We start from the raw sequence: 57,671 nt of genomic DNA, 5'->3' as shown, positions 1-57,671 counted from the left end.
GAAACACTAGCCCGCCACTCCCCCTAAACGCTTCCCGGCGTGGCCGATCGATGCTGCTTATTAGCATCGATTGGCCTTTTCATATTGGGATGTCGAAGAATAGCGGCTAACCCCGATAACTTGAGGCTTTACACAGAGGAAAGAAAGTCGAGCTGAAAAGCGGATTACGCCTTTGGATCTTTGGGTTGCTCGTCTTTATCCACCAATTGATGGCTTTCAGGACGTTTATCGCTAGGGTCGGCCTTATGTTCAAAGTCGCCTTCGTACACATTGCCATCGGCATGTTTATTTTGCTCAAAGGGAGGTTGCTCGAAAGGATTTGTTTGTGAGCCAGAATGAGAGCCAAAGGGACCCGCACCAAAACCGCCGTGCATACCGCCTTGTAAACCCGACACCACTCGCAGTTGCATACGTTTAAACACTAAGGCTGCTATCGGACGACGGGTTAAAGGAGTGAGCAACAATAAACCAATAAAATCAGTCACAAATCCAGGAATAACCAGCAATACCCCTGCCATGGCTAGCATCATACCTTCGACAATTTCTTGCCCTGGCGCCTCACCTCGCGCGAGCTTTTGCTGCACTTGCATTAGAGTACTTAATCCTTGACTGCGTACTAAAGACACGCCCAATACAGCAGTAAATAATACAAGGCCAATAGTGGTCCAAGTACCCAGCACTTCACCCACGCGGATTAACACTGATAGCTCAACAACTGGGATCAGCACAAATAATAAAAATAGGATTAAAAACATACCGACCTCAGATTTATCTTGCTCGTTTGAAAACTAAATGGGGGCAATCCGGTCTTAATTCAAGTCATTAGGGCGCAGACTGCGCTAAAGCGGTGAAACTTCTGATAGTTAGCTCACTCTTTCGTTAAGCCGTTAATGTATGAGACCATAAAAACACGTAAAGTAGCTTAGCCTAATAGGCTTAAGCGAAGTTTAAGATTGTTAGGGGACGATACCCACACTATGCAACCTCAGTATTTAATGGTCAGCACTAGCTGTCCAGACGACGTTCATGCCAATCGCATCGCCCATGCGTTAGTGGAAGCGCGTATCGCGGCTTGTGTGCATATTTCAGCACCCATCCGCTCGGTCTATACGTGGGAAGGAAAAATCTGTGAAGAGCAAGAAATTAGCTTACACATTAAATGTTTACAAACTCGCTATCCAGAGTTAGAACAGCTTGTGCTTAAACTTCACCCTTATCAAGTGCCTGAAATTATTGCCGTACCCGTCACTCACGGGCTACCAGCCTACTTAGATTGGATAAAAGATAACACTCAGCCATGAAAAAACTACTTAGCCTCACCTTTACTGCATTATTGCTCCTCGCGCCTCTCACTCTAAGTGGCAATGCTTTTGCGAATAACTTTGGTTTTCTAAAAAGCGAACCTGAGTTAATGCCCGTTGATCAAGCCTTTGCCTTTGATTTTAAGCAGGAAGGCAATAAGGTTACCCTTAATTGGGTGATTGCCGACGGCTACTACATGTACCGCGATAAACTCAAATTTAGTGTCAATGGCGCTGAATTGGGCACCATTGACCTACCAAAGGGCAAACCTCATAACGATGAGTATTTTGGTGAACAAGAGGTTTACTACACCTATATCGACATTCCCGTTGGCCTAAAGCAAGCCAATGACAACAGCACCTTAAGCGTCACCTTTATGGGCTGCGCCGAGGGTAAACTCTGTTATCCACCAACCAAGCGAGATGTCAGCTTAAAAGCGGTGGCAGCTAATGATGGGCAAATCGCCTCTAGCGCAGATAGCGGCGAAAATACCAAGCCTGCCGCCACTGACACAGATGCCAAAGCAAGCAGCGCCCCTGCTAAGCCGATTACTCAGCAGGATAGCCTAAGCCAGATGTTGTCTAACGACAGTTTACTCTGGACCTTAGTGATCTTCTTCGGTTTAGGGATTGGGCTTGCACTCACCCCTTGCGTGTTCCCCATGTATCCGATTTTATCGGGCATTATTGTCGGTCAAGGGCAAAAACTGTCGACCGCCAAAGCCTTCACCCTGTCGATGGCCTATGTGCAAGGAATGGCAATCACCTACTCGATTTTAGGTTTAGTCGTCGCGTCGGCGGGGATGAAATACCAAGCGGCGCTGCAACATCCCGCTGTGCTCGTGGTATTAGCCATCCTGTTCTTTGTACTCAGTTTATCCATGTTTGGCTTGTACGATCTCAAACTGCCTTCAAGCTGGCAGGAGAAGATGAACTCCATTTCCAACAATCAAAAAGGCGGCAATCTGATTGGCGTATTTTTGATGGGGGTAATCTCAGGATTGGTCGCCTCACCTTGCACCACGGCTCCACTTTCTGGCGCCTTAGTCTATGTGGCGCAAACCGGGGATTTATTACAAGGCTTCCTCGCCCTGTATGTGCTGAGTATGGGCATGGGCGTACCGTTACTGATCATTGGTACCTCGGGTGGTAAGTTACTGCCTCGCGCTGGCGCTTGGATGAATATCATTAAAACCGTGTTTGGCTTCCTGCTGATTGCGGTATCGATTGTGATGCTTGGCCGTATTTGGACGGGCGTGGTTTCCGATGTGCTTTGGTCGCTTTGGGGCATTAGCTTCACCGGTTACCTGATGCACCAAAATAAGCTCAGCGCCTTTAACTGGAAACAAACCGTACGCTCAGTGCTACTCACCTTAACCCTGCTGGCAAGCTTCTCCTATGGCTTCCAAGCCGTGATGGGTCACTTTGGCTTTAGCCACAGTCCGGTTGCGACTGCGACAACGACTGAGCAAGCCCATGGCTTTAAACGGATAAAATCCATTGAAGATTTGGATCGCGAAATTGCCGCAGCCACAGCAGTTGGTAAGCCTGTGATGCTGGATCTCTACGCTGACTGGTGTGTGGCTTGTAAAGAGTTTGAAGCCATTACCTTTAAAGACGCCGAAGTATTAGCGCGAATGAACAAAATCGTGCTGCTGCAAGCGGATGTCACTAAGAGTGATGCAGTGGATGTCGCTCTGCTTGAAAAATACAATGTCCTCGGTTTACCGACATTATTGATGTTTAACGAGCAAGGTGAACAGCGAGAAGATTTAAGGGTAACCGGCTTTATGGGTCCCAAGGAGTTTGCAGCTCATTTAGATCACTTGGTGAAATAATCTCGACTAAACGCTAACACTCCTCTGCGGCGTTTTAGCGTAAAATCAACAACAAGCGGACTTTTTTCATTAAAAGTCCGCTTTTTTATCGCGCTGTCATCGATTTCTTATACAATCCTTGTTTATCGTGGACTTTTTAGATTGGAGCATTATGGAACCAGCTATCCTCATTATCACCCTTATTTGCGGCATGCTCGTTAGCCGTATAGGACTGCCCCCACTCATCGGCTACTTAGTGGCGGGCTTTGTACTCTTTGTATTAGGTATTGAAAAAGAAAGCCTGCCACTGCTGCAAGAACTCGCCAATTTAGGGGTTACGCTACTGCTGTTTGCGATTGGTTTAAAACTCGATATTCGCAGTCTATTTAAGGCTGAAGTGTGGGCGGGGTCGAGTGTGCATTTGATGCTATCGATCCTAGTATTCGTCCCTATTCTCAAAATATTAGGGTTATTAGGATTATCTCAACTTACCAGTTTAGGGATTGAGCAGTTAACCTTACTGGCATTTGCGTTAAGCTTCTCCAGTACCGTTTTTGCGGTAAAGGTCTTAGAAGATAAAGGGGATATGCAATCCCTGTATGGCCGTGTTGCTATTGGTATCCTGATTATGCAGGATATTTTTGCCGTACTCTTTTTAACCATTTCTAAGGGCGATGTGCCTTCGGTGTGGGCATTTGCGTTATTGTTATTACCTCTGGCAAAACCACTGATTTATAAAGCTTTTGACCGTGTTGGCCACGGTGAATTATTAGTGCTATTTGGATTAGTAATGGCACTGGTTGTCGGCGCTTGGTTATTTGAATCCGTTGGCTTAAAACCGGATCTCGGCGCATTAGTTATTGGTATTTTGCTCGCAGGACATAAAAAAGCCTCTGAGCTAGCTAAATCATTGTTCTATTTTAAAGAACTCTTTCTTGTCGCCTTCTTCTTAACCATTGGTCTCAATGGCTTACCCACGATTTCGGATATCGTGCTGGCTACATTATTAGTACTGTTAGTACCGCTAAAAATCTTATTGTTTGTCTATATTCTTACTCGCTTTAAATTACGTTCGCGCACCTCGATGTTAGGTTCCTTTAACCTAGGTAACTTCTCCGAGTTTGGTCTGATCGTCGCTGCGGTTGCCACCAGCAAAGGCTGGCTACCGTCACAATGGTTGGTGATTATTGCCGTGGCCTTAAGCTTTAGCTTTTTATTAGCAGCGCCGCTCAATGCTACGGTCGGAAATATTTACCAACGCTTCCAACAGCGACTCGTTAGGTTAGAAAAACGCCCATTGCACCCAGAAGATCGCCCCATTGCCATTGGTAATCCACGCTTTTTAATCCTAGGGATGGGGCGTATTGGTAGTGGAGCCTACGATGAACTGCGTGCCCGGTTCGACGGTGAGATCCTCGGGATTGAGCATAAGCAAGACCTGGTCGATTTACACCGCGCTAAAGGCCGTAATGTAGTGCAAGGGGATGCTTCCGATACCGACTTTTGGGAGAAGCTTGATAAAGCGCCCAATCTTGAATTAGTGCTGCTAGCAATGCCGCATCATGCGGGGAATCTCTTCGCTGTTGAGCAACTTAAGAAGCTGAATTATCAAGGTAAACTAAGTGCAATCGTACAATATGGTGAGGATGCCGCATCACTCAGAAGTTCTGGTGTGCACAGCGTTTACAACCTATACGAAGCGGCGGGTGCGGGTTTTGTCGACCATGTGGTTCATGAGTTACTACCAGACTCTGAAACGAAGGCAGTTGCCGACCTAGACGATGACAACAAACAACATTCTGCCGCGGTTTAAGGCGTGTTTACGTTTGTTATCATGAATAAAACTCATCCTATTTAGGTTAAAAATGACTCAGGAAAGGGATTAACCTGAGTCATTACCTCACCCGATAAAACCTATCAAAACCACTAAAAAATCAATCACCTTAACGCACTTACACACGCTCAAACATTGCGGCGTTTTTGACTATCGGTTTTCTCTGACAAGCTTATCGTCAATGCCATAGAAAATCTCAGTTACATCGCCGACTTAGTCGTGATATAAATCGAAGACAAGAACGAAATTAGCCCAGCTTTTTTGGAAGTCTTCTCAGCATGTCGAACCCTGCGCAGCGCGCCACCAAGTTATTTGTCCAAACCTTTGGCACTAAAGCCGATGATTTATATCAAGCCCCAGGTCGAGTAAATCTGATCGGTGAATACACGGATTACAACGACGGCTTTGTTTTGCCTGCCGCCATTAATTTTCATACGGTGATTGCCGTTAAACGCCGTGAAGACAACAAGTTTCGCGCCGTTGCTGATGCCTTTCCCGGGCAAATTAAAGAATGGACCTTCGGCAAAGAAACCGAAATCCATCCCGAGGACGGTTGGGTAAATTATTTAAAAGGGTTCACCGCGGCGATGGCCAACACAGGGCTCATTGCCAAGGGCTTAGATTTGGCCGTGGTAGGCGATGTACCGCTCGCAGCAGGATTATCTTCCTCTGGCGCCTTGGTCGTCGCCTTTGGCACAGCGATTAGTGACAGCAGCCAATTGCATCTCTCACCGATGGCAGTGGCACAATTAGCGCAACGTGGCGAATATCGATATGTCGCATCGGCTTGCAGCATTATGGATCACATGGTTTGCGCGATGGGTGAGCCGGATCATGCCCTGCTCATCGACTGCCTTGACCTTGATAGCGAACCGATTGCAATCCCTGAGAATCTCAGCCTGATCATCATTGATGCGCATATTGAGAAACAACGATTAGCGGCGATTAGCCAGCAGCGACGTGAGGAATGCGCTCAAGCTGCCGAATTTTTTGGTTTAGACGCTCTGCGCCATCTTGAACTGCGTCAGCTTGAAAGTGCCAAGGATAAATTGGATGAAACCCTTTATCGCCGCGCCAAACACGTAGTCACCGAGAATAAACGCACTCAGAGTGCTGCTCGGGCACTCGAGCAAAATAATATTTCTAAATTCAGCCTATTAATGGCTCAATCTCATCAATCACTGCGAGATGATTTTGAGGTAACACTGCCTGAATTTGACACTTTGGTGGATATTGTTAGCCAAGTGATTGGCGAACGCGGTGGCATACGCATGACCGATGGCTGCGTGGTCGCGCTCGTCGACCATGAGCTTACCGATGCGGTAGTTTCTGCGGTCGAACAGACATTTTTCGAGCAAACAGGGATAGATGCAACCGTTTATCTCTGTTCAGCAAGTGCTGGCGCGGGCCGTATCGACAGTTAAACACTTAATCGCACCTGCTAACTCCGCCACTAATACCATACGAATTCAACCATGAATTGTGTGGTATTTGTCATTTTTAAGAGGCAAAATCAAACGGTTAAATAATCTACGGTAGGCATTTTGACATTGAGGGAAACTAAATGGTGCGTTTCAGTGTATTAGATCCTTGGACCGATCCCCGCGGCGGCGAAATTGAACGTGTGCGGATAGACAATGGCATCATCGCCTTGGAAGTGCTCAGTTTAGGCGGCATTATTCGCGCGCTTTGGACGCCCGATAAACAGGGCGAGCGCGCCAATATCGTTTTAGGCTGCGACAGTGCCGAAGATTACCTGACTCAAAATGCCCACCTTGGCGCCATTGCAGGCCGCTTTGCCAATCGTATAGCCCTTGGCAAGCTGCAATATCAGGGGCAAACCTATCAACTGGATATCAATCAAGCGAGCAACTGCTTACATGGTGGCCGCGAAGGTTTTAACAGAAAGAACTGGCACTTAGGCCCGCTTCCCGATGGGGTAAGATTAACCTTAGTGAGTCCAGATGGCGATATGGGCTTCCCCGGTAATTGCACGGTGCAATTAGACTATCGCCTTGCCGCCAATAATCTCTATGTAGAAATGCTGGCCTCCGTAGATAAACCTTGTCCGGTGAGCCTGACGCAGCACAGCTATTTTAATCTGGATGGTACGAGCAATAATTATCAGCACCAGATGCAAATCGATGCGACACGCTATTTGACGATGAATGAAGTCGGCATCCCGACAGGAATTGCTGAGGTTAAAGATAGTATTTTCGATTTAACTCAAAGTGTTTCCCTTGGCGAAAAACTTCACACTCCCGAACTAACAAGCACCCAAGGTTATGATCATTGCTATTTGATGGATAACCCTGATGGTTCACTACGCCGCTTTGGTTGTTTAAGCAGTCCTGTCAGCGGCCGCGCCATGACGGTATTTACCAATCAGCCTGGCGTACAACTCTACTGCGCTAACTTTTTAGCGGGAACCGTGGGACGAAACCAACAAAGTTTGCACCAACATCAGGGCGTGTGTATTGAACCGCAAAAGCTGCCTGACTCGCCCAATCAACCGCAATTGGGTGATGATGCCTGGTTAGTACCAGGGAAAATCTATCATCATATTAGTCGATATCAATTTGATATTGTTGACTAAAGTTGAAATGAGCATCTGTAGGAATTAAAAAGAAAGGCTGGTAAGGAATAAAGTCGTTTCATTCCTTACCTTTATCCAATGTTGCCGAAGCAAATTGGATATTAATCGTCGAAATCATCGCCCCAATCTTCATCGAAATCAGCACCAATTGCATCGGTTTCGATTTCAGGCTCAACCTCAGGTTTAGCCTTACGTACTGGGCCAGAATCCTTAACGTTGTTCAGATCAATACGAGCTTGATGCTTGCTCATAAATTGAGCGCGAGCCGCTTTCCATGCACCACTAAACTTAGCCTCAGCAGCTTTTAATGCGGCCTCATCTAAGTCGTATAGGTTCACTTTTACTATGTCTTCTACATACTCAACAATGGCATCACGGTCGGTATTGTAGAGGTAAATTCGTCCAGGGGAAGCCTCTGGCAGCTGGTTGTCGTGGACGACAATCGCATTGCCCTTCGATGTTCTCAGCTCACCATACCAAACCTGTTTCTTTGCTGTGTTATACATATATGCCAATACCCTTAAATCAACACATACACTATGAGTTTTTTAGTCTGAATAAGCGAAGCGACGCTTGCTTTGATCCACGAATAGCGCCGGAAAGTCTCTGACGTTTTCAACTGGGTATTTTTACAGAATATTTTCGATAATCAATGCCTCAAACCATGAAATTTTCACTTATTACGCATTAATTTCGGCCAAAGTCTCTAAAAAAATTTGTCACTAACGACTTTAGTCTAAAAAAACATCACATCAAGTTTTAATTATGCACCTATAACCATTAAATTATTGAAGCGATAAGAGGTTACAGCTTGTAGCTGAGTTAATTCAAAATGTTAATACCACTTTGCCCCTATGTTCGCCCGACTGCATTAATCTATGGGCCTTAGGCGCATCGTTCAATGGGTACGTTGCAAAAATATGTGGCACGATTTGCTGGCTATCAAGTAATGGCCAAACACGTTCGTGTAATTGCCTTGCGATTTCAGCTTTGGCTTCAACCGTTTGTGGTCTTAGGGTTGAACCTGTCCAGACAATTCGCTTAGCCATCAGCTGGAGAATATTAACCTCAGCTTTAGGACTACGTTGAGTTGAAACCGACACCATACGTCCATCCAACGCGAGTGCTTGCAAATTGAGGTTAATAAAATCGCCACCCGCGATATCAAATACCACATTAACGCCTTTACCCTGCGTAAAGCTCATGATTTCTTCGACAAAATTCTGAGTGTTGTAATTGACGACAAGATGGGCACCTAATCCTGAGCAATAGTCGCGCTTTTCATCCTGCCCTGTAGTCGCAATCACTTGCGCACCAAGACGATTCGCCAGCGCAATCGCCGTACTGCCAATGCCACCTGAGCCACCGTGTATCAAAACGGTTTCGCCAGCCTTGAGTCCGGCGCGCATAAATAAGTTACCCCAAACGGTAAAAAAGGTTTCAGGTAACGCGGCCGCTTGCACCATCGAAAATCCCTTTGGAATCGGCAAACAATGAGCTGCATAGGTCAAGGTGTATTCGCCATAACCGCCACCAGGGACTAAAGCACAAACCTTATCCCCCAGTTGCCATTGAGTCACGCCTTCACCTATGGCGCAAATTTCACCAGCCACTTCAAGCCCTAAAATTAACGATGCTCCGGGTGGCGGCGGATAGGCTCCAGCCCTTTGCTTGAGATCCGGCCCATTCACCCCAGCCGCACTTACTCGAATAAGAACTTGTCCGGCCCCGACAACCGGTAAGGGTGAACGGGAAAGTTGCATCACCTCTGGCTCACCGGGTTGTTCAATATGAATATGGGCATAATCTTTTGGTAAATCTGACATAGCTAACTCCTTGTACAACTTTGGGATTTCGGCTTATCGCTGCAAACATAGCGGCATCATACTCAGGTTAAAGCATATTAACCCAAACAATGTTGGAATGAACTTTGTTGACCGTTAGCGAGGTAACAAAGGGACGCCAGCAACTTGAATGAAACGATGCCACATTAAAACAATTGCCGTCTACATTACCAATCTTTATTAACCGCACGATAGTTCAATAAAAAATACAATAAAAACATAACGATAAAAATAATGTGAAAAAATTGTAAATTTTTATCGATTTATATTGGATATTTTATGCAATTTATTTCATGATATTTCGGCGCTAACTGAATTAGACAAGCATTAAATTCAGTTGGACCAATGAGGTCCGAGGTTAATTGCTGTAATACATCGGATAACGCCCAAGGAAGATCTGCTTTGCAGATAAAAATAACTATGGATACACCATGAAACAGACCCTACTTTTCGCGGCTATTAGCTTAGCCATCGCTACACCCTCGCTCGCCCATAACCATTCACAACAAGATCCAAACCATTCAATACAAGCGAAAAACACAGCAATCCCTAGTGCGCTAGCACCGTTAGCTTCGCCGTCAGCGCCACTCAATTTTGATGTCAGCCATCGGCCGTTATTACCCAGCAACAGCTTGATAGCCTCCCCAAACGAGCCGACACACTCTGAGTACCTCGATGCACATTCTTCACAACAGCAAGCGTTGCTCGAGAACTCTCCGAGATCAAAAACCAGCAGCTTTGCCGCCAATGCCGACTGTAGTAACTTTGTCGGTAAATCGGGCCAAGCCCTGTTAGATGAGCTAACGCAGTCCACACCACAGTGTGTCGGTAAGCTATTTAATCTCAAGGGAAGTGACGCAAGCAGCGTATTTAGTGAGGCGAATGTATCCACAGTTGCTAATGCGATTGCGGCCAAGGCGCCCGAATACACTGGCGTGGATAACCAAGGCATTGAGTCACATATTTACTTTGTGCGCGCCGCGCTTTATGTGCAGTTTTACAATCCCAGCGACGTACCCGCCTACAGCAGTGCGGTGAAAAAAAATTTAAAATCAGCGCTTAATGCTCTCTTTGCCAATAACGCCATTTGGACACTCTCCGATGCCAATGCCAGCGTGCTCAAAGAAGCACTGATCCTGATTGATTCGGCTGAACTGGGGGCTGATTTTAACTTTGTCACCCTCAAAGTGCTCCATGACTACAACAGCACATGGCAAGCCAGCTTTGCAATGAATGCGGCCGCCAATACCGTATTTACCACCTTATTCCGCGCCCAGTGGAATACTGACATGCAGGCGCTGTTTGCCCGAGATCATGCTATTTTAGATGCGCTCAACCAGTTCCAACTTAACCATAGGGACTTACTCGGCACCAATGCTGAATATGTTTTAGTCAATGCTGTCAGAGAGTTATCTAGACTGTACTACATTGATGCCATGCGCCCTAAACTGACCCAATTGGTCAAAAATATCTTAAATAGCACCAGCAAAAATGATCCCAGTAAAGTGCTGTGGTTTGCTGCCGCCGAGATGGCAGATTACTACGATCGCAGCAACTGTAATGCTTATCAGATCTGCGGTTTCAAGGCGCAATTAGCCGCCGATAGCTTACCGTTTAATTGGAAATGCTCCGACAGCCTCAAGATCCGCGCCCAAGATCTTTACCAAGATCAAGCCAAATGGGCATGTGGAGTATTGAGCCAGCAAGAAAGCCATTTCCACACGATACTCGAAACGGGAATGCAGGCGGTCGCACAGGATAACAATGATGATTTAGAGCTGGTGATTTTTGGCAGCTCGTCAGAATATCAATCCCTTGCCAACAGCATTTTTGGGATCAATACCAACAATGGCGGCATGTATTTAGAAGGCTCTCCCGCTGGACTTAAAAACCAAGCACGCTTTATTGCCTATGAGGCCGAATGGCGTCGCCCAGATTTTCATGTGTGGAACTTACAGCATGAATACGTGCATTACCTCGATGGCCGCTATAACTTGTTTGGCGACTTCAGCCGCAGCGTATCCGCCAACACAATTTGGTGGATTGAAGGATTAGCAGAATATATTTCATACCGAGATGCCAACCCCGCTGCCATCGCCATGGGGGAAACGGGCGAGTATATGCTCTCAACCATCTTTAAAAACACCTATGACTCTGGCCAAGACCGCATCTACCGTTGGGGTTACCTCGCCGTACGCTTTATGTTTGAAAATCACCGCGATGATGTTCGCCAGATCTTAACCTTCCTGCGTAATAACCAATATGCTGAATATCAAGCATTTATGGATTCCATTGGCACCCGCTATGACAACGAATGGCGCGGCTGGCTCACCAGTGGTTTAAGCACCACCAACAATGGTATTGTCGATAAAGGCCCAAGTGATGAACAGGCTAATGCCAGTGGTCGCGAAGGTAACTGGGCTGGCCCCGCGGGCACCATCAGCAAAGATTACTCGCCCTGCCAAGTCAGTAACGAAGCATACCGCTACAGCGAGTCAGCCAGCCTCAGTCTTGAGGTTCCCATGGAGTGTATTGACGCCAAACAAGGCCGAGCCAGCTTTAGCTTTGCCAATAGTGATCGCTCGGCTCAGGATATTTGGATCAAAATTGGCGGTGGTTGGGGTGATGCCGACATTTATTACGATTCAAGGGGATGGGCAAGTGCTGAAAAAAATCAGGGCTATGGCATCGGCAATGGTAATTACCAAGTAATCAAAGTGAGCCTAAACCCCAATGAACTTTGGCACTATATCACCCTAGAAGGCGATTTTGGTGGTGTTGATATGCTAGTGAGTACCACAGAATTAGTTGCCGATACCGATCCCGATTTAGGTGATGGCGGCGATACTGGTGGTGAAGTCCCCAGCAATTGCGGTGCCGCAACCATCAATTACGGCAAGCTAACCCTCGGAAAAGATGAATGCCTTAGCGGTGGCCGTAATAGCTTTTATTTCTGGGTCGATGCTGACAACAGCCAATTTAGTGTCAGCACAACCGGGGGAACAGGCGATGCCAATATTTACTTTAATGCCAATACTTGGGCAAGCGCGAGCAATGCCCAAGCCAGCAGTGTAAATCAAGGCAATAAAGAGTCCTTTAGCTTTACGGCAAACCGTGGCTGGCGATATATCACTGTTGATACCACGAGTGAATTTAGTGGCGTGAACTTCAACCTTAAAGCCGGTGGTGGCAGTAGCGTTCCTAATCAAATTGCCAATGCCTGTGCGACTAAATCCCCCGTGAGCTATACCCAACTCACGCCGGGTGATGCCGTCTGCAGCGCCAATGGCCGTAATGACTATTACCTTTGGATTCCAGAAGGGACAAGCCAATTAGAAGTACGCTCGGCCCACGGAACTGGAGATGTCAGCCTTTACTCGGGTCGCAGCTGGGCAAATGCCCAGCAATATGAAGCTGCCTCAACAAACGCTGGCAGCACTACGGAGCAAATCAAGGTCAATAATCCCAGTGCTGGCTGGTATTACATTACGCTCCAAAGTGAAGGCCAAAGTACAGGTGTGGCCCTTCAAGTAGATTTACGTTAATCAGCCGCGCTATTGCGGTATAAGCTAAAAGCAAAAATCCCTGCCTAGCAGGGATTTTTATTATTTCAATCGGTTAGCACACTAAGGCAGCTTTAGCCTTGCCTCAAACTCACGCGCTATGTGGTCAATTGCTTGGAAAAACAGCCATTGTTAACCGCGAGTAAAAGCAGAAGGTAATCTGACACAGCCACGGCAACGCCATTAAGTGTGGGTGTCCAGATTTGCTCGTCGGTTTAGCGCCAAGCAAGTTTGAAATGTCTTCAGGTATCAAATCATCCCCGCAGATCCGCAAAGCTGCTTGTGAATATTCAAGTGCACCCATCAAAGGCTCTAACGCTTGGTTAAGTGGCGAGCTTTAGCCCGTCCCAGCGAGCGAATTGAACCAGTTGTTATGACTGGTTCGTCGTGCACGACCCTCGAGGCAATGAGCGATCTTGCTCATTCCGTGAATAAAGTGAGCGATTTGAGCAGCTTATTATGACGGCCTGACGTAATATTTCCCTTTAATTACAGTCAATATGACATTTGGCACTACTATTACAATAATGCCGATTGTGAGTAATAAGTATTTGTAAGTTAGGTCAATGCTCATGCTTGCAACACCTATGCCCAGAAATAATGCTAGGATTGTTGCAGCGATAGTCTGAATTTTTATAAGTTTATTTCCAACCAGCTTCGCGCTGCATGATTTACAAGTAATCCACACAGGTATTGCAGAAAATGTAATTCTACTCCAATGGATTTTTTTTGAGCACGATGGACAATTCATTTTTCAGGTCTCAGTAGTCATAACGCCCAAATTTAGCGCGGAAAGCATAAATCTAAGCATAAATCTGGCCACCCATTTTAAATCAACAACATAATGTACTTTAGGTTTATCTACAACTTGTACGATTTAAAATGGCTTAAATAGGAACCATCAACAGCCGCATGGACGGCATATAAGGCAATAAGTTGCGCTAATCCCTTCAAAAATGGTGTATTTCAGACGTGGCAAGTGAGCCCATAGTGCTTGAAAGATGTTAGGCGATGATTATTTTCGAAGTTATATAAGTCGTTGTCAGTTGCAGCGCAAGTGCTGGCAGCTTGCCGCAAAGTGCCGTCGTCGCTTTTCTAAGTGTTCGCAGTAGTCGGTCAATTCTTGCAGAGTGCCCACTGGACCATGAAATAGTTTGCCAAACTCGGTTCACTACATGCCAGCCAAATTTGGTTTTCAAAAATTTGGCCACCCATTTTAAATCAACAACATAATGCACTTTCCGTTTGCCTGCAACCAGCTCTAGCTCAAATGATTTGAATGAGAGTCATCAAAAGTCGTTGAGACTGCATCTGAGGTAATAGATTGAGCTAATTCATTAAAAAATGGTTTATTTCAGACGAGGTAAGTCATCCCATAGTGCTTGGGAAGTGTTAGGCAATGATTGCTGTCGAAGGGATATAGTCGCTATCTGTTGCAATGAAAGTGCTGACAGCTTGCGGCAAAGTGCCGTCGTCGCTTTTCAAGATGTTTGCAGTAATCGGTTAGTGCTTGCAAGGTTCCCACGGGGCCATGAAATAGCTTGCCAAATTCGGTGGTCAGTTTGAGCCAATTGTCATGGGGGATATTTAATCTGTTCAGTAACTTACCGCTACTTTCACTGATGTATCCACGTTTATCATTGCGAATGATTCGCCCTGTATCTTCCACCAATTGAAGGTAATCCGTTAAGGCAAACGCAATGCCATTGGGTTGGTTGTCGTGCTCATTGCCAATAAAAGGCAGGAGATTGCTCGGCTGTTCACCTTTTAATGCGGCCCGAATACGTAGCTGAATGCTGGTATGGTCGGATTGTTCTGGTGTATTAGCGAGTTGCGCTCTGATGGGATTTAAATCGACGTAAATCATGCAAGCTAGCACAGCGGCTTCATCGAGTAATGCTTGGGATTTAAACCGCCCCTCCCAGAAACGACCTGTACAGTTATCCTCTTGATTTGCTTGTCTTGCAATTGGTTCGTTGAGGCAGCGCATAAACCATGAAATATCACACAAACGACTACGATAAAGGGCGATTGAATGCTTTAATCTGCTCACCTCATGCGCTTCAACCAACTCACCTTTTGCGAACTTTTGCGTTAACGCATCGCCTTTAAACAACTTATGCCACTGCTCAAGCACTTCGCGGTCAGTCCAGTGATTTGCCGTCTCGATATCGACTCGTAGCACCAGATGCAGATGATTCGACATCACCGCAAAGGCCGCCACATCAATAGCAAAAACGGCTTCAAGTTCAAACAGTAGCGATTCTACCCAAGCGCGGCGATGGTCATAGTTTTTACCCGAGTAACTATCATCGCCACATAAAAAAGCCCGCCGAACAACTCGGCTACAGCAATGGTAATAAGGCGTGTCTTCAAGGCTTATCTGGGTTCTACGAGGGCGCGGCATACAAACCTCCTTGTTCAATGCTTAACCAAAGCATAGTCGGAGGTTAGCTACAGCGCCATTAAGGGTGGGTGTCCTAGTTTTGCTCAATGACTATTATCTTTGGGTTCCCGAAGGAACAAGCCAACTAGAAGTACGCTCGGCCCACGGAACTGGAGATGCCAGCATTTACTCGGGTCGCAGCTGGGCCAATGCCCAGCAATATGAAGCCGCCTCAACAAATGCTGGCAGCACTACGGAGCAAATCAAGGTCAATAATCCCAGTGCTGGCTGGTATTACATTACGCTCCAAAGTGAAAGCCAAAGTACAGGTGTGGCCCTTCAAGTAGATTTACGTTAATCAGCCGCACTATAGCGGTAAAAGCTAAAAGCAAAAATCCCTGCTAGGCAGGGATTTTTATTATTTCAATCGGTTAGCACACTAAGACAGCTTTAGCCTTGCCTCAAACTCACACTCTGCGTGATCGATTGCTTAGTAAACCAGCCATTGTTAACCGCGATTAAAAGCAGAGGGTAATCTGACACAGAATGATGAATAGTCTCAGCAGCACAATTAAGGATGGGTGACCAGATTTGCTCTATCGATCACTCAAAACTCATAACGCCTTGCTAAGCGGACTAAAATTGTGGGTTATAATGTGGAGCGAAACGTAACCAACTGTTTTAGTTGCATTTAAGCAACTTGTTAGAAAAAATTACCACCCGAATAAACTTGGACTAAAGAAACGGCACCAAAGATAATCGTTAAAATAATACCGATTACTGATATCCATGTTGAAACTCTATTCTTACGTTCTTGAGTATCAATCGTAGTTTCAAGGAATTTTATATCTTTCGCGAGTTGTTTTAGCCCATTCAAACCTAAACCTATATCATTAGAATCATAAGCTAATTTTAACATGTCTAATTGGTTACCATATTTAGGTGACAAAGAAATAAACGGCAAATCATTTTCAATGGTTTTTATTATCTCTGCTATGCGACTGACCTGCTCATCTGAAAATTGTATTCCATAGTGAAACTTGAAAACCCATCCATTGAAGCCAGTAGAGCGACTTAAAAGATCTTCACATATATCAATTGGCGTTCTATATTTCTTCGAGAACTCGGCATTATTCTCAGCGACTTTTCTGTAGACAATAGACAATTGATCTATGGCCTTAATATTTTGTTCTTCTCTCTCAAGTATTTTCTTCACTGATCTGTAAAAATGTCTTCTTCCGCTTTTCGCACCTAACCCTTTCGACATCACGATGAAGAAAGGAATATAGAATGCAAATACAGCAATCAAAGTTCCAAGTTTTAACAATGAATTATCCAAGTAACCTCTCCAAATTTTCTAACGCCGCATTAAGGTGTGAGCGACGCTTGGCCATACTTTGAGCGAAGCGAAAATGGCAAGCGTTGCGAATCACTCTTAAATGCTTTGTGTACGCCCAGCATGGGCATGAACTAATGAGGTGAAAGTCCTCTGTAGGAAGGTCACCGTTCAATAACATGCTGTTATTAAACGTTAACTACTAGCGAATGGCAAGGGCTTATCCGCGAGGATTGGTCTGAAGGAAGCCGCTAGCAAATTTGCGAGCTGATGAACAAGAACATCATATGAGGCGTAGGCTAGAGGTGTGCCAAACATAAATCTGGCCACCCATTTTTAAATCAACAACATAATGCACTTTCAGTTTGCCTACAACTTGTAAAAGTGAACATTGTTAAAAAAAGAACCATCAAAAGTCATAGGGACAGCATCTGAGGCAATAAATTGCGCTAATCCCTTAAAAAATGGGGCATTTCAGACGAGGTAAATCATCCCAGCTCTTAGGAGATACCAGTAAATCGAGCCACCCATTGTTAAATACTCAGTGAGCTTTAACTCAACAGTCAACACTATTGCTCACAAGGCGAGTTAGGGTGATTGGCGAGGCGACCGTCCGCCTCATGGACGGGGCGGCCGAGCATCCACGGATGGACTTGCTGCGCGTCGCTGAACAAGCAACCGAACATGCCTATGCTCGAATGCGATAATTTATCGATCGAAAAGAGTAAATCGAGCCATAAAATAACTTGCCAAGCTCGGTCGCCACTGGGTAGCCAATAGTTAAGTGTGCTTAATAGTTAAGTGCGATCAATAGCTAAGTGTGATCAATAGTTAAGTGCGATACAGCACTTTCACCACATGCCAGCCAAACTTGGTTTTAACGAGATGTGGCACTAATAACTCACCAGAAAAGGCGACTTTATCGAACTGCGGTACCATTTGCCCACGCTTAAATTCACCGAGATCGCCGCCCTTTTTCGCTGAAGGACATGAGGAATAGCGCTTGGCTAAGGCACCAAAGTTCGCGCCGTTATTCAATTGCTTAATAATATCTTCCGCCTGCTCTTTATGTTTAACAAGGATATGCACTGCGGCTGCGGTTTTAAACATCTTGCACTCTCTTTATCAAAAACAGCGGTGCAATTAAGTTGCACCGCCGTTATATCTTTGCCTATGAAAAATAAGTATTACTGACCCAAAATCTTCTGCCACCACTGCAACGGCTCGCCGCAGTTTTTAGCTGGATTATAAGTGCCTCTCAGGGCGGGTAATGCCTCAGTATTGCTGCATCCTGCTTCCTTGGCTTCACCCGTATCTCGGTCAAAATAGCCTTGGATCACGCCCGTTGGCGGAATCGAGCGCAGCCCAATCGGTGGACGTTCCTTCAAGAAGGCCTGATACACGGCCATGGCACCACTGCTACCGTAAAGAGTCGTCTTACCGTTATCGTCGCGTCCGACCCAAATCGCCGCGACGTTACGCTCGTCAAAACCGGCGAACCAAGAGTCGCGACTATCGTTACTGGTACCAGTTTTACCCGCCAGCGCCACACCTGGGAAGGCATTGCCTAAGCGCGTTGCCGTACCGGAGCGCACCACTTGCTGCATAGCATATTGCACCAAAAAGTCAGTATCAGGCGTAATCGCTTGCTCCTTGGCAGAACGCGTTACGGGCAAAGGCTGATTGTGACTGTCGAGCACCGCCGTCACTGTTGTGAGTTTACGATAGGCACCATAATCGGCCAGCGTCTGATAAACCTGCGCCACCATTAAGGGTGAGCCATTCACCGCGCCCAGTAGCATCGACGGGTACTCGTTAAGTGGTTCTTCCCAACCCGATTTGTCCAGCGTGGTTGCCACCGCATCGACTCCAACGGCAATCCCGAGGTTGACCGTCGGCACGTTCATCGATTTTTTCAGCGCCGTTAACAAGGAAACTTGGCCGCTAAAGGTCTTATCAAAGTTCTGCGGTGACCAGGTTTTGCCTTGCTCATTCTTTAGGGTAATCGGCTGATCTTTAAGTGGCGTGGCCAAAGTAAATTTACTATTTGGTGCCAAAGCGGTGGCGTACACAAATGGCTTGATAAGCGAGCCAATAGGTCTGCGGATCTCCACTGCGCGGTTATAGCCGTCAAAGCCCGGCGTTTTATCACCGACCATGGCCGCGATACCGCCAGTGTATTTGTCGGTGACCACCATACCTATCTGCAACGACTTATTGCCCTTATCTAAGCTCTTAAAGGTTTGAGTCACGGCGATTTCGGCGGCCTCCTGCGCCATAGGATCGAGTGTGGTGTAAATCTTCACCCCAGATTGCTTTAATAATGCATCGCCGTAGCGCTCGTTAAGCTCTTGTTTAACCAAGGCATAAAACGCAGGTAATTTTTGATGCACAGGCTTATTGGCATTACGCAAACCTAAGGGCGATTCCACTGCAACCTTATATTGCGCGGTAGTCAGCTCGCCCGACTCCATCAATAACCGCAGCACTAAATCGCGGCGCTCTAAGCTGCGCTCTGGGTAGCGCCATGGGTTGTAGTAAGATGGCCCCTTAATCGCCGCCACTAAAAAGGCTTGCTGCGCCGTGGTTAACTCACCGATGGGACGACCAAAATAGAATTGCGAAGCCAGCCCCATACCATGCACGGCACGGGATTTATCTTGCCCCATATACACTTCGTTGAGATAAGCCTCGAGAATTTCTTCCTTGCTGTAACGAAAATCAATAATTACCGCCATTAAGGCTTCGCGAACCTTACGCAACAATGAGCGCTCGCTTGAAAGAAAGAAGTTTTTCGCCAACTGCTGGGTCAGTGTCGAACCGCCCTGCACGGTACGCCCTGCGCTGATATTTACAAAAGCAGCACGCAGAATCGCGAAGGGGTTCACCCCGTGGTGCTCGTAAAAACTGCGGTCTTCCACCAGCAATAGTGCCTGCACAATATGTTTGGGCATATCTTCGGTAGAGACAAAGAGCCTGTCTTCGCCATCGCCCGTGATCATGCGGTCGAGCAAGACGGGTTCTAAATGGAATACCGCTAACTGGCGCTTATCTTCCATGCGCGCAATAGAGCTAACGCCTTCGCTATCGAAGGTGATCATCACTCGCTGCTCATGCTGATCGCCTTCGGGATGTAAAAAGGGTCGACGCCATAATTCGATTTTTGTGCTCGATGCCGAAAACTCGCCAACCTCGCGGGGGTTCGCCACTTTGCGATAACCAAGTAGTTTTAACTCGGCCATTAACTGTGGATGACTCACCGCAGCTCCTGGGTATAACGCCATGGAGCGGCTAAAAACTTGTGCAGGTAAATGCCATTTTTGCCCTTCAAACTTACGGGCGATAATTTGGTCGAGGTAAATACCGTAGAAGGTCACAACGGCGAGGCCGATTAAGGCGAGCTTCCAGGTGAGCGACCAAATTTGCCCAAATAGGCCACGGCTTCGCTTCGCTTTACGTTGGGCTGGCGCTTTTTTTGTCGTATGAGTTGTCATATCTACTTCATCATTTATGCGTTAACGGCATCAGTCATAGGCACAACACAAGGTTGTAAATCAAGGCAGTCTAAAGGCTATGACTGAGATAAACCTAAGGTTTTTTTCTTGGTATATTTTGTCGGTAGCGTATTGGCAGGGTCGTCCGGCCACAGGTGTTTAGGGTAACGCCCACGCATTTCTTTTTTCACTTCAACATAGGGCCCTTGCCAAAAACTGGCGAGATCTGCCGTCAGTGCCAAAGGGCGCTGCGCCGGAGACAGCAGCTCCATCGTCACCTTCAGCTTACCTTGGGCTAGTAGCGGGCTGTCAGCCATACCAAAGGTTTCCTGCAAGCGAACCCGCAGTAAGGCGCGACCCGAAGTCTCGTAAACTATGGGCGCGAAAGTGCCCGTGGCTAAAGGCCATGAGGTCGGCAACAGTGCATCAAGCGCCTGCTGCTGCGACCAACTCAATTGATTCATCACTAAGCTAAAGCAATCGAGTTTTTGTAATTGCGGCAGATTATTCACATTTTCAAGGTAAGGCGCCAGCCAAGTTTCAAGATCGGCCAACAGGGCGGCATCGCTCATATCCGGCCAATCAGCAGTCGGATCTAAGCTTCGCGCTAAATGCAATCGCGCTTGAAACTGCGCTAAGTTATCGTGCCAATTAAGAATTTGTAACCCTTGCTGACGGATATAACTCACTAATGCCGCCACAATTTGCGCCCGATTAGGGTTAGCAATCGTCTCGGATTTCAGTAATATCTGCCCGACTTTTGCTTGCCGCTCAGCAACAGCGCGACCTTTGGTTTCATCCCAACCGCACAGCTCATGAGTATCAACCAAGTCGGCCAACTCATGCTCAAATAGGCTCGGTTGCAACGGACAAGCTAAATAGATCCGCCCAGCATTTTTACCTTCGGTTTCTTGAAAATCAGCCACCACCAGCCAAGGCGTTTGCGCTAAGGCATCTTCGGCGTTGAGCACCACGCCCGTGCCATTGGCTAATTGGTAACCCTCAACACCGCGGGATTTGGCGATGCGATCGGGATACGCCAGCGCCAACAGCAAACCAACATCCTGATGATGGGCATGGGAAGCGATGGCCACTAAATCGGCCTGAGAGAATTGCTTATCTAGCGCCAGCTTTTTAAGCCATTGCTTGGCCTGCTGCCCCGCACTGCCTTGGGTGGCAAAATGCAAGTAATTCATGATATCTGCGCCTTTGCGTGGCAATCCCCGCGCCTCTAAAATGCCCGCGAGCAGGCAGGCCAAGGCCGCAAGTTCTGTAGAATGGGATTTAGCAGCTAATAACATGTGCGCGAGGCGCGGATGACAGCCCAGCTCATAGGCGGCTTTACCATGCTGAGTGAGTTTGTTTTGCCCATCGACCACACCTAAGTGCTGCAGCAGTTGCCACGCCAGCGCTTCGTTCACGCTCGGCGGCGCTGTCAATAACAGCAAATCGCTGAAGGATTTTGCGCCCCAATAGGCACAGTCATGGGCCATTGAGACTAAATCGGCTTGGCTGATTTCGGGCTCATCGGCTTTAAGCAGACGTTGATGCTCTTCTTGGCCCCATAATCGAATACACACGCCCGCCGCTAAACGGCCAGCGCGACCAGCACGTTGAGTTGCCGAGGCTTGGCTAATACGTTTAAGGCTTAAGCGCGTAACCCCCGTTTTAGGGTTAAAACTCGCTTGGCGTTTATAGCCACTATCGATAACCAGCCCAATGCCTTCAATGGTGAGACTCGACTCGGCAACGTTGGTGGAGAGCACTATTTTGCGCCTGCTGCTGTCGGCCTTTATCGCCCTGTCTTGTTCCTGCGCCGATAGCTCGCCATAGAGTGGGCACACCGCCACACTGCTGCTATCGAGGCGCTCTTCTAGATACTGCGCCACCCTGAGGATTTCCGCCTTACCGGGTAAAAACACCAGTATATCCTGCGGGCCACTATCCGTTATTGAGGCCGCACTATCCGTTATTGAGGTAGCACTATCGAGCACGGTGCGACTCAAATGATCGAGCCAATGCTGCTGGCCCGCGACAGCACGGTAGATGATTTCAACCGGAAAACTGCGCCCTTCACTCTTGAGCAGGGCTGCGTTTGGCATTAACTCACTGAGCGCAATGCCAGATAAGGTTGCCGACATGGCGAGGATTTTTAAGTCATCCCGCAGTGAGCTTTGCACTTCGAGAGCGAGGGCTAAACCAAGATCTGTGGTCAAATGTCGCTCGTGGATCTCATCGAAAATGATCATATCGATCCCCGTCAATTCAGGATCTTGCTGGATCATTCGGGTTAATATCCCTTCGGTAACGATCTCAAGCCGAGTCTCACCACTGACCTTGGCCTCGCCACGCACCCTAAAACCGACCTCTTGCCCTACCGCCTGTTGCCGACAATTGGCAATAAATTGCGCCACACTGCGAGCGGCCACACGTCGAGGTTCCAGCATTAAAATCCGCCCAGAAACCTCAGCCCAATCCAAGATGGCTAAAGGCAATGCGGTAGATTTACCCGCGCCTGTGGGTGCCTCGAGGATCACTTGGGCATGCGTTGCAAAGGCATCACGCAGAGATGGCAGTAAGGAATGAATAGGTAGATTGTTCAATGCAACAGTATCAACAGGGAAAAATGATGTGGCAGTTTAACATAGGCCTTTGGCAGTGTCCCTCCCGCAGCCTCGGCTTTGATACGTCGCAGTTTGGCATTGGCTTGCTAAAAATAGCATCGCCCCGACAGCAAGGCTCTCGGGGCGCTAATAGCACAAATAAGCCGAGTTAGAACTGATAGGTCAGCTTAGCCCAGAGATTACGCCCCGGCTCATTAACCCTAAACATGGCCTCACTGCCAGGCAGATCATTACCCGTACCGGCCTTACTCACATGCTCGGCGTAGGTTGCATCAAACAGGTTTTCGACACCAAAGATAAAGGATAAATCCTTGCTGTATGACCAAGAAGCATTGAGTGCCAAGGTACCAAACCCACTACTTGGGCCTAAGTCTTGGCCCACAATATTGCCGTGACCTAAGGTATAACGATCCTGCGATGCAACTAGCCGCCACTGCGCCGCCATTGTCCAAGCTTGCCATTGATAATTAACAATTAATCTTGCCTCTAACGGCGATATTTGCCCAAGTGCGACCTTGTCGGTATCGTTTTCACCTTGGGTATAACTTAAGGTAAGTTGAGTCGACCATTGATCATTAAACGCATAGTCTAGGCTTGCTTCGCCACCGAATAAGCTGGCATCGATATTACGGGCTACCGTGGTGTTGCTGGTCGAATCAATCAAAATATAGTCATTAATCTCACCGTAAAAGAGTGACACTGACGCTTCAACCGGACCTTGGTAAATCCAGCCTATATCAAATTGATTGGTCGTTTCTGCCTTAAGATCAAAGGCTTTTTGTGCGGGATTATCGGCACTGGCCTTCATGATCTCCCAATAGTCTGGCACGCGCTGCGCCGAGCCAAATCCTGCATAATATTGGTGAGCATCGAGTTGATATTCATAACGCACATAACCGCTGTAGAGGGTATCCTCCCGCTCACCCTGTTGGGCGATTAACAATTCGCCATCCCAGCGATCGACCCTCAATCCAGCGTGCAAGCTACTATTGCCTAAACCTTGGTTATCAAAGCCGTAACGGGATTCGGCAAACAGCGCGTAGTTTTTATAGCGCATATCTTCCTTAAACGGCTTATTGAGTAAGTCGTCTAAACCAACATCTCCCATTGCCATGCTGCGGCCATCATGCGCGCTAGACATATAATCCAGCCCTAGTGTTAATTCGAGGCCATCGAGCGGGGTTAAATCAAACCAAAGATGACCACCGTCGGTCATTCGGCGCACATTCGAGCCAGAATTCACCCCTTCATCAAATCGATCCATAATATGGTCGTTTTTGTTACTAAAGGCTTGTAACTCGACTGCGGCCAGCCAGGTCGACTCAAACTCATGTTGTATGAGCACCGCCGCATCACGGTTATCAATTTGGCGAGCCTTATTTAATCTGTCGGCATACTCTGCCTCACCGCTCGACTCACCGTAAGCTAACTCCACAACGGTACGCTCAGTAGGTGTCCAACCTAGGGCAAGATTGGCGTTTTGGCGGTCATAACTGGATTGCACCTTATTGCCATTGCCATCCTGATAATGATCACTACTCGATTGATTAATATCAAAATCAAGGTAGTAATTCTTATCACCGGCACTCAACTCCACCATGGCATCTCGTCTATCGAAACTGCCACCCGTCGCACTGGCACGCCCTTCAAGATCCGCTTGATTAAAACGATGGCGGTTTTTCTCAAACAGAATAGTGCCCGCGGTGCCGACGGGGCCATATTTCACCGTCTGCGGGCCTTTAATAACCGTTATCTGATCGTAAGTTTCGGGATAAATATAATTGGTTGGCGGATCCATACGTCCACCACAGGCACCATACACATGCTGGCCATCGTCAACGATGTTTAAGCGCGAACCACCCAAGCCACGAAACATCGGATCGCCGCCAGAGCCGCCTTTACGGGTGATATTAAATCCCGGAATCGTGCGTAAAAACCCTGAGCCATCATAGGCGGGTAATGGCAATCGATTTTGTTTGGGATCACTCACTAAGTGTACTGGCTGACGCATCACATCAGCGGTAACCAGCAGATAATCTTTACATTTTTGGTCATCACCACAGTCGGTCGCCTCTGAAGACCAGCCCAACTGAGGTAAAGTGGAGCCTAAAACACCCGCTAAAATAAGCGCTAATTTGATCGGTTGATATGGCACAAATTTCCCCTACATATTGTTTTTAATGATTTTTGTGGGGGTATTGTTATGACTGGTGATATAAGTGCAATCAAAACTCGGCTTGGCGCGACAATCTGTCGCAGCCTAAGTTGCATGGGCTCACATTAAGGTAAATAGTGATAAATGAGTCACTTACAAATTAAGAATTGCAGAAGTATAAAAACTCACATGAAGGATAACCGCCGTTACAGCAGCCAAGGCTCGGCCAATCCAGAGGTTAATGTTAGCAATGGCGCGGGTTTATTAATCGCATAACCTTGAGCATAATCCACTCCTAAGCTCTTTAATTTTAAACCAATTTCTGTCGATTCAACAAACTCGGCTACCACATCAAATCCCATATCTTGTCCGAGCTGGCAAATGGCTTTGATGATTGCTTGATCCGCATCATCGTCACACAGGTTAATAACAAACTGACCATCGATTTTGACGTAATCCACATTTAAACGTTTTAGATAAGCGAAACTTGAAAATCCCGCACCAAAGTCATCCAGTGCGAGCTGGCAATTTAATGGCCTAAGCACTTCAATCAGTTTAGTTGCTTGATCTAATTGGCTTACGGCGGCGGTTTCGGTGATCTCAATGCAGAGTTTATCCACCAACTCAGGTTCAGTCATTAGCCGCATTTCAAGCCAATTCATAAACTCACTATCACCCAAAGACGTCGCCGAAAGGTTGACGGATACCAGCCCCAATTGCTGCCAAATCGCTAAATGGCTACTCCCCCACTTCAGCAGATTATCAATGACCCACAAGTCGACTTTGGCGGCCAAGTTATAGCGCTCAGCGGCAGGTAGGAAAATTGCTGGCGAAACAATGTTGCCATTGGGCTGCACCATACGGAGCAGCACTTCTAAATGTAATCCTGGCTCTTCGCAATTTAGTGGTGCAATACTTTGAAAATAAAGCTCAAATTGATTTAACGCGAGGGCACTAACAATATCTACCGAGGCCATCATTTCAGTGTAAAGACGGGTCATTTTAGGATCTTTAGCACTGTATAAATGCCAGCCATTTCGCCCCTTATCTTTGGCGAGTCGACAGGCCGCATCAGCATGGCTCATCACGGTATAAATATCAGAGGCCGACCTATCGAACTTAGCTATCCCCATACTGACGCTGACATTGTGGCAGCGGTTTTCCCAGATAAATTCGTGGGTTGCTAACTGAGTACAAATCCGCTTAGCAATATGCTGCGCCGAATCTACATTGCAGTAATGCATTAAAATACCGAACTCATCACCACCAAGCCGAGCAACGATATCGCCCTTACGCACCAGTTGTTTAAGCCGCAATGTCAACTGGCACAGTAACTTATCCCCCGCTTGATGACCGCTAACATTGTTGATTACTTGAAATTGATCGACATCGATAAAGGCAACACAGGTTGGCATATCATCTTTGCTATGCAGCAAATTATCGAGTAATGCCTCAAAGTGCAGCCGATTGGGCAATCCGGTAAGAGCATCATAGTTAGCATGAAAAGAGAGCTCATCGGCCAGCCGATACTTTTCACTCACATCTTCGGCAATCATAACCAGGGTGTCCTTATCACCGTGGATCTGACTAAAACTGAGCCTTAACCACTCTAATTGATGCAGCGATTTAAGCGGCAATTCGCACCAAGCTTGTCCTAATACGCCTTCACGCACCATATGCAACGTATCGGAGAGCATCGCGTGCTCTTCATCGCGCACCATGCTGAATAAATCGTATCCATGCTGCACTGGCAAGGTTTGCAGCGCCACTTTGTTCAGCATCGTCAGTTGATTTTGTTTATCCAGCAAAGCACAAGCCAAGGGCAATTGATTAAAGACTTCGCGATATTTGTTTTCACTCGCTAACATATCATGGGCGATACGGGTCAGCTCCATCGCCGAACCAATCATCACAGCCGCATGTTGAAACTCCTGAATAAATTCCTCAGTCCACTCACAGCATTCGGAGCAATTTACCGCCCCAAGGGCAATACGGGTTTCTCCAAATACGACGGGGGGTAACACCAGTAGACTTTTGACATCCCAATCCCGTAACAATGCCCGCTCTGCCTGAGCTTCTGACGGTAATGTATTCACATCGGGTAGATTCAGCAGCTTGGGGGTTCTCACAAGGGAGCGAAAAAAAGGCATACGCGCGAGCGGCCAAACGCGAGTCTGCTGGCCCTGGCTAAATTGCGGTTTTAAATACAAATTACGGGTGCGTAAATGGTCGAGGGATAAACTCCCCGTTAGCACAAACACCCCATCACAGTGCAACTGAAGTGTAATCGCCTCTAATGCTCTATCAACATTTTGCTCTAGGGTTTCTAGCGGCGTTTCGCTAAAAATCGTCACTAATGCCTGTTGGAGTGAATTTGCTAAACCATCTGACATGAAAAGGGATTTCCTTACCTACAATTCCATTTAAGGTATTATTGCTACACTTCCCAGAAACAAATTCAAGTCATCGAAAGCCGATGATGAATAATGACCACGGGCCTTTCTGTATTACCAAACAAAAGCATAGCTTATGTTTGGCATTTGAGCAGGTAGCGGAGATAAAGAGTGTTACAACGACTATTTCTTGGATTCGCCCTTAATGAGACTCAACGCATGCCACTGCTGCAATTGCAGCAATGCTTAGCACAACAGTTAACGCCCCATGCAAAACCCGTAAGCAAAGCGAATTTTCATCTCACCCTCGCTTTTTTAGGCTTAGCCAATCAGTCTCAAAAGACACTGCTGCTCGAAGCCGTTGATAGACTGTATCGGCCACGATTTACAGTACAACTAGATAAGCTCGCCGTTTGGCCCAAGGCACAGGTATGTTGTTTAAAGGGAGATAGGGTTAGCCCTGCGTTGGCGTTATTGGCATCGCAGGCGCAAGATTTAGCGCAGCAGTTGCAATTGCATCAGAGCGAACATCCATTTCGACCGCATATCAGCTTGTTTAGAAAAGCCAAGTCATTGAGCACCTTTGATAACGAGCTTCCCCTCAAGGATCTAGCGAATACACCGATAACTGCATTCACGCTCGCTCCCGAACAGCTTCATTTGTACCTTTCGTCAAGCGGTAATCGTGGGGTGGAATATCACATCTTACATTCTTGGCCGCTCGAACAGCCTGAATCCGCCCAATAAATAAAACGCCAGAAACAATCAGCCCGAGCATAGCCCGGGCTGATAAAGATAATAAAACACTAACGGGTTTAATCGAGCAAACGCAGTGTCTCACGGTAGGCGCGTTTCTGCTCATAGCTATGTAAACGCTGCTTAAATTCATCGGTTTTAGTCGCTTCAGCCGTCATCTTCAAAGCTGCAATCGCCTTTTGCTGCGTCGAAACGGCAGCGCCAAAATCGCCCACTTCCGCATAGGCCGCGGCCAAGTTGTCGAGATTAGTGGGATCATTTTCGTTGACCTTAAGGAGCTGTAGAGATAACTGAAGCGCTTTATTGCCATCACGGTATTCGGCCTCTGGGCAAGTTGCGAGAATCCAAGCCACATTGCCAAGGGCAATATCATCGCCAACACGGGAAAATTGCTCTACCGCTTTGCCGCAATTGCGCTTAACGCCATCACCACCCGAAGCGTAAATAAAGCCTAAACGAAACTGTGCCCAACGATTACCACGCTCCCCCATATCCTTATACCAACGCTCGGCTACAGCTAAGTCTCGTTTTATCAATTGGCCTTCAAAGGAGAGATCCGCCAAAGTTTGCTGCGCCTTTTCGTGTTGTTGCTCGGCGGCGAGAGTTATCCAGTGCAGTCCTGATGGCACTTCTTGCTGCACATAACGTCCAGAGAGAAACATCAGTCCCAGTAAAAATTGCGCATCGGCATCACCTTGTTCCGCCTGAACTTGAATATGCACAAATTTACTCGCCGCAATTTCATTTGCGGGCTGCGGGATAGAAAATGCGTATGCAGCAGAACTTAATCCAACGGATAAAGTCAATCCTGCACCGAAAACCCATTGTCTGTATTTCACGTGGTAACCTCTTCGAAAAACAACCGCGTCCCCAAGTTAGCCAGAATTAACCCCATAAGTCGAGTCTAAATAGGTTCAATTGACCTTAAATAAAGGGAAAAATCACCGCTGATTTTTAAATTGCTCGACTCACAATGTCAGGCCACTAAGGTTTACGATTATTTTACTCACAAAAAACCCTTAAAAGCCTTTATAAGATGTGATTAACTCTACAGAGTTAAGTGAATCCAGTGAGTTTGACACCGATTTAGTTGACTAATATCACTAAAGTAGCAAAATAAGCTCTAATTTTAGTTGGTTAATTGCATTTATTCACTCATTCTAAACTAAGATGTCCATCAAGTTTTTATGGGTGTAATTGACGTAAAATGCTTATTTAGAATATTCTTACTTTCGTTTTAATCAATCGAGGAACATCGACATGGCTCTGATTGGTAAGCCAAAACCGGACCCAACTTTGGAATGGTTTTTATCACACTGTCACATTCATAAGTATCCCGCTAAAAGCACCTTGATCCATGCTGGTGAAGACTCAGATACCCTTTATTACATCGTAAAAGGTTCTGTTGCGGTATTGATTAAAGATGAAGAAGGTAAGGAAATGATCCTATCTTATCTTAATCAAGGCGACTTTATCGGTGAGTTAGGATTGTTCGAAGAACAAGCTGAACGTACTGCTTGGGTTCGTGCAAAACAAGCATGTGAAATTGCTGAAATCTCTTACAAGAAGTTCAAGCAATTAATCCAAGTTAACCCCGAAATTCTGATGAAACTATCGGCTCAAATGGCATACCGCCTACAGAGCACTAGCCAGAAAGTCGGTAATTTAGCATTCCTCGATGTGGCAGGCCGTATTGCCCAAACATTGTTGCATTTAGCAAAACAACCTGATGCCATGACTCACCCAGACGGCATGCAAATTAAGATCACTCGCCAAGAAATTGGTCAGATCGTTGGTTGTTCCCGCGAAACTGTGGGTCGTATCTTAAAGATGCTTGAAGAACAAAATCTCATTCAAGCACACGGTAAAACCATTGTGGTTTATGGCACCCGTTAAGTTAGACTTCAGCTTGATTTAAGCCTGTTTCATTAAAGTGGCCTAGCATAAAATCTAGGCCATTTTTTATTGGGGAGCATAAATGAAACGGCTGTTATTTATCTGTTTTTTCAGTCTGTTTACGCTGGTGCATCCAACAATAATTAACGCCGAACCGATTGAATTAGAACATTATCAAGCCAAGGCTTTAGTCAACTCTGGGCAAATTCTATCACTCAATGGCACCCTAGCCGTGGTCAATCAATTCTGCCAAGGTGAACTAATTGACGCACATCTCTATCAAGAAGATCATAAATGGCGCTATGATTTGCAAATCAAAGTGCAACGCGGCCAAATAGTGAATCTGAGTATTGATGCCACCAACGGTCAACTTGAACACTCCACCGCACTACCGAGCGAATGTCGAAAACATGAAACTGCTACTCGTTGAAGATAATCCGATGTTGGTCTCCGAACTGGAGAAACAACTCAAACAGGCTGGCTACGTTACCGATATTACTGATAAAGCGGTTGAAGCCGATTACCTCGTTAAAGAAACCCAATACGACTGCGTGATCTTAGATATTGGTCTCCCCGATGGCAATGGGCTGGAATTACTCGAAGGCTGGCGTAATCAAGGCATTAGCACCCCTGTTATTATGTTAACCGCCCGCAGCCAATGGCATGAAAAGGTCGAAGGTTTCAATGCCGGTGCCGATGATTATTTAGGAAAACCCTTCCACGCACAGGAGCTATTAGCGCGTATCCAAGCGCTTATTCACCGTGCACACGGTCGGTTAAATAATCCAAGTAAACAGTTGAGCTATGGTGGCGTCACCTTAGATGAGGCGGAGCAGACAGTCAGCGTTGGCGAGCACTTGTATGAATTGACCGCAATGGAATTCAGGCTGTTAAAAATCTTCCTCATGTCGCCTAAGAAGCTGTTATCTAAGGCTCAACTGACGGACAAGCTCTATCAGTTTGACGACGAGAAAGAGAGTAATGTGGTTGAAGTTTACGTGACTCATCTGCGCAAAAAACTCGGTAAAACTGCGATAGAAACCCGCCGCGGTCAAGGTTATATCTTCCACGGCGTGACTGCATGATCTCGATTCGCACTAAGCTCAGTTTATGGTTAACGGGCTTATTGGTATTAGGCACAGTAGTTGGACTCATATTATTTGAGTCCATGCTGCGCCAAGCGTTTCACGACTCGATTATCAATCGCTTAGAAGAAGATTTAGAACACATTATGCTGGCAACCCATTTCAATAATGGGGAAATCCACATCGATCAGAGCCAACTGTCGAGCTTCTACCGCCCCGCCTATTCGGGGCGTTATTTCCAGCTAAACCTGCCCAATGAAGTGATCCGCTCCCGCTCCCTGTGGGATATGCAGCTCGATATCGAACCTTTAGCGCCAAACCAAACCCGTGTCTGGCAAGCAAAGGGACCTAAAAATAATGATATGCAGTTATTATCTCTTGGATTAAATTCCAGCAGCGCCAATGTCACCGCCACCCTAACGGTAGCGCAGGATTTGAGTATTGGTAGACGGGTATTTAGTGAAGTCTACGGCACTAAGCTTGGGGTTAACCTCGCCATGTTAGTAGCCATGATCGCTGGTATCTTCCTGATCCTGCGCCAATCCTTTAAACCCGTTAAACAGATCCAACATGCACTGTCACGCCTACAAGAAGGCGAGATTAACGCCTTAGAGCTGAATAACATTCCGCCCGAAGTGCAACCGCTGGCGAAGACCTACAACGAGTTATTGGAATACACCGCCAAGCAAATAGAACGTAGCCGCAATAACTTAGGCAACTTAAGCCATGGGCTCAAAACCCCACTGGCAGTGATGCAGCAACAGGTAGAAGCCTTGGGGCTAAAAGATCCCGATACCGCCATGGCGTTGCAACAGCAACTCGACGCTATCCATAAAATGGTCGAGCGTAAGCTTGCGGCGGCGCGGATCACCGGTGATATGTTACCTGCCGCCCAGTTAGTGGTGCCGAGGGATCTCCACAGCCTCGCCAATACCCTCAACAAAGTGCACAGAAGCAAAAACATCAACTGCGACTTTGAGCTCGATCCTAGTATCCAGCGCCTGCCTATTCATAGGGAAGATGGTATGGAGCTCTTAGGGAATCTGCTCGATAACGCCTTTAAATGGGCGGGCAGCCAAGTCACGGTAAAACTGTGGAAGGCACAAAATAAACTCTGCCTTAGCATCGACGATGATGGCCCAGGTGTTGCTGACGACGAACTCGATAAACTCACCCAAAGGGGCACGCGCCTTGATGAATCCGTCATGGGCCATGGCCTAGGTTTATCGATAGTGAAGGAAATTGCCGAGCAATATGGCATTGAACTTAAGTTTAAACACAGCAGCCACTTATCTGGCCTCAGTATTGAACTAGTCTTTGGCTAACGAGTGCTTAGCTAAGAGTGCTTAGCGAACATGTGTTGAGCTAACTATTGTTGTTCTAGCTACTTGCTCTAAGTGCCACCCATAAAAAACGCCATCAATTGATGGCGTTTTTGTTTGAGATTAAGTCAGCAACAACCTAATTCATTAGGCTTTTTTCGCGTTGGTGCTCTCAAAAATCTTATCGGCTGATGCGGCCACAAAGCCGGTATACAGCTCACCATTCGCCTTTGGATAACGCAGGGCGAATTCATAGAAGCAGCTTGGGATCTCAACCGTTGTATCGCTAAATACCACAGCGATTTTATCGGCCATAGTCGATGATTGCTCCAGTAACACCTCTGGTGAACCTTTGATTTCGCCACCTGAGCTATTGAGCACAAAACCCGCTTGCTTGAGTGCATCATTTACCGACTCTAAGGTATCAAAACCCTCTAGGTGGTTGATAGAAACCGTAAAATGATTGGCGCGGTAACCAAAAGCTGCAACCCAAGCCGCATATTCACTCTCTTCGAGCAGCGTCTCGTAGGTTTTAGCATCCAGCGTCCAATGACGACCCGAATAGATAAAGTTATCCGCTTTCGTCGCTTGCTCATCCACTTGGGCAATCAAACCTTGAATGGTGCTTTGCAGTGATGGGCTAAACTCTTCCACCAATAGCTCAGAAATAAACACCTTAGGTTGAGTCGCATCTGGGTGCTCAAAATGCTTTGCCACCAGTTTTTTCTGTTCAAACTTATAGTCACCGCAGGCCACATAACCTAAAGAAGTAAAGTGCTCTGCTAATACGGCTAAATTCACCTTAGCGATATTAAAAGTACGCAGAGCGATATGGTCGTTGATAATCGGCTTGCCGTGTCCAAGTAGCTCGTGCACCTTGGCCGCAGATGGGGTCATTTGAATATAGTCTTGCCAGAGGGCGGCAAATAACGCATTGATATCTGTGTGCATAAAAACTCCTTTTATTGTGCTGCGACTATAGTGCGTATTGTTTTGCCGCTCGCACTCAATGTAACGACCCTAGCTACTTGCTGCACAACGGCGCTCAGTAGCAGCCCAAGTAACGTTACTGCTTGTAATGAAAAAGGAAGAACCTAGGTTCTTCCTCAATGATGTCACTCTAAACTTAACCCTGGACTTAAACTTGCAGGTAGGCTCACCGCATCGGCCTCAACGGAGGCAACGGGATAAGCACAGTAGTCTGCGGCATAAAATGCACTCGCCCTGTGGTTACCCGAAGCGCCTACGCCACCAAAGGGCGCAGCACCCGAAGCACCAGTGATCTGCTTGTTCCAGTTCACAATCCCCGCACGAATGCGAGCAAGGAAATACTCATAATCATCACGGCTATCGGCCAAGATACCTGCGGATAAGCCATAACGGGTTTGGTTAGCCAGCTTAATCGCTTGGTCAAAATCACTGTAGCGCACTAATTGCAGCAATGGTCCAAAGTATTCCTCATCGGGTAACTCGCTCACCGCTGTGACATCGATAAGCCCGGGTGAGACTAAGCCCGTTCCCGCCTGCAAATGAGTGAGTTCAACCAGCGACACGCCGCCTAAGCTCTGCAAGTTAGCCTGCGCCGCCACCATACCTTTCGCTGCGCCTTCGGAAATCATTGAGCCCATAAATGGTTGTGGCTGCGCGTTCCAAGGGCCGACTTTAATCTGTTTCACCGCTTCAACCAGCTTGGCTACTAAGGCATCGCCCTGCTCGCCTTGCTCAACATAGAGCCTGCGGGCACAGGTACAACGCTGGCCTGATGAAATATAGGCCGATTGCAGAATATCGTGCACAGCGGCTTTAATATCGGCCACGCCTTTAATAATCAGCGGGTTATTACCGCCCATTTCTAAGGCGAGGATCTTACCTGGATGACCCGCATATTGCTGGTGCAACAGGTGACCGGTGCGAGAACTGCCGGTAAAGAACAGGCCGTCGAGTTGTGGGTGCGACGCCAGCGCCTTACCCGTATCGACTTCGCCTTGCACTAAGTTGATAACACCCGCGGGCAGACCCGCCTTTTCCCAAAGAGAGACCATCAACTCGGCCACTTTAGGCGTCAATTCAGAGGGCTTAAACACCACGGTATTGCCCGCGAGCAGCGCTGGCACAATATGACCATTGGGTAAATGCCCAGGGAAGTTATAAGGCCCAAACACAGCAACCACACCGTGTGGCTTATGGCGTAGCACGGCGCGCCCTGCTGGCGTGTCATTGGCTTCAGTGCCGGTGCGCTTGTTATAAGCCGTTGCCGACAGGCCAATCTTACCAATCATGGCAGCAACTTCTGTCGCCGTTTCCCACTGGGGTTTACCGGTTTCTTGAGCGATCGTTTCGGCTAATTCGGCTTTGTTCGCTTCGAGTTGGCTACGATAAGCTTCAACTATCTTTAGACGCGCATCAAAACCTAACATAAACCAATCGAACTGAGCTTCACGGGCGGCATCGACGGCAGCGTTGACTTGATCGGCTGTCGCCGTTTGGCCGCGCCAAATAATTTCGCCATTTGCTGGGTTGCTAGAGGTCACATCATGACCCTTGCCAGCGTGCCACTGGCCTTTAATAAAATGTGTCATTTGCTATTCCTACATTGCCAAAATACGGATTTGATCGCCTTTTGCGAGTAACAAACCTTCGGCGAGTTCTGGGCTAATTACCACCTGCTCAGCTTTATCATCAACGCAGAGATAAGCTGCGGTCGCTCTGTAATTGGCTAATTGAGTGTTAGAGATAATAAATTGCTTATCGGATTCTGGCATATCACCAATTTCGACCGTCAGTAGACGGCTTTCACGCACAGCACGAATATCGGTTAAACGGCACTCGACCGTTGGGCCACCATCGAAAATATCCACATAACCGCGGCATCTAAAACCTTCGGCCTGCAGCAAACTTAGGGCCGGACGCGTATTAGTGTGTACTTCGCCGATCACTTTTTGCGCTTCTTCTGGCAGCAGACAAACATACACGGGGTTACGGGGCATCATCTCCGCCATAAAGGCTTTTTTACCTAAGCCAGACAGGTAGTCAGCTTGAATAAAATCAATGCCTAAAAAGTTTTTTTGCAACCAACCATAGAAGGGAGAATGACCATCTGCATCACTCACGCCACGCATTTCAGCAATCACCGTTTCACCAAAGCGTTTGGCATGCTGCGCCAAAAACAGAAAACGGCTGCGGGATAACATGCGGCCATTATTCCCCTTACGATAAGGCTCCCGTAAAAACAGGGTACAAAGCTCAGCGGCGCCGGTGTAATCGTGACAAAGGGTTAAGGTTTCCACCTCGTTGCGAACTTCAATTTGCTCAGAATGGTACACCTCAGTTCCGAGACGATAGTGGTAGAAGGCATCCTCCATACCGACTGCGGCTTCAATCGCGCAGGTGCCGACCACTTCACGGGTCGTGGTATCCTCGAGCACCATTAAGTAGCCTTCATCAAAGGGCTTATCGACAACTTTGGCAAAAGAGGCTTCAGCACGGGCAATTTTATGCCGAAGCAAATCGGCATTGACTGGCAATGAGGTAAAGCCATGACCAGACTCTTCGGCAATTTGGTATAGAGATTCAAAGTCGCCAGCCCGAATAGGACGTATGATTAACATCTTAGTGTCTCCTCACTTAAGCTTGCAGTGCACCAATGCGCCTATCTTCAAAAGACAGGAATGATGTCTGCAAGAATTCCCTGACAAAAAAGGAGTGCGAATAAAATTCAGCACTCCTTTGGTCCTTAGGCAGCGGCGATGCTCGCCACGGCACGTTCAAAACGTGCCAGACCTTCTGCAATATCTGCCTCAGGGATCACCAGTGAAGGTGCAAAACGAACTACGTTGGCCCCCGCCATCAGGCTCATTAAGCCTTCAGCAACAGATGCCACTAAAAAGTCACGTGAACGACCTTGATATTGTTCATTAAGAACCGCCCCTAACAGTAAGCCTTTACCGCGAACTTCAGAGAAAACGTGATATTTTTCATTAATTTTGTTCAAGCCGTCGCGTAATAATTGCTCGCGATGTTTCACACCATTCAAAACTTCTGGCGTGTTAACCACATCTAATACCGCGTTGCCGATAGCACAAGCTAATGGATTACCACCATAGGTTGAACCGTGAGTCCCCACTTTTAGGTGCTCAGCAATTTCCGCAGTAGTCAGCATAGCTGCAATAGGGAAACCACCACCAAGTGCTTTAGCCGTGGTAAGAATATCCGGCACTATGTCGGTGCCCATGTAAGCATAAAGTTCGCCTGTACGACCAACACCAGTTTGTACTTCGTCGAAAATCACCAGTGCATTGTGTTTATTTGCCAGTTCACGCACCGCTTTGAGGAACGCAGGATCAGCATTAATAATACCGCCCTCACCTTGCAGCGGCTCAAGCATGATGGCGCAAGTTTTATCCGATACGGCCGCTTCTAATGCCGCAACATCGTTATAAGGTAAGTGGGTAATGCTTTGCGGTTTTGGACCAAAACCATCGGAATATGCCGCTTGACCACCAACGCTCACGGTGAAGAAAGTACGGCCGTGGAAGGCTTTATCGAAGGCGATGATTTCATCTTTCTCTACGCCGTATTTTTCTAAAGCATAACGACGGGCTAATTTCAGTGCCGCTTCGTTGGCTTCGGCGCCAGAGTTGGCAAAATAGACACGCTCAGCAAATGTGCTATTGACTAACTTAGTGGCCAGCTCGAGTGCAGGCTCGTTGGTCATGACGTTAGACAGATGCCATAATTTTTCGCCTTGGGTTTTTAAGGCATTCACTAAGGCAGGATGACAGTGACCTAAGCAATTTACTGCAATACCGCCAGCAAAATCGATAAATTCGTTACCCTCTTGATCCCATACACGGCTGCCTTCGCCACGTACAGGGATCACGGCAGCAGGCGCATAGTTAGGCACCATAACCGCATCAAACTGGGCACGATTCAACTTCATATCAACGCTCATTCTTCTTCATCCTTTGTTTAAATGTAACGGCATCGGGAGCCGTCTGAGTCCCCAACGTATCTTTATCTTGAGTTAGTGATACAGGGTATGCTTGTGTCTATTAATAGCCATTATTAGCGAAATTGTGATCAAAATACCAGTTTTTCACAAACAACATTCACCATGCTTAAGGCCAAAGTGCATAAAGATTGCAGTTTAAGAACTATACAAGCGTTTACGCCAGAGGCATTTAGCATATTTAGTCAGAAAAAAAGTTATTTACCTCTATTTTTGCTAGCTATTCACCGAATATGAATAACTACACAATTTTAACGAATCAGCTGTGAAAGCACAAAATCCGCAATTTGTTCCCTCGCCTCAAGCGCTTCGGGCAACAGATGGAACAGGGGAAAAACATGGGGCATGTTGTGATAAAAACGCGATTCTACCGCGCCACCACAGGCCTTAACTTGCATAACCAGTCGTTCTGAGTCCTGTAAAAGCAACTCACGCGTACCGGCAATCACTAAGAGTGGTGGCAGGTCTGCCAAGTTCCCCTGTAAAGGTGAAACCCGTTCTGACATAGGATTCGCCCCAGCAAGATACGCCCCGCGCAGCCGCAATAGCGACTCAATGGTAAAGAACGGGTCATCCGCGCCTAAAATCAGCTCGGTATCGCCGGTAATCGCTAAATCCAGTGCGGGTGACAACAACACAAAGGCTTTAGGCATGGGCAGATGGCGCTTTTTAAGTTCGAGCAACAGACTTAAGGCTAAATTACCGCCGGCAGAATCGCCCATCAGCACTAGGTTATCGCTCCCTTTCAACTCAATTAAGTGCAGGTATGCCTCGAGTACATCGTCACAGGGCGCGGGATACGGATGCTCCGGCGCTAAACGATAATCAGGGATAAACGTATCGAGGCGACAACGTTCGCTGATATCGGCCACCAGTCTTGCGTGGGCATGGGGAGTTTTAAAACAGAATCCGCCGCCACGAATGTAAAATAGATTGCCCAAACGCGGCGTGTCATTGAGCAGCACGTAATGCAGTAGTGTGGAATGTTGTAAGGGAATTGAGGCCGTAACGAGCTTTTCAGGCCATGGCAACCAGCGCTTATCCAGCTCTAATAAACGTTGCCGTACTTGGCTTAGGGGAAGTTTGGCTTTACCTCAGCTGATCGATGGCCGTGCCACATAGGATAAAATAGTATTTAATACAGAAGCTTGCCAGCTTGGCATTTTCCGTCCTCCACATCAGTGCCGCAATTGGACACCGATGGGAGCGGCGTGCAGATTACAGCAGATCCAACTTCCGATAATTTTGTGCTTTTAGGCGCAGCACTTCCTGCTCGCTGAGCTCGTAATAATCGAACATTAAGCGTTTTTCCTGCGGCTCGATTTGGCGCATCTCTTCAAGCAACAGCACCTTAGCATAACAATTCGCCCGTGCCACTAATGCGGCCGGCATCGAGAGTTCGCGGTAAGTTAAGGTTTGGTCCAACTCTTTAAGCAATTGAGTTAATGGACTCTGTTCAAACTTAAGTAACTCTAATAGTTGCCAATTAAGCTTATGTCCATGGGCTAACACTTGCTCAAAAACCACTTTAGCAGGGAATTCGGTGGCAATAACAGCATCGTACACTTCCTTATCTCGACTCGAGCTTGCCTCACGGATCCAATTGCCCCACGTTTTATCAAATAAACGCGCACTCAAACTCAGCACAACCGAGGTGCCTAACTGATTCAATAATGCGCCACTATAAACTAAGGCTGAGTCAGTATTATGAAGCTGCGCTAACGCATTCGCTGCTATTCCACTGACAATGCTATAGCGCCACAACTTGCGGGTGGTCCAGAGTAACTTAGCGTTGCCACTGGGCAGCCAATTACGCAGGCAAAAATAAGGAATAATGGTACGCAGGTTTTCGATGCCAATGTAATTCATTACTAATTTGATATCGGTGACGCGTACGTCGGAACTCTGCGGGCGGCGCGCCCGAAATGCAGGACTATTAACCATATTGGTTAAATCACGGCATAACCAGCTTAAATTGCTGATTAAAGGTCTTAATCTTGTGGCATCAAGATTTTTAGCCAGCAGTAATTCAAGTAACAGGAGTTGCGATTCGTTAATATCCGACTTGGCTAGCACTAACTCAGGGGAAGCTAATTGATGCTCAATAGCATTATTCACTGTGTCAATAAGTTGCTTTGAAATGGCCTCAAATACTTCTCGAGCTTGAATTTGTTTAAGTAGCCGTGACAGTATCGCCTCTCGCTCTACATCGAGTTTATTAGCATCAGCCTCAAGCTCTTGGTCTAAATCATCCAATAGAGTAGGACTGGCTTTTTGTTTACCGAGAATAAGTTGCTGATAGAGCCTATGTTCTATCTCTAAAATTTTGCCAGGTCTGACGCCGCCCGCTACCGATATCGCCACAGTTTACCTTTCCTATCTCGCCCGTGCTAAGTGGCGCGCATACGCTAAAATCGTTAAAAACATTGCAATTTCAGCATATAGGTTACCTCTTGGCAATAAGCAAACAAGTGACTATTTTACAACCCTGATTAGATTCACTCGCGCCGAAATCCACGCAACAAAAAGGCCTCATATTGAGGCCTTAATACTTTCGCGAGATTTACTTAAGCTCTTGTTCAAAGAGTTTGTAAATACGGCGATATTCGTCTAACCAGCTCGATGGCTGACGGAAGCCGTGGGGCTCAACCGGATAAATCGCCGTTTCGAACATCGGTTTTTCCAGCTCGATAAGATGCTGCACCATGCGCACGCTATCTTGGAAAAACACGTTATCATCCATCACGCCACTCATGATCAGTAATGGCTTAGTCAAGCCTTGGGCATGTTCAATAGGCGAGCTACGCTCATAGGCGATAGGGTCAACATCCGGCGTGTTTAAAATATTGGAGGTGTATGGCGCGTTGTAATGTGCCCAATCCGCCACAGGGCGCAGTGCTGCGCCTGCTTGGAATAATTCCGGCTCAGTAAATAAGGACATAAAGGTTAAGAAACCGCCGTAAGAACCGCCATAGGTACCGACGCGCTTAATATCCACGTTGGCATTTTGGCCCATCCAAGTCACGCCATCTTTTAAATCTTCGACTTCAGGATGCCCCATATTGCGATAAATCGCCGTGCGCCAATCGCGACCATAGCCTTTAGAACCACGGTAATCCATGTCCATCACTACATAGCCTTGTTGGGTCAGTAGGTTGTGGAACATAAACTCACGGAAGTAACCACTAAAGCCATAATCGGCATTTTGTAAGTAACCTGCGCCATGGTTAAAGATAACGGCAGGATATTTCTCGGCGCGAGATTTGTCATAACCCTGCGGCAAATAAACCCGCGCATACACTTGGCCAGCGCCATGGTTTGAAGGAACGGCAACCACTTCGGGTGCTTGCCATGGATATTGCTTAAAGGCATCGCTGGTGTATGACGTGAGCTGTTTTAACTCACCGCCAATAGGCTGAATATAAAGCTCATTCGGCTCTGTACGGCGAGACGCATTCAGCAGCAACTTAGTGCCATCGGGGCTTAAGCTGTAATCTAAATTACCGTCCCACTGAGTTAATTGCTCGTTTTTGCCCGAGGCAATATTCACACGGTGAACATTGTAAATACCGGGGTGGCTTTTGTTAGCCTTGTAGTAGATGTAGTTTGCATGGGGCGATAGGGTAATATCACTCACCACAAACTTACCTTGGGTCAAAGCGCGGGGCTGTTCACCGTTCGCCTTGATATAAAGCTGGGAATAACCTGTTTCTTCAGAGAGATAGTACAGACTGTCCGTACCGGGTAACCAGCCAAATTGGTTATAGTCGTAGTTCACCCAAGCATCATCATGCAGGCGATGCTCGGTGATAAACTTGCCTTTTGCCAGATCGACACTGGCAATCCAACGATCTTTGTTATCGGTCGCTTCGACCATTACAGCCAGTTTGTCCTCAGACTCATGCCATTGAATCGCGCTTTGAGTCCAGCCCCAATCCTGCATCAGCTGGATTTTACGTGGAGCCTTAGTACTTTGATATGACTCACCTTTTGCTTTAGCGTTTTCACTCTTAACCTTAGCTAAAACGTCTTCATCGAAGCCAGTTAAGCCTTCGATAGTCACATCGATCTGTTTATGCTCAGTGAGGTCTAACACCACAAAACGTTGTCCTGGTGGATTATCTTCCGCGACACGGGCACGCACGGGCACAGGGTCGATATAGCCTTCGCTACCGAGGTAGTTTGGCATGATGTCGTGTTCACTGCTGCCGGTGTAATTTTTATCGGTTAGGGCTACAAACAGATAGCGACCGTCTGGCGACAGACTTAGCTCAGACACCACCTCGGCATCACCTAGATACCAAGTGTTAGCGGCGAGGGTCGGATCACTCTTTTGCAGCTCGTTCTTAAACTGTTCTTTGGCTTTGGCATTTTCCTGCTGCAACGCCACATATTGAATGAGTCTGTGCTGCTGCTTGGCTAAGTAGCTGCTGGGTTCTTTCACGCCTTCGGGCGCTTTCGCCATTTTGATTTCAGCCAACTGCTCCACTAATCCGCTGTCTTGATGGATTTGGAAAACATTATCCCCTTGCCAATAGGCGATATCGCCATTGTTAAGGTAACACAGGCCACTGATGGCAGTGCGCTGGCGGGTAAGCTGGGTGATTTTGCCAGAGCTTAAATGCTTAACAAAAATATTGCCTTGGTAGAGATACGCCTTGTTAGCTTTAGTGCTATCGAACACACCAAACTGCTGATCAGCCGCATGTAGCTTATCGATAGCCAGTTCAACGGCGCGGCTGTCATTAATGCCCTGCTGATAATAATTTCGTAGCGGTGATGCGCTGGCTTGACGGGCAAAGAAAACGCTCTGACTGTCATCGCTCCAGTAGGCTTCCTTAGCGAAAATCCCCATCCAATCGGGGTTCGCCATAATTTGATTCAGCGTAAGCGGTTGTGAAACTTGGGGAGGCTGAGCTAAAGGGACTTGATAAGCCTGTGGTGTGGTCGCGGGAGTTGCCGTTTCAGTTGAGGTGGCGGCGCAACTCGTCAATACCGCAACGGCTAACGCACTTAAACCCAAATTTCGCATTACGCTGTTCATTTGTCCTTCCTTTTATTGTTATCGCAGCCCTAGTTACACTTTGGAGCTAACTCCATGAGTACGTGAGCAGGCATCGTTTTGCGGCAGTTATATCACACTTGAGCGACATATTTGCTTAAATGAAGGAGAAATCTTGTAACAAAGAGTAGAGCAAAATCGATTTTTTGGATTCAACCTAAGCCGATTGAGATAAGAAATTTGCCAACAATTCATGCCCTTGCTCGGTGAGAATCGACTCGGGGTGAAATTGCACACCAAAGAGCGGCAACTCTTTATGACTCATGGCCATGATTTCGCGCCCATGGTTCGGGTCATCAAACCAAGCATCCAGCACAAAACCATCAGGTATAGAATCAACCAGTAATGAATGGTAGCGAGTTACAGTTAATGGCTGATTTAACCCTTTAAACAGGCGCTCACCAGTATGGGTAATCTCGCTAATTTTACCGTGCATCACCCGCTGTGCTCGCACAACTTTGGCCCCAAACACCTGCGCCATGGCTTGATGTCCTAAGCACACGCCAAGGATCGGTAAACGAGTAGCAAAATGCTCAATTGCTGACAAGGAAATCCCCGCTTCGTTAGGTGAGCAAGGGCCAGGAGAGATGACTAAATGATTCGGCGATAGCGCCTCGATTTCCGCTAAGCTGATTTCATCATTGCGTTTAACCACGATCTCTTGCCCTAACTGCTGAAAATACTGCACTAAGTTAAAGGTAAAAGAGTCGTAATTGTCGATCATTAGCAACATACAAAATCCATTGGCTCAAATGGGAAGTCGATGCACTCCACGGCTGAAATGCGGCGCAAATGCTACCACAGCACCAGCTTGGGATTAAGCATTAAAAAAACAAAAAGCCAGTCAATTGACTGGCTTTCCATAGTATAGATCAGAGCACAAGTAACTTATTTGACTAAGGTTAAATGGCTACGACGCTTAGGCGGTTCATCCGTTGGTTCGGTAGGCTTGTCTTTTGTCTCAATGATAGACAAGGCCGATTCGGCTTCCTCTTCGACTAAGTACGCATCTTCAATATCGAAGACAGTCCCAGCGCCATTTTCACGAGCGTAAATGGCCACAATCGAAGCCATTGGCAATAATACCTGCTGAGGTACACCACCAAAACGCGCATTGAACTCCACAAATTCATTACCAATTTGCAAATTGCCCACTGCACCAGCCGCGATATTTAATACAATCTGGCCATCCTTCACATATTGCTGCGGTACTTGAGTGCCTTTGACAAAGGCATCAACCACAACGTGAGGTGTTAATTGGTTATCCATCAACCAATCGTAGTAAGCCCTGAGTAAATAAGGACGATTTGGAGTCAACGCTTTCATTACATACCCATGCGCATTTCGCGTTCAGCTTCAGTCAACGAAGCTTTAAAAGATTCACGCTCAAAAATACGTGTCATGTAAGCTTTGATGTCTTTTGCTACGCGGCTGTCTAACTCAATACCCAATACAGGCAAACGCCATAATAATGGGCCGAGGTAACAATCCGCTAAACCAAATTCTTCACTCATAAAGTAAGGCATTTCAGCAAATACTGGCGCGATTGACAGTAAACTTTCAGTCAGCTCTTTACGAGCAGCCTCTGCGCGGTCACCTTTACGAATACGTGCGACGAGTGAGTACCAATCAGTATCGATACGATGCATCATCAAGCGGCTTTGACCACGAGATACAGGGTAAACAGGCATCAAAGGTGGATGAGGGAAACGCTCATCCAAGTATTCCATAATGATACGTGACTCATAGAGTACGAGCTCACGGTCTAATAAAGTAGGTACTGAGTTATAAGGATTTACTTCGAGTAAATCCTCTGGCATTTCATTAGGGTCGACCTGTAAAACATCAACAGTAACCCCTTTCTCAGCTAACACGATACGGACTTGATGGCTATAAAGATCATCAGCACCTGAAAACAGTGTCATGACAGAGCGTTTGTTGGCAGCAACAGCCATTGATACCCTCCAGAGTCGAAATAAAACAAAAGTAAACGAGGGGCAAAGCCCCCCGTTTACACTATGCGGATACTATATTTTACCCGTTATTGGTGCCTAGTGTACATCTTTCCAATACTCTTTCTTCAAGAGGTAGGCCACAATAAAGAATATAAACAGGAATCCGAGCACCCACCAACCTAAAGCTTGACGCTCTAACTTAACAGGTTCAGCTGAATAAACTAAGAAACCAGTGATATCACGTACCGCTTGGTCATACTCTTCAGCATTTAACTTACCACCAGAAACCACAATTGTACCATCTTCTTGCTTAACAGGCGTGCCTTGCAGTTCTTCAAGAACATGTGGCATACCCACAGAAGGGAATACAGTGTTGTTTACGCCAAATGGGCGGCTTGGATCTTTGTAGAAGCCTTTGAGGTATGAATACACCCAATCTTCGCCACGAACCCGTGCGACTAAGGTTAAGTCTGGTGGTGTTGCACCGAACCACTTAGCCGCATCTTTATGTGGAATTGCGTTTTGCATCAGCTCACCGATTTTGGCATCGGTAAACATGTACTTGCTACGCATATCATCGGCAGAAATACCGAGATCATTCGCCACACGCTCATAGCGTTGATACTGAGTGCTGTGACAACCAGAGCAATAGTGTTGGAACATGTCCAGACCACGCTCTAAAGAAGCCTTATCATGCAGATCAACATTGGCTTTTTCTAAATGTACATTGTGTCCACTCGCGGCCATCGCCAGCGTCGGGATCAATGTAACTAATGCAATCAGTAATTTTTTCATTAGTGTGTCAACCTCGCTGGAACAGGCTTAGTTTTCTCATTTTTGCTGTATAACCACAGTAATAAGAAGTAGCCGAAATACGTCACAGTGAAGATACGTGCAACAATAGTCAGCTCTGGTGTTGCAGGTACAGCGCCTAAGTAACCTAAGACGATGAACGATACAGCGAACTGAGCGATATTCAACTTGTGCAGCGTGCTACGGTAGCGAATTGACTTCACTTTACAACGGTCTAACCAAGGCAATACGAACAGTACTGCAATCGACAGACCCATCATTACCACACCACCCAATTTATCGGGAACAGCACGTAAGATGGCGTAGAACGGAGTGAAGTACCATACAGGCGCAATATGCTCAGGTGTCTTCATTGGGTTAGCCGCTTCAAAGTTTGGCTTTTCAAGGAAGTAACCGCCGCCTTCTGGGATGAAGAACAGCACGTAACAGAACACGATCAGGAAGCCCGCAACACCCATAATGTCTTTAACTGTGTAGTATGGGTGGAATGGAATACCATCAACTGGCCAGCCATTCTCGTCTTTGTTCTTCTTGATTTCGATACCGTCTGGGTTGTTTGAACCCACTTCGTGCAGAGCGATTAAGTGTAAGAACACTAAAACCACTAACACTAATGGCAGTGCGATAACGTGCAGAGCAAAGAAACGGTTCAGTGTGGCGCCAGAGATCACGTAGTCACCACGGATCCATAGAGTTAAGTCATCACCGATAACAGGGATAGCACCGAACAGAGAAATAATTACCTGCGCACCCCAGTAAGACATTTGTCCCCATGGCAACAAGTAACCCATAAAGGCTTCAGCCATCAGCACGAGGAAAATCAACATACCGAATAGCCACAGCAGTTCTCTAGGCTTTTGATATGAACCGTAAATCAGACCACGGAACATATGTAAGTAGATCACCACAAAGAACGCAGACGCACCCGTTGAGTGCATATAACGCAATAACCAGCCGTACTCTACGTCACGCATGATGTATTCAACAGAGGCGAAAGCACCTTCTGCTGTGGGTACATAGTTCATCGTTAACCAGATACCCGTCAGTAATTGGTTAACCAATACCAACATCGCTAGCGAACCAAAAAAGTACCAAAAGTTAAAGTTAGTTGGCGTAGCATACTGACCCACATGGCGATTATACGTCGCCGTCATTGGGATCCGAGCATCAATCCAATTAATTAAATTCTTAACCATTACGCCACTCCTTTATCTACACCGATGATAACAGTGCCATCATCAACATATTGATGTGGAGGGATAACTAGGTTCAATGGAGCTGGAACGCCTTGGAACACGCGGCCCGCCATATCGAACTTAGAACCATGACATGGGCAGAAGAAACCAGAAGTCACACCTTGAACTTGCTCAGCAAATGAATCTGGCAAATAAGTGGGTGAACATCCTAGGTGGGTACAAATACCGACAGCAATAAAATACTCTGGCTTGATTGAGCGCAGAGGATTTGTTGCATATTCAGGCTGCTGCATTTCAGCAGACGCTGGATCTCTTAACTTATCGTCGTGTGTTGGCAGTTCATTGATCACAGCTTCAGTGCGACGAACAACCCATACAGGTTTTCCTCGCCATTCAACACGGATCAGCTGACCTGGCTCTACTTTACTGATATTTACTTCGACCGGTGCACCTGCAGCTTTCGCTTTGGCACTCGGATTCCATGACTTGATGAAAGGAACCGCTACAGCGACGGCACCAGCACCACCTACTACGGCGGTTGCGGCTGTCAGGAATCTGCGACGTCCGGTATCGACTGGCGCATTGCTCATCCACTTATCTCCCAGAGGGTGTTGGAATTTTTATATTTCAAAGACTTTTTGCCTCTTAGTTATCACCATGGGCAAAAATCGAAGTTTGAAGCGGGGCTCATTATAGCTAAAAATTAGAAGCAGATCATAGTGAAAACACGCAAGTAAGTTAGGGAGATTGCGAGTTTTTTAAAAAAAGGGCAAAAAAAGTACAGCTGTTAAGCAATTTTAATCGTTTTGAACTGTTTTTTGAGCATATTGACTGTGTGATAGGCATAAACAATGCATTGCTAATGTAATTTTAGCGCTCACTTTGTCACTTACTGTTTTCATTTAGGATAAAAAAATGGGCCCCAGTGATTGGGGCCCATTCTGAACGATTTAGCATCGCTTATTTCTTAGTAGCACTACTCTTCATGTATTTGAAGAATTCGCTATCTGGCTCTAACACCATAACGTCTGAACTTCCGGAGAAGCTCGCACGATAAGCATCTAAACTACGCAAAAAGCTAAAAAATTCAGGATCTTTGTTATAAGCATCCGAATAAATTTTTGCAGCTAATGCATCACCTTCACCACGAATGGTTAAGGCTTTACGCTCTGCTTCCGCAATTTTAACTGTAACATTGGCATCAATCGTAGCGCGAATAATTTCAGATTGCTCTTTACCTTGAGCACGGTGCTCTTTAGCCACCGCTTGACGCTCAGCGCGCATACGTTGGTAAATACTGTTACTCACGTTTGCGGGTAGGTTGATCTGCTTAACACGCACGTCAACAACTTCAATACCTAAATCTTTAGCACTCTCAGCAGCATTCGCTAACGCGTTATTTTGTAACTCATCACGCTGCCCAGAAACGATCTCTTTGATCGTACGACGACCAAACTCGGTACGTAAATCATTGTTGATCTTACGTTGCAGCAAGGTCTCAGCATTCGATTTAATCCCCCCATTAGTAGAGAGGTAGTATTTTTCGAAATCAAAAATACGCCACTTCACATAGGAGTCGACCATTAAGTCTTTTTTCTCAGAGGTGACGAAACGATCTGCAGCACCATCTAAGGTTTGGATACGCGCATCAAGCAACTTCACTTTATCGATAACAGGCACTTTAAAGTGTAAACCTGGGCCGAAAACACGTGTTACTTGTTTGCCATCAACTTTATCTTTAACGATTTCGCCAAAGCGCGCCACAATCGCACGTTCGCCTTCGTTAACCACCATCACAGATGACAAACCAATGCCTAATATAACGGCGATCAGAACAATACTTAATCTACCCATGAATTACTCCCTCCCCTGGCGAGCACGTTCCTCGCGAGATGGGCGTTCACTCAAAGGCTCACCAATGCGTGTCGTTGAAATAGATGAAGAATTGACATTCTGTTGAGGTTTAGGCTCAACGTCTGGCATAGTCGCAGGCTTCTCTTTCATTAACTTGTCTAGTGGCAGATACATTAAATTGCCGTTGTTTTTAGCATCGATAATGACTTTGTTAGTGTCAGTCATCACCTGTTGCATTGCATCGAGATACAAACGCTTACGGGTCACTTCAGGTGCAGCTTGGTATTCAGGTAAGAGCAACTCGAAACGAGCCACTTTACCGCGCGCCTCTAAAATTTCACGTTCTTTATAAGCATTAGCTTGTTGCGCCATGCGCTCGACCTCACCACGTGCTTTCGGTTCAATCTCACGGGCATAGGCTTCAGCCTCACGAATAAAGCGTTGTTCGTCTTCTTGCGCTGAAATGGCATCGTCGAATGCATCTTTCACTTCTTCAGGCGGACGCGCTGGCAAGAAGTTAACGTCAACAATAGCCAAGCCCAACTTGTACGGCTCAAGAATGCGTTCTAATTCTTTCCAAGTATCGCGACGAATAGCATCACGGCCTGTGGTCAGAATATCGTCCATCTTGTTGTGACCAATGACATAGCGCAGCGCACTGTCAGTGGCTTCACGTAAACTGGCATTGGCATCTACCGCACTAAAAAGATAGGCATACGCATCAGAAATACGATATTGCACGTCTAGCTCAACCTTCACGACGTTTTCATCAGAAGTTAGCATGCTGCCAGATGATGGCACAGAGCGAACTGATTGCACGTCAACAGGATAAATTTCATCGATAAACGTTGGTTTCCAGTGAAGACCCGGTCCCACCTCACCATTATGTTGACCAAAACGCAACGCTACGCCACGTTCAGCTTCTTTAATGGTGTACAAACCCGAAAGTCCCCAAACAACAAAAGCGATGGCAAGAATGATGATTAAGCTAAAGGAACTAAAGTTTTGGCCAGAAGAGCCATTACCTTTGCCGCCAAAGCGTTTTGAAAGATTACGAAAAACCTCATCAAGGTCCGGTGGTCCTTTGTCGTTACCACCTTTATTTCCCCAAGGATCATTACCCTTGTTACCGGGCTCGTTCCAAGCCATTTAGCACTCCATAAGTGGATGAAATAAATTAGATTATTAACAAACAGCCTTTTCTATCGACGCATCGTAGATAAAGGTTTCTAACTCACCCTGACTCTGTTTAGCTAATCGGCGCCAATCGGCATCCGATAAACGAACAGACAAAATACAGTTCCCCAGATCGTCGTACTCTTTCTGCTGTATCGCATCCAGTCGATAAAACTGGCCAAGATAATGTCCAGCAGTTGCCGGAATCTTAAGTGTAAACTCATGAATAACTTCACCAATTAACTCAGTGATCGCCTTCAAGAGCAGATCAAACCCCAAACGCTTTTGTGCCGAAACCCAGACTCGTACAGGCTTACCGCGTTCATCATATTCGATACGCGGCGTAACATCTTCAAGCAAGTCAATTTTATTGCAAACAATCAATTGCATCACTTTATCAGCATCGATATCTTTAAGCACTGATTGCACTTGCTCAAAATTATCCGCCATATTTTCATCTGCACAATCAACAATATGCAGTAACAAATCTGCTTGACGCGTCTCTTGTAATGTTGCTTTAAATGCAGCAACGAGATCATGTGGCAAATGACGAATAAAACCTACAGTGTCCGCTAAAATTACGGCACCGTCGGGTAGATCTAACTTTCTCAATGTAGGGTCAAGAGTCGCAAATAGCTGGTCAGCTGCATAAACATCAGATGAGGTTAAGGCATTAAACAGCGTCGACTTGCCCGCGTTGGTATAACCCACTAATGAGACGGTTGGCATGTCACTACGCTTACGGGCGCGGCGACTCTGCTCACGTTGTTTATCAACACGCTCTAAGCGTTTGTTGATATTTTTAATGCGCCCCCGAAGCAAGCGCCTATCTGTTTCGAGCTGGGTTTCCCCTGGGCCACGTAAACCAATACCGCCCTTTTGGCGCTCAAGGTGAGTCCAACCACGCACTAGGCGAGTCGACATGTGGCGCAATTGCGCTAGCTCCACTTGCAGCTTACCTTCATGAGTCCGAGCTCTTTGGGCGAAAATATCTAAGATCAGTGATGTCCTGTCCAATACTCGGCACTGACATACCTGTTCAAGATTTCGCTCCTGAGCTGGACTCAAGGCGTGATTGAAAATAACCACATTAGCCTCGGTGGCTGCCACTAAGGCGGCTAACTCCTCGGCTTTACCAGAACCAATAAAAAACTTACGGTCTGGTGAGCGTCGACTTCCAGTAATGACCCCGACTGAGCGTGCTCCAGCTGATTCGACTAATAGCTGTAACTCCACTAAGTCTTCTCGGCGTTCCTCATCGGAAAAGTCGATATGGACAAGAACCGCTGTTTCTCCCGCCTCATAACGATCAAACAAGAAGCAAACTCCTTAACTAAACTTTATTCGCCACTTGGCATATCGTCTTGCGCGCCATAACCGCCCTGGGCATTTTGATGGCCAGCAACGTTAAATGGACGAGCAGGAACCACAGTAGAAATAGCGTGTTTGTAAACCATTTGGCTCACTGTGTTTTTCAACAGAATGACAAACTGATCAAACGACTCTACCTGTCCTTGGAGTTTAATGCCGTTTACCAAGTAAATAGATACAGGAACGCGCTCGCGGCGTAGTGCGTTCAAAAATGGGTCTTGTAAAGATTGCCCCTTAGCCATTTTATTATTTCCTTTTTAATTTATATAAAAATAAATCGATATCAGTGAAGTTTTTTGTTTAGTTTTAGTATTATACAGCAAGGGCTAATAAGCTAGCGGCATTGACGCATAAGTGTAACTAAATTCCCCTCAGCACCACTTTCCAGCCAATTCAACTCTGGCCAACTACGCAACCATGTTAATTGACGCTTAGCTAATTGCCTAGTAGCGGCAACGGCTTTTTCGACCATAGTATCATAGTCAAATTCACCATCGAGATATTGCCAACATTGTCGATATCCCACGCAACGCATTGAGGGTAAATCTAAATGCAAGTCACCTCTCGCTTTAAGCTGGACGACTTCATCAATAAAGCCTTGCTCTAACATTATGCGAAAACGCTGCCCGATTAACGCATGCAACACTTTACGCTCTCGCGGTGCAATGGCAAATTGCACCACATCATAGGGTAAAGGAGTCGACTTGGTCATTGTTAACTCAGTCAAACTCTTACCGCTTATTCTATAGACTTCTAACGCTCTTGAAAGCCTTTGTGGATCATTAGGATGAATTCTTTCTGCAGAGACGGGATCTATCTCCCTCAATTGCTCGTGCAGCGCTTCCCATCCGTTTATATCCGCCTCAGCTTGAATATCGGCGCGAATAGCCTCATCAGCACTGGGTAGCGGCGATAATCCCTCTAATAGAGCCTTAAAATACATCATGGTTCCGCCCACTAATAAAGGGGTCTTGCCCATGCTGATAATTTGTTCAATCTCGCGCAGCGCATCGGCTCTAAAATCGGCAGCCGAATAACTTTCACTCGGATCGCGAATATCAATCAAACGATGCGGACCTCGCACTAATTCCTCGGCAGAGGGCTTAGCACTGCCGATATCCATGCCGCGATAGATTAATGCTGAATCAACCGAGATAATTTCGCAATTATGCTTTTCGGCTAATTCGAGAGCTAAAGCCGTTTTTCCTGACGCCGTTGGCCCCATCAAAAAAACCACTTTAGGCTGTAATTCTTTATTCAATTGCTTGCTCTTCTAGCCACGATTGCCAAGGTAAGGATACTGCTTTACTGGCAATTTTCTGCCTTTTATCTTCCGTTAACTGACAATAAGCGGCCCAAATATCGGGTGCCGAGATAAATCCAGTTAGGCTTTGCTCTGCCAGCCATAACGCTAATGCATTGGGTGCTGGCGCTTCAAAACGTAGCGATTGTAACCACTCAGGAATGACCTTCGCTAACTGACAGTCCCTCAGATATGGGGGCACTTTTTTAATAATCAACTGCTGGTAACGAATTGTTAGCTCTAAACCAAGTTGACGGATAAGTGTTGCATGCTCTTCGAGTAACGCTGCCCAATCAGGATCAGCGGCGACCGATACTGGCATCAATAAAGGCTGCCCAATCAACCCTGTAGCCAGTTTTATTTCAATCTCATGGCTACGGACTGCTAATGCTGCAGACTCAATACGTAATAAACTTAATTTTGGCCCATCACTAAATACCCAAAATTGTCCATCTAGTATCGATGGCATAGGTAAAACAGCTTGATAAGCCTTGTCCTGTACGTTGTAAGATGGGGTCTGCAGTAATGCACCATAACTGGCAATCGCTGTCTTAGAAGGCAGCTCAGCTCTTGCACGGCTTTCTCCAGCCGAACTACTGCGTGACTCCCTAGGTACCTCCATGCTTCCATAGGCATTGCTCTGCACCATAGTCCCCGCCCGTACGGTGGCAATATCTCGAGCACGAGACTCACCAACAGGCGTATCGACTTGACTCCCTCGATAATTTTCAGGTTGAGGAGTATTAGTCCAAGCTAAGTTAGCTTTCGGAGATTGCAGCTCGAAGGCAGTATGTTCAGACTTGGGTTCTGAAACATCATCCTCCACTTGGGGCGAACCCAGCTCGAAAGGACGTTCAAAACTAAGCTCTCCGGCTTCTTCTAACGCCGATTGCAGTGCCTGCAAAATATAATCATGCACATAACGGCTTTGATGGAACCGCACTTCATGTTTTGCTGGATGCACGTTCACATCCACCTGATGAGGATCAATATCCAGCATCAGCACATAGCCGGGTTGTTCTACTTCGGCCTTTTGTGCAAATGCTTGACGTACCGCATGATTAACTAAACGATCGCGCACTAGACGGCCATTCACATAAAAGTAATGAGTATCGGTCTGCACGGTTGACCAAGGCGATTGCAGATAACCACTTAAACGTAAATCATCGTGTTGACATTCGATTCTAAGTGCTTGATCGGCAAACGGCCGGCCCGCAACCTGGGTCAGTCGTTGTAAATATTGTGACTCATTCATCGCCGGGCGATAATTGCGCACGGTTTTACCATTGTGTGTCAGGGTAAAATGGATATCCCCCCGCACCAAAGCAATTCGCTTTAACCATTCATCAATATGGGTAAATTCGGTTTTGTCACTTTTTAAAAAGCGTCGACGCGCCGGAGTATTAAAAAATAGATCAACGACTTCAATGGTTGAACCCACCGGATGCGCCGCAGGCATGACTTTAACAGCCATATCGACGCCTTCAGCGTAAGCTTGCCACGCTTCGGTTTGCTCAGCAGTGCGCGACGTTAAGGTTAAACGGGAGACGGAGCTGATACTTGCTAAAGCCTCACCGCGAAAGCCAAAGCTGAGGATAGCTTCAAGATCGTCGAGGGAATGCAGTTTCGAGGTGGCATGGCGCGACAACGCCAAGGCTAATTCATCCTTTGGGATCCCCGAACCATTGTCACGGATCTTAATCAGCTTACTGCCGCCCTTATCGATTTCGATATCGATACGGGTTGCGCCAGCATCTAAGCTGTTCTCAACGAGTTCTTTCACCACTGAGGCCGGTCTTTCGACAACTTCGCCAGCGGCGATTTGGTTCGCCAATTGCGGCGGAAGGATCTGGATCCCCATAGACTTCATCCTATTTAGCTCTCAGGAATCACGAGTGTCTGCCCAAGCTGTACCACATCAGTCTTCATGCCATTAGCACGTATAATGCTAGCCATCGGGACTTTATAGCGCTGGGCAATAGCAGAAAGCGACTCTCCCCGACTCACCTTATGCTTAATATTTCCCGCAGATTTTGTACTTGATGGCGCCGTTGAACTTCCATGATTGCGCTTGGCCAATAAGGTATCAGCCGGTGGGTTGTTTTGGAAATAACGATTAACGCCCTTGTAAATCGCAGTGGCAATACTCTCTTGATGACGGTTGCTGCTCAGCAAACGTTCTTCTTTCGGATTCGAGATAAAGCCCGTTTCCACCAAGATTGACGGAATATCAGGAGACTTTAACACTGCAAAACTGGCTGATTCAGGACGATTCTTATGCAGCTCCGTCACTGCACCTAAATCTTTTAAAATATCCCCAGCAACCGAGTGACCAATGGCCATAGAGCTGTTCATAGACATGTCGAGTAAGGTCATAGCAAGATACTGTTCATTATCAGTATTTTGAATAATTTCCCCAGCACCACCCAGCAACTCTGAGTGTTTCTCTTTTTGTTCTAACCAACGACCAATTTCACTGTTTGCACGGCGCATCGACAATACCCACACAGATGCACCTCGTGGATTGGGTGATGTAAAAGCATCCGCATGAATAGAGATCAGCAAATCTGCTTTACTGTTACGAGCAAGTTCAGAGCGTTTATTCAAATTCACAAAGTAATCACCAGTGCGGATCATCACTGCACGCATTCCAGGTGTGTCGTTAATTTTGCTCGATAACCGTTTTGCAATTTCGAACACGACTTTTTTCTCATAGAGACCGGATGGTCCAATCGAGCCGGGATCATCACCACCATGCCCAGCATCAATCGCGATAACAATATCGCGGGAAGATGGCACACTTTGATTAACGGATTTTTTAACTGAAGTTGAACTCGTGACTGACGGCGAAGCCGTCACAGTTTTATCCTCTAGGTCAACCACAAGCCGATTACCATAAGGGGCCGTCACGGGTAACGAAAATAAGTTCGTATTTAAGGGTTTAACTAAATCAATAACCAGACGTAAATCGCCTTTCGTCGGAGATTTGCTGACTCGTATGCCTTTGACTAACTTACTGTTGTTATCGATATTTTTCAGGCTCAGTTTAGTTGATGCCTTTTTTAGATCGACCACTAAACGATGAGGACCATCGAGGGAAAAATAACTGTAATTGGGCACCTCACTCAAATCGAACACAATTCGTGTCGACTCGGGTGCTGCCCAAATACGCACACCTTCGAGCTGGTTGGCCGCGTGGGCTGCAACAGCAAAAAACGCGCATAAAAAAAGAATAATTCTTTGAAAGTAATACTTATTTTTAGTCATCTTTGTTTTTATTTTATCGCGGCTAATAGCGTTTTACCTGATTCGGTTAAGGCTCGAATATGGATTTCACGTCCTTGGTTAAAATATTTTAAATGTAGGTGGATATCAGCATCGGGTAACAACCCTTCACCTTTGTCAGGCCATTCTACGATACAGAGGCTGCTCTGGGTAAAGTAATCACGGATCCCCATAAACTCTAACTCTTCGGGATCGTTTAAACGATACAAATCAAAATGATAAACTTCGACACCGTCGAGCTCATAAGGTTCAACTAAAGTGTAAGTTGGGCTTTTGACTGCACCTTTATGTCCTAATCCTTGAATCAAACCGCGGCTCAGAGTGGTTTTACCCGCCCCCAAATCCCCCGTTAAATACAGAGTCAAAGGCGCTTGAATATGGCGAGCCAATTTTTGCCCAACCGCAATAGTCTCGTCTTCATTATGTAATTGAAAGGTTAACTCTGTCTCTGTCATGTCCGCTTATATCACTGCCGTTATCGATTATGGAGGCAATTTAAGCGCGGCAGTCCACACGCGCTTAAATTTTACAGCGCCTAGAGTAAATCACTATTTACTAATTGGCGAATAAAAGGCATCAAATCGCTGGCTAACATGCCACGTTCACCTTGAACCGCAGCAAGATCCGCCGCGCAACCATGAACGACAACGCCAACAACTGTCGCCTGCATATTATCCATACCTTGAGCCATAAGGGCGCCTATAATACCAGATAACACATCACCGCACCCACCACTCGCAAGACCTGGATTACCAACTGGCGCCACGACCATCTGTTTTCCATCAAAAATGATGGTTCCAGCCCCTTTAAGCAGCACAACTCCACCGTATTTTTGCTGCAAAGCACGCACGGCTGCGAATCGATCATGCTCAATATCAGCGACACTGCATCCCAACAGTCGTGCGGCCTCTCCCGGATGGGGCGTGAGTACCCAGTTAGTTTGCCTGCGCGGTTCTTGACTGAGTAAATTCAATGCATCGGCATCGAGAACACAGGGTTTATCGCTTAACCCCGCGGCTTTAAACAAGTTATAACCCCAATCGTGTTTACCTAACCCCGGGCCAAGCACAACCACCTGTGCCCAACCAAGGCGCAGATACACCTCCATATCGACTAGCTCACAACCCCAAAACATTAACTCAGGTCGAGATACATTTACCGTAAGTTGGTGCTCAGGCCGACTGATCACTGTGACTAATCCAGCCCCCGCACGCAAACAAGCTTCACTGGCAAGCCGAATCGCCCCAGCCATGCCAAAGTCACCACCAATCAGGGTAACTTTACCCGATTGACCTTTGTGGCTATCCCTTGCTCTGGCGGCAAAATAGCTTTTTAGGATTTCACCACCCACTCGAGTCGCGCTTTCACCATTAAAAAAAGGAGTTAATCCCAAATCGGCAAAAGCAAGATGACCGCAGTGATGTCTTGCCTTACTGGTGAGTAGGCCTTGTTTTAAACCGCCAAAGCATAAAGTCGCATCCGCCATCACTGCGACTTGAGCGACAACACCGGTATCGGCCAAGATCCCCGAGGGGAGATCCAAACTAAGCACCCAAGCATTACTCTGATTAATGGCATGGATAAGCGCTGCAACCTGTTCTCGCACCGCGCCCTGAACGCCAGTCCCCAGCAATCCGTCGATAAGGATTGGCGCCTGTAAGATCGCATCAATATTAGGAGAATCGACTATCCCACCTTGATTAAGGTAAGCAGAAAGCGCTTGTTCAAATTCTGGCGTACCCTTGGTCTTTAGTAAAAAAACGTGAACCTTATGTCCTGCTTCTAGAGCTAGTCGAGCACAAACGAGGGCATCGGCACCGTTATTACCATTACCTGCGAGTACCAATAATGGCATAGCCCCAAGCTTAGGCTGGCGCACTATCTGCTCTGTTAAATAGTTAAACGCTGCGCATCCAGCACGTTCAACTAATTGATACAACGTAGCTTCCCCTTCTGAAACTGCGAGCAGTTCAGCCGCTCGCACCTGCTCTTGCGTATAAAGCGCTGTGGGTAAACTCGATAAATCTTGTGCCATAGAGGATCTCCTGCGCGACAAAATAACAAAAGGGTGACTCATCTAATCGACCATCGCTATGGATGAACACTAAACAGTTAATGGTCAAATCAACTAATGAGATCAAGAAAGTAGCAAAAAGCTTCGAGAAAAGTTATGACGTAAATCAGATGCCATGCAAAAAGCAGTGAATATGGATAACACTTATCATCCAAAAACAACAAAGCCAGCA

Annotated in this window: 45 protein-coding genes and 2 pseudogenes (1 of these 47 cut by a window edge); 13 read left to right on the top strand and 34 right to left on the bottom strand. The window is 46.7% G+C overall.

Annotation, left to right across the window (positions count from 1 at the left end; genetic code table 11):
• Positions 1-10: part of an efflux RND transporter permease subunit coding region (locus tag L976_RS21115; RefSeq protein ID WP_197062290.1), annotated on the top strand (this coding region is incomplete at its 5' end). 348 nt of the annotated region lie to the left of the window's left edge; the window shows 10 of its 358 annotated nt.
• 154 nt (positions 11-164) lie between these two features.
• Here the strand turns inward: L976_RS21115 and L976_RS21110 are convergent.
• A complete protein-coding gene (locus L976_RS21110) occupies positions 165-755 on the bottom strand; it encodes an FxsA family protein (protein WP_047539805.1) in 591 nt (196 codons plus the stop codon).
• Between the two features lie 222 nt (positions 756-977).
• Between L976_RS21110 and cutA the strand changes: the two genes are divergently transcribed.
• From cutA to L976_RS21085, 5 genes are all read left to right on the top strand, one after another.
• Positions 978-1,301 carry a divalent-cation tolerance protein CutA gene (cutA, locus tag L976_RS21105; RefSeq protein WP_037414243.1) on the top strand — a complete coding sequence of 108 codons (324 nt, stop codon included), beginning with the start codon at positions 978-980 and terminating at the stop codon, positions 1,299-1,301.
• Positions 1,298-3,139, top strand: coding sequence for a protein-disulfide reductase DsbD (locus L976_RS21100; protein ID WP_047539804.1), 1,842 nt, complete (start codon positions 1,298-1,300; stop codon positions 3,137-3,139). Before cutA ends, L976_RS21100 begins: the two co-directional genes overlap by 4 nt.
• A 151-nt stretch (positions 3,140-3,290) precedes the next feature.
• Positions 3,291-4,931, top strand: a complete 1,641-nt coding sequence (locus L976_RS21095) for a cation:proton antiporter family protein (RefSeq protein WP_037430346.1) — start codon at positions 3,291-3,293, stop codon at positions 4,929-4,931.
• Positions 4,932-5,230: 299 nt separating this feature from the next.
• Complete coding sequence (gene galK / locus L976_RS21090; RefSeq protein ID WP_037430344.1) at positions 5,231-6,376, top strand: galactokinase; 1,146 nt, start codon at positions 5,231-5,233, stop codon at positions 6,374-6,376.
• Positions 6,377-6,516: 140 nt separating this feature from the next.
• Complete coding sequence (locus L976_RS21085; protein ID WP_047539802.1) at positions 6,517-7,548, top strand: aldose epimerase family protein; 1,032 nt, start codon at positions 6,517-6,519, stop codon at positions 7,546-7,548.
• 101 nt (positions 7,549-7,649) lie between these two features.
• On the opposite strand, the gene L976_RS21080 is transcribed toward L976_RS21085, so the two are convergent.
• Positions 7,650-8,054 carry a hypothetical protein gene (locus tag L976_RS21080; RefSeq protein WP_037414254.1) on the bottom strand — a complete coding sequence of 135 codons (405 nt, stop codon included), beginning with the start codon at positions 8,052-8,054 and terminating at the stop codon, positions 7,650-7,652.
• 321 nt (positions 8,055-8,375) lie between these two features.
• Entirely contained in the window at positions 8,376-9,374 is a 999-nt protein-coding gene (locus L976_RS21075; RefSeq protein ID WP_047539800.1) for an NAD(P)H-quinone oxidoreductase, read from the bottom strand.
• 449 nt (positions 9,375-9,823) lie between these two features.
• Here L976_RS21075 and L976_RS21070 point away from each other — a divergent pair, with 449 nt between their 5' ends.
• Positions 9,824-12,937, top strand: a complete 3,114-nt coding sequence (locus tag L976_RS21070) for a M9 family metallopeptidase (RefSeq protein ID WP_047539797.1) — start codon at positions 9,824-9,826, stop codon at positions 12,935-12,937.
• A 1,060-nt stretch (positions 12,938-13,997) separates the two neighbouring features.
• Here L976_RS21070 and L976_RS22990 read toward each other — a convergent pair.
• Positions 13,998-14,123 (bottom strand): annotated as a pseudogene (locus L976_RS22990) (transposase); the annotation flags it as partial.
• A gap of 258 nt (positions 14,124-14,381) precedes the next feature.
• A complete protein-coding gene (locus L976_RS21065) occupies positions 14,382-15,362 on the bottom strand; it encodes a transposase (protein ID WP_047539794.1) in 981 nt (326 codons plus the stop codon).
• Between the two features lie 79 nt (positions 15,363-15,441).
• On the opposite strand from L976_RS21065, the gene L976_RS21060 reads away from it, so the two are divergent.
• A complete protein-coding gene (locus L976_RS21060) occupies positions 15,442-15,699 on the top strand; it encodes a PPC domain-containing protein (protein ID WP_172591224.1) in 258 nt (85 codons plus the stop codon).
• Between the two features lie 345 nt (positions 15,700-16,044).
• On the opposite strand, the gene L976_RS21055 is transcribed toward L976_RS21060, so the two are convergent.
• The 6 genes from L976_RS21055 to L976_RS21030 form a co-directional block, all read right to left on the bottom strand.
• On the bottom strand, positions 16,045-16,680 hold the full coding sequence (locus tag L976_RS21055; protein ID WP_047539791.1) for a hypothetical protein: 636 nt from the start codon (positions 16,678-16,680) through the stop codon (positions 16,045-16,047).
• Between the two features lie 828 nt (positions 16,681-17,508).
• Entirely contained in the window at positions 17,509-17,787 is a 279-nt protein-coding gene (locus tag L976_RS21050) for a peptidylprolyl isomerase (RefSeq protein ID WP_011070961.1), read from the bottom strand.
• A 77-nt stretch (positions 17,788-17,864) separates the two neighbouring features.
• Positions 17,865-20,171, bottom strand: a complete 2,307-nt coding sequence (mrcB, locus tag L976_RS21045; protein ID WP_052184047.1) for a penicillin-binding protein 1B — start codon at positions 20,169-20,171, stop codon at positions 17,865-17,867.
• Between the two features lie 77 nt (positions 20,172-20,248).
• Positions 20,249-22,774, bottom strand: coding sequence for an ATP-dependent helicase HrpB (hrpB, locus tag L976_RS21040; RefSeq protein ID WP_047539786.1), 2,526 nt, complete (start codon positions 22,772-22,774; stop codon positions 20,249-20,251).
• 169 nt (positions 22,775-22,943) lie between these two features.
• Positions 22,944-24,950 carry a TonB-dependent copper receptor gene (locus tag L976_RS21035; RefSeq protein ID WP_047539784.1) on the bottom strand — a complete coding sequence of 669 codons (2,007 nt, stop codon included), beginning with the start codon at positions 24,948-24,950 and terminating at the stop codon, positions 22,944-22,946.
• Between the two features lie 206 nt (positions 24,951-25,156).
• Positions 25,157-27,343: a putative bifunctional diguanylate cyclase/phosphodiesterase gene (locus tag L976_RS21030; RefSeq protein ID WP_037414143.1), complete on the bottom strand. Its 2,187-nt coding sequence runs from the start codon at positions 27,341-27,343 to the stop codon at positions 25,157-25,159.
• Between the two features lie 171 nt (positions 27,344-27,514).
• Between L976_RS21030 and thpR the strand changes: the two genes are divergently transcribed.
• Positions 27,515-28,090 (top strand): RNA 2',3'-cyclic phosphodiesterase, encoded by a 576-nt coding sequence (gene thpR, locus L976_RS21025; RefSeq protein ID WP_047539782.1) that lies wholly within the window; start codon positions 27,515-27,517, stop codon positions 28,088-28,090.
• A 68-nt stretch (positions 28,091-28,158) separates the two neighbouring features.
• Here the strand turns inward: thpR and L976_RS21020 are convergent, their stop codons facing one another.
• Positions 28,159-28,938, bottom strand: a complete 780-nt coding sequence (locus tag L976_RS21020) for a tetratricopeptide repeat protein (protein ID WP_037414147.1) — start codon at positions 28,936-28,938, stop codon at positions 28,159-28,161.
• A gap of 421 nt (positions 28,939-29,359) precedes the next feature.
• Between L976_RS21020 and crp the strand changes: the two genes are divergently transcribed.
• From crp to L976_RS21000, 4 genes are all read left to right on the top strand, one after another.
• A complete protein-coding gene (gene crp / locus L976_RS21015) occupies positions 29,360-29,995 on the top strand; it encodes a cAMP-activated global transcriptional regulator CRP (protein ID WP_011070954.1) in 636 nt (211 codons plus the stop codon).
• A gap of 82 nt (positions 29,996-30,077) precedes the next feature.
• Positions 30,078-30,425, top strand: a complete 348-nt coding sequence (locus L976_RS21010; RefSeq protein WP_037414150.1) for a PepSY domain-containing protein — start codon at positions 30,078-30,080, stop codon at positions 30,423-30,425.
• Positions 30,406-31,080, top strand: a complete 675-nt coding sequence (locus tag L976_RS21005) for a response regulator transcription factor (protein ID WP_047539779.1) — start codon at positions 30,406-30,408, stop codon at positions 31,078-31,080. Before L976_RS21010 ends, L976_RS21005 begins: the two co-directional genes overlap by 20 nt.
• Positions 31,077-32,405, top strand: coding sequence for an ATP-binding protein (locus L976_RS21000; protein ID WP_047539777.1), 1,329 nt, complete (start codon positions 31,077-31,079; stop codon positions 32,403-32,405). Before L976_RS21005 ends, L976_RS21000 begins: the two co-directional genes overlap by 4 nt.
• 144 nt (positions 32,406-32,549) lie before the next feature.
• Here L976_RS21000 and L976_RS20995 read toward each other — a convergent pair whose 3' ends face one another.
• From L976_RS20995 to L976_RS20890, 22 genes and pseudogenes are all read right to left on the bottom strand, one after another.
• Positions 32,550-33,353 carry a DUF1338 domain-containing protein gene (locus L976_RS20995; protein WP_047539775.1) on the bottom strand — a complete coding sequence of 268 codons (804 nt, stop codon included), beginning with the start codon at positions 33,351-33,353 and terminating at the stop codon, positions 32,550-32,552.
• Between the two features lie 164 nt (positions 33,354-33,517).
• Complete coding sequence (astD, locus tag L976_RS20990; protein ID WP_047539773.1) at positions 33,518-34,981, bottom strand: succinylglutamate-semialdehyde dehydrogenase; 1,464 nt, start codon at positions 34,979-34,981, stop codon at positions 33,518-33,520.
• Between the two features lie 9 nt (positions 34,982-34,990).
• Positions 34,991-36,010: an arginine N-succinyltransferase gene (gene astA, locus L976_RS20985; RefSeq protein ID WP_047539771.1), complete on the bottom strand. Its 1,020-nt coding sequence runs from the start codon at positions 36,008-36,010 to the stop codon at positions 34,991-34,993.
• A gap of 125 nt (positions 36,011-36,135) precedes the next feature.
• Positions 36,136-37,353 carry an aspartate aminotransferase family protein gene (locus tag L976_RS20980; RefSeq protein WP_037414164.1) on the bottom strand — a complete coding sequence of 406 codons (1,218 nt, stop codon included), beginning with the start codon at positions 37,351-37,353 and terminating at the stop codon, positions 36,136-36,138.
• A gap of 308 nt (positions 37,354-37,661) precedes the next feature.
• Positions 37,662-38,573: pseudogene (locus L976_RS20975) on the bottom strand (alpha/beta hydrolase).
• A 55-nt stretch (positions 38,574-38,628) separates the two neighbouring features.
• The gene (locus tag L976_RS20970) at positions 38,629-39,774 is read right to left on the bottom strand and encodes an HDOD domain-containing protein (RefSeq protein WP_047539770.1); all 1,146 of its coding nucleotides are present in this window, start codon (positions 39,772-39,774) and stop codon (positions 38,629-38,631) included.
• Between the two features lie 199 nt (positions 39,775-39,973).
• Positions 39,974-42,454 carry a S9 family peptidase gene (locus tag L976_RS20965; protein ID WP_047539768.1) on the bottom strand — a complete coding sequence of 827 codons (2,481 nt, stop codon included), beginning with the start codon at positions 42,452-42,454 and terminating at the stop codon, positions 39,974-39,976.
• Between the two features lie 175 nt (positions 42,455-42,629).
• Positions 42,630-43,205, bottom strand: a complete 576-nt coding sequence (locus L976_RS20960) for an anthranilate synthase component II (protein ID WP_047539766.1) — start codon at positions 43,203-43,205, stop codon at positions 42,630-42,632.
• A gap of 155 nt (positions 43,206-43,360) precedes the next feature.
• On the bottom strand, positions 43,361-43,798 hold the full coding sequence (locus L976_RS20955; protein WP_037414173.1) for a ClpXP protease specificity-enhancing factor: 438 nt from the start codon (positions 43,796-43,798) through the stop codon (positions 43,361-43,363).
• Positions 43,798-44,427, bottom strand: coding sequence for a stringent starvation protein SspA (gene sspA, locus L976_RS20950; RefSeq protein WP_037414175.1), 630 nt, complete (start codon positions 44,425-44,427; stop codon positions 43,798-43,800). The genes L976_RS20955 and sspA overlap by 1 nt, the downstream gene beginning before the upstream one ends.
• A gap of 96 nt (positions 44,428-44,523) precedes the next feature.
• Positions 44,524-45,222, bottom strand: a complete 699-nt coding sequence (locus L976_RS20945) for a cytochrome c1 (protein WP_037426994.1) — start codon at positions 45,220-45,222, stop codon at positions 44,524-44,526.
• On the bottom strand, positions 45,222-46,436 hold the full coding sequence (locus L976_RS20940; RefSeq protein ID WP_011715793.1) for a cytochrome b: 1,215 nt from the start codon (positions 46,434-46,436) through the stop codon (positions 45,222-45,224). Before L976_RS20940 ends, L976_RS20945 begins: the two co-directional genes overlap by 1 nt.
• Positions 46,436-47,026 carry a ubiquinol-cytochrome c reductase iron-sulfur subunit gene (petA, locus tag L976_RS20935; protein ID WP_037414180.1) on the bottom strand — a complete coding sequence of 197 codons (591 nt, stop codon included), beginning with the start codon at positions 47,024-47,026 and terminating at the stop codon, positions 46,436-46,438. Before petA ends, L976_RS20940 begins: the two co-directional genes overlap by 1 nt.
• Positions 47,027-47,396: 370 nt before the next feature.
• The gene (gene hflC, locus L976_RS20930; protein ID WP_037414182.1) at positions 47,397-48,290 is read right to left on the bottom strand and encodes a protease modulator HflC; all 894 of its coding nucleotides are present in this window, start codon (positions 48,288-48,290) and stop codon (positions 47,397-47,399) included.
• A gap of 3 nt (positions 48,291-48,293) precedes the next feature.
• Entirely contained in the window at positions 48,294-49,439 is a 1,146-nt protein-coding gene (hflK, locus tag L976_RS20925; protein ID WP_037414184.1) for an FtsH protease activity modulator HflK, read from the bottom strand.
• Between the two features lie 36 nt (positions 49,440-49,475).
• On the bottom strand, positions 49,476-50,783 hold the full coding sequence (gene hflX / locus L976_RS20920; protein WP_047539763.1) for a ribosome rescue GTPase HflX: 1,308 nt from the start codon (positions 50,781-50,783) through the stop codon (positions 49,476-49,478).
• A gap of 23 nt (positions 50,784-50,806) precedes the next feature.
• Positions 50,807-51,079, bottom strand: coding sequence for an RNA chaperone Hfq (hfq, locus tag L976_RS20915; RefSeq protein WP_011070934.1), 273 nt, complete (start codon positions 51,077-51,079; stop codon positions 50,807-50,809).
• A gap of 92 nt (positions 51,080-51,171) precedes the next feature.
• Complete coding sequence (miaA, locus tag L976_RS20910; RefSeq protein WP_047539760.1) at positions 51,172-52,098, bottom strand: tRNA (adenosine(37)-N6)-dimethylallyltransferase MiaA; 927 nt, start codon at positions 52,096-52,098, stop codon at positions 51,172-51,174.
• Positions 52,091-54,001 (bottom strand): DNA mismatch repair endonuclease MutL, encoded by a 1,911-nt coding sequence (gene mutL, locus L976_RS20905; RefSeq protein WP_047539758.1) that lies wholly within the window; start codon positions 53,999-54,001, stop codon positions 52,091-52,093. The genes miaA and mutL overlap by 8 nt, the downstream gene beginning before the upstream one ends.
• A gap of 14 nt (positions 54,002-54,015) precedes the next feature.
• On the bottom strand, positions 54,016-55,407 hold the full coding sequence (locus L976_RS20900; protein WP_047539756.1) for an N-acetylmuramoyl-L-alanine amidase: 1,392 nt from the start codon (positions 55,405-55,407) through the stop codon (positions 54,016-54,018).
• A gap of 8 nt (positions 55,408-55,415) precedes the next feature.
• The gene (tsaE, locus tag L976_RS20895) at positions 55,416-55,880 is read right to left on the bottom strand and encodes a tRNA (adenosine(37)-N6)-threonylcarbamoyltransferase complex ATPase subunit type 1 TsaE (protein WP_037414194.1); all 465 of its coding nucleotides are present in this window, start codon (positions 55,878-55,880) and stop codon (positions 55,416-55,418) included.
• A gap of 80 nt (positions 55,881-55,960) precedes the next feature.
• The gene (locus L976_RS20890; RefSeq protein ID WP_047539754.1) at positions 55,961-57,460 is read right to left on the bottom strand and encodes a bifunctional ADP-dependent NAD(P)H-hydrate dehydratase/NAD(P)H-hydrate epimerase; all 1,500 of its coding nucleotides are present in this window, start codon (positions 57,458-57,460) and stop codon (positions 55,961-55,963) included.
• Positions 57,461-57,671 lie beyond the last annotated feature (211 nt).

Origin of the sequence: Shewanella sp. ZOR0012, assembly GCF_000798835.1 — a bacterium.
In the GTDB taxonomy this organism is placed as follows: Bacteria; Pseudomonadota; Gammaproteobacteria; order Enterobacterales; family Shewanellaceae; genus Shewanella; species Shewanella xiamenensis.
This window is presented reverse-complemented; position numbering and strand designations above follow the sequence as displayed.

Excerpts from the sequence above, each read along its gene's own strand:
- L976_RS21110 (WP_047539805.1), bottom strand. The coding sequence starts at position 755 with ATGTTTTTAATCCTATTTTTATTATTTGTGCTGATCCCAGTTGTTGAG.
- cutA (WP_037414243.1), top strand. The coding sequence starts at position 978 with ATGCAACCTCAGTATTTAATGGTCAGCACTAGCTGTCCAGACGACGTT.
- L976_RS21100 (WP_047539804.1), top strand. The coding sequence starts at position 1,298 with ATGAAAAAACTACTTAGCCTCACCTTTACTGCATTATTGCTCCTCGCG.
- L976_RS21095 (WP_037430346.1), top strand. The coding sequence starts at position 3,291 with ATGGAACCAGCTATCCTCATTATCACCCTTATTTGCGGCATGCTCGTT.
- galK (WP_037430344.1), top strand. The coding sequence starts at position 5,231 with ATGTCGAACCCTGCGCAGCGCGCCACCAAGTTATTTGTCCAAACCTTT.
- L976_RS21085 (WP_047539802.1), top strand. The coding sequence starts at position 6,517 with ATGGTGCGTTTCAGTGTATTAGATCCTTGGACCGATCCCCGCGGCGGC.
- L976_RS21080 (WP_037414254.1), bottom strand. The coding sequence starts at position 8,054 with ATGTATAACACAGCAAAGAAACAGGTTTGGTATGGTGAGCTGAGAACA.
- L976_RS21075 (WP_047539800.1), bottom strand. The coding sequence starts at position 9,374 with ATGTCAGATTTACCAAAAGATTATGCCCATATTCATATTGAACAACCC.
- L976_RS21070 (WP_047539797.1), top strand. The coding sequence starts at position 9,824 with ATGAAACAGACCCTACTTTTCGCGGCTATTAGCTTAGCCATCGCTACA.
- L976_RS21065 (WP_047539794.1), bottom strand. The coding sequence starts at position 15,362 with ATGCCGCGCCCTCGTAGAACCCAGATAAGCCTTGAAGACACGCCTTAT.
- L976_RS21050 (WP_011070961.1), bottom strand. The coding sequence starts at position 17,787 with ATGTTTAAAACCGCAGCCGCAGTGCATATCCTTGTTAAACATAAAGAG.
- mrcB (WP_052184047.1), bottom strand. The coding sequence starts at position 20,171 with ATGACAACTCATACGACAAAAAAAGCGCCAGCCCAACGTAAAGCGAAG.
- L976_RS21030 (WP_037414143.1), bottom strand. The coding sequence starts at position 27,343 with ATGTCAGATGGTTTAGCAAATTCACTCCAACAGGCATTAGTGACGATT.
- crp (WP_011070954.1), top strand. The coding sequence starts at position 29,360 with ATGGCTCTGATTGGTAAGCCAAAACCGGACCCAACTTTGGAATGGTTT.
- L976_RS21010 (WP_037414150.1), top strand. The coding sequence starts at position 30,078 with ATGAAACGGCTGTTATTTATCTGTTTTTTCAGTCTGTTTACGCTGGTG.
- L976_RS21005 (WP_047539779.1), top strand. The coding sequence starts at position 30,406 with ATGAAACTGCTACTCGTTGAAGATAATCCGATGTTGGTCTCCGAACTG.
- L976_RS21000 (WP_047539777.1), top strand. The coding sequence starts at position 31,077 with ATGATCTCGATTCGCACTAAGCTCAGTTTATGGTTAACGGGCTTATTG.
- L976_RS20995 (WP_047539775.1), bottom strand. The coding sequence starts at position 33,353 with ATGCACACAGATATCAATGCGTTATTTGCCGCCCTCTGGCAAGACTAT.
- astD (WP_047539773.1), bottom strand. The coding sequence starts at position 34,981 with ATGACACATTTTATTAAAGGCCAGTGGCACGCTGGCAAGGGTCATGAT.
- astA (WP_047539771.1), bottom strand. The coding sequence starts at position 36,010 with ATGTTAATCATACGTCCTATTCGGGCTGGCGACTTTGAATCTCTATAC.
- L976_RS20980 (WP_037414164.1), bottom strand. The coding sequence starts at position 37,353 with ATGAGCGTTGATATGAAGTTGAATCGTGCCCAGTTTGATGCGGTTATG.
- L976_RS20965 (WP_047539768.1), bottom strand. The coding sequence starts at position 42,454 with ATGAACAGCGTAATGCGAAATTTGGGTTTAAGTGCGTTAGCCGTTGCG.
- L976_RS20960 (WP_047539766.1), bottom strand. The coding sequence starts at position 43,205 with ATGTTGCTAATGATCGACAATTACGACTCTTTTACCTTTAACTTAGTG.
- L976_RS20955 (WP_037414173.1), bottom strand. The coding sequence starts at position 43,798 with ATGAAAGCGTTGACTCCAAATCGTCCTTATTTACTCAGGGCTTACTAC.
- sspA (WP_037414175.1), bottom strand. The coding sequence starts at position 44,427 with ATGGCTGTTGCTGCCAACAAACGCTCTGTCATGACACTGTTTTCAGGT.
- L976_RS20945 (WP_037426994.1), bottom strand. The coding sequence starts at position 45,222 with ATGAAAAAATTACTGATTGCATTAGTTACATTGATCCCGACGCTGGCG.
- L976_RS20940 (WP_011715793.1), bottom strand. The coding sequence starts at position 46,436 with ATGGTTAAGAATTTAATTAATTGGATTGATGCTCGGATCCCAATGACG.
- petA (WP_037414180.1), bottom strand. The coding sequence starts at position 47,026 with ATGAGCAATGCGCCAGTCGATACCGGACGTCGCAGATTCCTGACAGCC.
- hflC (WP_037414182.1), bottom strand. The coding sequence starts at position 48,290 with ATGGGTAGATTAAGTATTGTTCTGATCGCCGTTATATTAGGCATTGGT.
- hflK (WP_037414184.1), bottom strand. The coding sequence starts at position 49,439 with ATGGCTTGGAACGAGCCCGGTAACAAGGGTAATGATCCTTGGGGAAAT.
- hfq (WP_011070934.1), bottom strand. The coding sequence starts at position 51,079 with ATGGCTAAGGGGCAATCTTTACAAGACCCATTTTTGAACGCACTACGC.
- mutL (WP_047539758.1), bottom strand. The coding sequence starts at position 54,001 with ATGGGGATCCAGATCCTTCCGCCGCAATTGGCGAACCAAATCGCCGCT.
- L976_RS20900 (WP_047539756.1), bottom strand. The coding sequence starts at position 55,407 with ATGACTAAAAATAAGTATTACTTTCAAAGAATTATTCTTTTTTTATGC.
- tsaE (WP_037414194.1), bottom strand. The coding sequence starts at position 55,880 with ATGACAGAGACAGAGTTAACCTTTCAATTACATAATGAAGACGAGACT.
- L976_RS20890 (WP_047539754.1), bottom strand. The coding sequence starts at position 57,460 with ATGGCACAAGATTTATCGAGTTTACCCACAGCGCTTTATACGCAAGAG.